At 57.0% G+C, this 57,671-nt stretch carries 54 protein-coding genes and 3 tRNA genes (2 of these 57 cut by a window edge); 19 read left to right on the forward strand and 38 right to left on the reverse strand.

From position 1 onward, the window contains the following. The 4 genes from mfd to ACTQ34_RS02300 all read right to left on the reverse strand — a co-directional run. A protein-coding gene (gene mfd / locus ACTQ34_RS02285) for a transcription-repair coupling factor (RefSeq protein ID WP_441362309.1) crosses the window boundary here: on the reverse strand, positions 1-3,246 show its 5' portion. 213 nt of this gene lie to the left of the window's left edge; 3,246 of the gene's 3,459 nt are visible here — the first part of the coding sequence; it begins with the start codon at positions 3,244-3,246; the stop codon falls past the left edge of the window. A gap of 246 nt (positions 3,247-3,492) precedes the next feature. After that, the gene (gene nifU, locus ACTQ34_RS02290; RefSeq protein ID WP_373164060.1) at positions 3,493-3,942 is read right to left on the reverse strand and encodes a Fe-S cluster assembly scaffold protein NifU; all 450 of its coding nucleotides are present in this window, start codon (positions 3,940-3,942) and stop codon (positions 3,493-3,495) included. A 32-nt stretch (positions 3,943-3,974) separates the two neighbouring features. Then, the gene (locus tag ACTQ34_RS02295; protein WP_441362310.1) at positions 3,975-5,216 is read right to left on the reverse strand and encodes a cysteine desulfurase family protein; all 1,242 of its coding nucleotides are present in this window, start codon (positions 5,214-5,216) and stop codon (positions 3,975-3,977) included. A 182-nt stretch (positions 5,217-5,398) separates the two neighbouring features. Then, positions 5,399-6,328, reverse strand: a complete 930-nt coding sequence (locus ACTQ34_RS02300; protein ID WP_441362311.1) for a putative ABC transporter permease — start codon at positions 6,326-6,328, stop codon at positions 5,399-5,401. A gap of 141 nt (positions 6,329-6,469) precedes the next feature. Between ACTQ34_RS02300 and ACTQ34_RS02305 the strand changes: the two genes are divergently transcribed. From ACTQ34_RS02305 to ACTQ34_RS02330, 6 genes are all read left to right on the forward strand, one after another. Further along, positions 6,470-7,648, forward strand: coding sequence for an iron-containing alcohol dehydrogenase (locus ACTQ34_RS02305; RefSeq protein WP_441362312.1), 1,179 nt, complete (start codon positions 6,470-6,472; stop codon positions 7,646-7,648). Between the two features lie 180 nt (positions 7,649-7,828). Then, a tRNA-Asn gene (locus tag ACTQ34_RS02310) sits at positions 7,829-7,904 on the forward strand. 3 nt (positions 7,905-7,907) lie between these two features. Further along, a tRNA-Trp gene (locus ACTQ34_RS02315) sits at positions 7,908-7,983 on the forward strand. Between the two features lie 4 nt (positions 7,984-7,987). Continuing rightward, positions 7,988-8,063: transfer RNA gene (locus ACTQ34_RS02320), tRNA-Thr, on the forward strand. A 70-nt stretch (positions 8,064-8,133) separates the two neighbouring features. After that, positions 8,134-9,027, forward strand: a complete 894-nt coding sequence (locus tag ACTQ34_RS02325) for a DMT family transporter (RefSeq protein WP_441362313.1) — start codon at positions 8,134-8,136, stop codon at positions 9,025-9,027. A gap of 156 nt (positions 9,028-9,183) precedes the next feature. Next, positions 9,184-11,637, forward strand: a complete 2,454-nt coding sequence (locus tag ACTQ34_RS02330; RefSeq protein WP_441362314.1) for a heavy metal translocating P-type ATPase — start codon at positions 9,184-9,186, stop codon at positions 11,635-11,637. Between the two features lie 38 nt (positions 11,638-11,675). Here the strand turns inward: ACTQ34_RS02330 and ACTQ34_RS02335 are convergent, their stop codons facing one another. Further along, on the reverse strand, positions 11,676-12,479 hold the full coding sequence (locus ACTQ34_RS02335; RefSeq protein WP_441362315.1) for a tRNA lysidine(34) synthetase: 804 nt from the start codon (positions 12,477-12,479) through the stop codon (positions 11,676-11,678). Continuing rightward, the gene (locus tag ACTQ34_RS02340; protein WP_441362365.1) at positions 12,476-13,231 is read right to left on the reverse strand and encodes an SDR family NAD(P)-dependent oxidoreductase; all 756 of its coding nucleotides are present in this window, start codon (positions 13,229-13,231) and stop codon (positions 12,476-12,478) included. Before ACTQ34_RS02340 ends, ACTQ34_RS02335 begins: the two co-directional genes overlap by 4 nt. 140 nt (positions 13,232-13,371) lie before the next feature. Between ACTQ34_RS02340 and rnr the strand changes: the two genes are divergently transcribed. The 3 genes from rnr (at position 13,372) to uraA (ending at position 17,852) form a co-directional block, all read left to right on the forward strand. Next, complete coding sequence (gene rnr / locus ACTQ34_RS02345) at positions 13,372-15,618, forward strand: ribonuclease R (RefSeq protein WP_441362316.1); 2,247 nt, start codon at positions 13,372-13,374, stop codon at positions 15,616-15,618. Between the two features lie 31 nt (positions 15,619-15,649). Beyond that, positions 15,650-16,492, forward strand: a complete 843-nt coding sequence (locus ACTQ34_RS02350) for a patatin-like phospholipase family protein (RefSeq protein ID WP_441362317.1) — start codon at positions 15,650-15,652, stop codon at positions 16,490-16,492. A gap of 76 nt (positions 16,493-16,568) precedes the next feature. Next, positions 16,569-17,852 carry a uracil permease gene (uraA, locus tag ACTQ34_RS02355; protein ID WP_441362318.1) on the forward strand — a complete coding sequence of 428 codons (1,284 nt, stop codon included), beginning with the start codon at positions 16,569-16,571 and terminating at the stop codon, positions 17,850-17,852. Between the two features lie 52 nt (positions 17,853-17,904). Here uraA and ACTQ34_RS02360 read toward each other — a convergent pair whose 3' ends face one another. Then, a complete protein-coding gene (locus ACTQ34_RS02360) occupies positions 17,905-18,159 on the reverse strand; it encodes a DUF5808 domain-containing protein (protein ID WP_441362319.1) in 255 nt (84 codons plus the stop codon). 56 nt (positions 18,160-18,215) lie between these two features. Further along, positions 18,216-19,244: a type I glyceraldehyde-3-phosphate dehydrogenase gene (gap, locus tag ACTQ34_RS02365; RefSeq protein ID WP_125115451.1), complete on the reverse strand. Its 1,029-nt coding sequence runs from the start codon at positions 19,242-19,244 to the stop codon at positions 18,216-18,218. Between the two features lie 253 nt (positions 19,245-19,497). Between gap and ACTQ34_RS02370 the strand changes: the two genes are divergently transcribed. Next, positions 19,498-20,577, forward strand: coding sequence for a sensor histidine kinase (locus ACTQ34_RS02370; RefSeq protein ID WP_441362320.1), 1,080 nt, complete (start codon positions 19,498-19,500; stop codon positions 20,575-20,577). Here the strand turns inward: ACTQ34_RS02370 and ACTQ34_RS02375 are convergent. From ACTQ34_RS02375 to ACTQ34_RS02420, 10 genes are all read right to left on the reverse strand, one after another. Next, positions 20,519-20,770, reverse strand: coding sequence for a hypothetical protein (locus ACTQ34_RS02375; RefSeq protein ID WP_441362321.1), 252 nt, complete (start codon positions 20,768-20,770; stop codon positions 20,519-20,521). The two genes, ACTQ34_RS02370 and ACTQ34_RS02375, sit on opposite strands and share 59 nt — an antisense overlap. Before the next feature lie 145 nt (positions 20,771-20,915). Further along, positions 20,916-22,310 (reverse strand): aminopeptidase, encoded by a 1,395-nt coding sequence (locus ACTQ34_RS02380; RefSeq protein WP_441362322.1) that lies wholly within the window; start codon positions 22,308-22,310, stop codon positions 20,916-20,918. A 3-nt stretch (positions 22,311-22,313) separates the two neighbouring features. Further along, complete coding sequence (gene coaE, locus ACTQ34_RS02385; protein ID WP_441362323.1) at positions 22,314-22,904, reverse strand: dephospho-CoA kinase; 591 nt, start codon at positions 22,902-22,904, stop codon at positions 22,314-22,316. A 29-nt stretch (positions 22,905-22,933) separates the two neighbouring features. Next, positions 22,934-23,962 (reverse strand): L-threonylcarbamoyladenylate synthase, encoded by a 1,029-nt coding sequence (locus ACTQ34_RS02390; protein ID WP_441362324.1) that lies wholly within the window; start codon positions 23,960-23,962, stop codon positions 22,934-22,936. Between the two features lie 26 nt (positions 23,963-23,988). After that, positions 23,989-24,201 carry a hypothetical protein gene (locus ACTQ34_RS02395; protein ID WP_441362325.1) on the reverse strand — a complete coding sequence of 71 codons (213 nt, stop codon included), beginning with the start codon at positions 24,199-24,201 and terminating at the stop codon, positions 23,989-23,991. A 25-nt stretch (positions 24,202-24,226) separates the two neighbouring features. After that, positions 24,227-25,291 carry a peptide chain release factor 1 gene (gene prfA, locus ACTQ34_RS02400; protein WP_441362326.1) on the reverse strand — a complete coding sequence of 355 codons (1,065 nt, stop codon included), beginning with the start codon at positions 25,289-25,291 and terminating at the stop codon, positions 24,227-24,229. A gap of 16 nt (positions 25,292-25,307) precedes the next feature. After that, positions 25,308-26,090 carry a YdcF family protein gene (locus tag ACTQ34_RS02405; protein ID WP_441362327.1) on the reverse strand — a complete coding sequence of 261 codons (783 nt, stop codon included), beginning with the start codon at positions 26,088-26,090 and terminating at the stop codon, positions 25,308-25,310. Further along, a complete protein-coding gene (gene abc-f, locus ACTQ34_RS02410; RefSeq protein WP_441362328.1) occupies positions 26,087-28,015 on the reverse strand; it encodes a ribosomal protection-like ABC-F family protein in 1,929 nt (642 codons plus the stop codon). Before abc-f ends, ACTQ34_RS02405 begins: the two co-directional genes overlap by 4 nt. Before the next feature lie 147 nt (positions 28,016-28,162). Beyond that, positions 28,163-28,900: a hypothetical protein gene (locus tag ACTQ34_RS02415; protein WP_441362329.1), complete on the reverse strand. Its 738-nt coding sequence runs from the start codon at positions 28,898-28,900 to the stop codon at positions 28,163-28,165. Between the two features lie 21 nt (positions 28,901-28,921). Continuing rightward, positions 28,922-29,440 (reverse strand): peptidylprolyl isomerase, encoded by a 519-nt coding sequence (locus ACTQ34_RS02420; protein WP_373164035.1) that lies wholly within the window; start codon positions 29,438-29,440, stop codon positions 28,922-28,924. Positions 29,441-29,799: 359 nt separating this feature from the next. On the opposite strand from ACTQ34_RS02420, the gene ACTQ34_RS02425 reads away from it, so the two are divergent. The 3 genes from ACTQ34_RS02425 (at position 29,800) to ACTQ34_RS02435 (ending at position 34,023) form a co-directional block, all read left to right on the forward strand. Beyond that, on the forward strand, positions 29,800-30,483 hold the full coding sequence (locus tag ACTQ34_RS02425) for a ClpP family protease (protein ID WP_441362330.1): 684 nt from the start codon (positions 29,800-29,802) through the stop codon (positions 30,481-30,483). 1,265 nt (positions 30,484-31,748) lie between these two features. Then, positions 31,749-32,906 carry an iron-containing alcohol dehydrogenase gene (locus ACTQ34_RS02430; protein WP_441362331.1) on the forward strand — a complete coding sequence of 386 codons (1,158 nt, stop codon included), beginning with the start codon at positions 31,749-31,751 and terminating at the stop codon, positions 32,904-32,906. 211 nt (positions 32,907-33,117) lie between these two features. Continuing rightward, a complete protein-coding gene (locus ACTQ34_RS02435; RefSeq protein ID WP_441362332.1) occupies positions 33,118-34,023 on the forward strand; it encodes an asparaginase in 906 nt (301 codons plus the stop codon). A 138-nt stretch (positions 34,024-34,161) separates the two neighbouring features. On the opposite strand, the gene ACTQ34_RS02440 is transcribed toward ACTQ34_RS02435, so the two are convergent. The 6 genes from ACTQ34_RS02440 to proC form a co-directional block, all read right to left on the reverse strand. Next, on the reverse strand, positions 34,162-34,818 hold the full coding sequence (locus ACTQ34_RS02440) for a hypothetical protein (protein ID WP_441362333.1): 657 nt from the start codon (positions 34,816-34,818) through the stop codon (positions 34,162-34,164). Between the two features lie 11 nt (positions 34,819-34,829). Further along, complete coding sequence (rnhA, locus tag ACTQ34_RS02445; RefSeq protein WP_441362334.1) at positions 34,830-35,267, reverse strand: ribonuclease HI; 438 nt, start codon at positions 35,265-35,267, stop codon at positions 34,830-34,832. A gap of 66 nt (positions 35,268-35,333) precedes the next feature. Beyond that, the gene (locus ACTQ34_RS02450; RefSeq protein WP_441362335.1) at positions 35,334-35,933 is read right to left on the reverse strand and encodes a zinc dependent phospholipase C family protein; all 600 of its coding nucleotides are present in this window, start codon (positions 35,931-35,933) and stop codon (positions 35,334-35,336) included. 194 nt (positions 35,934-36,127) lie between these two features. After that, positions 36,128-37,000, reverse strand: coding sequence for a radical SAM protein (locus ACTQ34_RS02455; protein WP_441362336.1), 873 nt, complete (start codon positions 36,998-37,000; stop codon positions 36,128-36,130). Between the two features lie 65 nt (positions 37,001-37,065). Beyond that, positions 37,066-37,389: a hypothetical protein gene (locus tag ACTQ34_RS02460; protein WP_441362337.1), complete on the reverse strand. Its 324-nt coding sequence runs from the start codon at positions 37,387-37,389 to the stop codon at positions 37,066-37,068. 83 nt (positions 37,390-37,472) lie between these two features. Further along, the gene (gene proC / locus ACTQ34_RS02465; protein WP_441362338.1) at positions 37,473-38,282 is read right to left on the reverse strand and encodes a pyrroline-5-carboxylate reductase; all 810 of its coding nucleotides are present in this window, start codon (positions 38,280-38,282) and stop codon (positions 37,473-37,475) included. 136 nt (positions 38,283-38,418) lie between these two features. On the opposite strand from proC, the gene ACTQ34_RS02470 reads away from it, so the two are divergent. Together ACTQ34_RS02470 and ACTQ34_RS02475 are read left to right on the forward strand one after the other, a co-directional pair. Then, positions 38,419-39,312, forward strand: coding sequence for an FUSC family protein (locus tag ACTQ34_RS02470; RefSeq protein WP_441362339.1), 894 nt, complete (start codon positions 38,419-38,421; stop codon positions 39,310-39,312). Between the two features lie 62 nt (positions 39,313-39,374). Continuing rightward, positions 39,375-40,775 (forward strand): sodium-dependent transporter, encoded by a 1,401-nt coding sequence (locus ACTQ34_RS02475; protein WP_441362340.1) that lies wholly within the window; start codon positions 39,375-39,377, stop codon positions 40,773-40,775. A 220-nt stretch (positions 40,776-40,995) separates the two neighbouring features. Here the strand turns inward: ACTQ34_RS02475 and ACTQ34_RS02480 are convergent, their stop codons facing one another. The 6 genes from ACTQ34_RS02480 to ACTQ34_RS02505 all read right to left on the reverse strand — a co-directional run bounded on the left by ACTQ34_RS02480 (position 40,996) and on the right by ACTQ34_RS02505 (position 45,669). Next, positions 40,996-42,015 (reverse strand): Gfo/Idh/MocA family oxidoreductase, encoded by a 1,020-nt coding sequence (locus ACTQ34_RS02480; RefSeq protein WP_441362341.1) that lies wholly within the window; start codon positions 42,013-42,015, stop codon positions 40,996-40,998. A 179-nt stretch (positions 42,016-42,194) separates the two neighbouring features. Continuing rightward, positions 42,195-43,046, reverse strand: a complete 852-nt coding sequence (locus ACTQ34_RS02485) for a helix-turn-helix domain-containing protein (RefSeq protein ID WP_441362342.1) — start codon at positions 43,044-43,046, stop codon at positions 42,195-42,197. A gap of 108 nt (positions 43,047-43,154) precedes the next feature. Continuing rightward, entirely contained in the window at positions 43,155-44,267 is a 1,113-nt protein-coding gene (gene nagA, locus ACTQ34_RS02490; RefSeq protein ID WP_441362343.1) for an N-acetylglucosamine-6-phosphate deacetylase, read from the reverse strand. Positions 44,268-44,282: 15 nt separating this feature from the next. Beyond that, positions 44,283-45,020, reverse strand: coding sequence for a glucosamine-6-phosphate deaminase (gene nagB / locus ACTQ34_RS02495; RefSeq protein ID WP_297275412.1), 738 nt, complete (start codon positions 45,018-45,020; stop codon positions 44,283-44,285). A 122-nt stretch (positions 45,021-45,142) separates the two neighbouring features. After that, on the reverse strand, positions 45,143-45,361 hold the full coding sequence (locus tag ACTQ34_RS02500) for a PTS transporter subunit EIIB (protein WP_441362344.1): 219 nt from the start codon (positions 45,359-45,361) through the stop codon (positions 45,143-45,145). A gap of 50 nt (positions 45,362-45,411) precedes the next feature. Beyond that, positions 45,412-45,669 (reverse strand): HPr family phosphocarrier protein, encoded by a 258-nt coding sequence (locus ACTQ34_RS02505; protein WP_441362345.1) that lies wholly within the window; start codon positions 45,667-45,669, stop codon positions 45,412-45,414. 484 nt (positions 45,670-46,153) lie between these two features. On the opposite strand from ACTQ34_RS02505, the gene ACTQ34_RS02510 reads away from it, so the two are divergent. After that, on the forward strand, positions 46,154-46,507 hold the full coding sequence (locus ACTQ34_RS02510; RefSeq protein WP_441362346.1) for an LPS biosynthesis protein: 354 nt from the start codon (positions 46,154-46,156) through the stop codon (positions 46,505-46,507). Between the two features lie 55 nt (positions 46,508-46,562). Here ACTQ34_RS02510 and pth read toward each other — a convergent pair whose 3' ends face one another. From pth to ACTQ34_RS02525, 3 genes are read right to left on the reverse strand one after another with little or no spacing between them, the layout of a single operon-like run. Continuing rightward, positions 46,563-47,201 (reverse strand): aminoacyl-tRNA hydrolase, encoded by a 639-nt coding sequence (pth, locus tag ACTQ34_RS02515; RefSeq protein ID WP_441362347.1) that lies wholly within the window; start codon positions 47,199-47,201, stop codon positions 46,563-46,565. Between the two features lie 54 nt (positions 47,202-47,255). Next, positions 47,256-48,902, reverse strand: coding sequence for a DAK2 domain-containing protein (locus tag ACTQ34_RS02520; protein ID WP_441362348.1), 1,647 nt, complete (start codon positions 48,900-48,902; stop codon positions 47,256-47,258). A gap of 37 nt (positions 48,903-48,939) precedes the next feature. Continuing rightward, positions 48,940-49,290 (reverse strand): Asp23/Gls24 family envelope stress response protein, encoded by a 351-nt coding sequence (locus ACTQ34_RS02525; RefSeq protein ID WP_373164011.1) that lies wholly within the window; start codon positions 49,288-49,290, stop codon positions 48,940-48,942. Between the two features lie 310 nt (positions 49,291-49,600). Between ACTQ34_RS02525 and lexA the strand changes: the two genes are divergently transcribed. Both lexA and recG read left to right on the forward strand, forming a co-directional pair. Next, entirely contained in the window at positions 49,601-50,191 is a 591-nt protein-coding gene (lexA, locus tag ACTQ34_RS02530) for a transcriptional repressor LexA (protein ID WP_373164010.1), read from the forward strand. A gap of 8 nt (positions 50,192-50,199) precedes the next feature. Further along, a complete protein-coding gene (recG, locus tag ACTQ34_RS02535) occupies positions 50,200-52,320 on the forward strand; it encodes an ATP-dependent DNA helicase RecG (protein ID WP_441362349.1) in 2,121 nt (706 codons plus the stop codon). A gap of 111 nt (positions 52,321-52,431) precedes the next feature. Here recG and ACTQ34_RS02540 read toward each other — a convergent pair whose 3' ends face one another. From ACTQ34_RS02540 to ACTQ34_RS02560, 5 genes are all read right to left on the reverse strand, one after another. Beyond that, positions 52,432-53,337 carry a DMT family transporter gene (locus ACTQ34_RS02540; RefSeq protein WP_441362350.1) on the reverse strand — a complete coding sequence of 302 codons (906 nt, stop codon included), beginning with the start codon at positions 53,335-53,337 and terminating at the stop codon, positions 52,432-52,434. Positions 53,338-53,401: 64 nt separating this feature from the next. Further along, positions 53,402-54,421, reverse strand: coding sequence for a tRNA 2-thiouridine(34) synthase MnmA (gene mnmA / locus ACTQ34_RS02545; RefSeq protein ID WP_441362351.1), 1,020 nt, complete (start codon positions 54,419-54,421; stop codon positions 53,402-53,404). 76 nt (positions 54,422-54,497) lie between these two features. Beyond that, on the reverse strand, positions 54,498-56,147 hold the full coding sequence (locus ACTQ34_RS02550; RefSeq protein ID WP_441362352.1) for an ABC transporter substrate-binding protein: 1,650 nt from the start codon (positions 56,145-56,147) through the stop codon (positions 54,498-54,500). A 19-nt stretch (positions 56,148-56,166) separates the two neighbouring features. Further along, entirely contained in the window at positions 56,167-56,967 is an 801-nt protein-coding gene (gene pgeF / locus ACTQ34_RS02555; RefSeq protein ID WP_441362353.1) for a peptidoglycan editing factor PgeF, read from the reverse strand. 229 nt (positions 56,968-57,196) lie between these two features. After that, a complete protein-coding gene (locus ACTQ34_RS02560; protein ID WP_441362354.1) occupies positions 57,197-57,364 on the reverse strand; it encodes a hypothetical protein in 168 nt (55 codons plus the stop codon). A 53-nt stretch (positions 57,365-57,417) separates the two neighbouring features. Here ACTQ34_RS02560 and rny point away from each other — a divergent pair, with 53 nt between their 5' ends. Further along, positions 57,418-57,671 carry the 5' end (the start) of a ribonuclease Y gene (gene rny, locus ACTQ34_RS02565; protein ID WP_441362355.1) on the forward strand. The gene runs 1,291 nt beyond the window's last position, so only the first 254 of its 1,545 coding nucleotides appear in the window; it begins with the start codon at positions 57,418-57,420; its stop codon lies off the right edge, out of view.

The raw sequence follows: 57,671 nt of genomic DNA on the forward strand, positions 1-57,671 counted from the left end.
AATGCCCTGCTCACTTGCGCGGCTGCGCAGCAGCGCGATGTCCAGCAGTGCCACCGCCTCGCGGGGCGGCTCACCAAAGCGGTCAATCAGCTCGTCAAGCATGTCGCTCTTCTGCTCTTCCGTGCGGATGAGCGCAATGCGACGGTACAAATCCACGCGCTGGCCCGCATCCGGCACATAGTCGGACGGCAGATTAGCCGACAGCAGCAGCTCGGCCGCGCAGTCCACGCGCGGCTTGGGCGTTTCGCCCTTTTCCTCCTGCACCGCTTCTTCCAGCAGCTTGAGATACAGGTCATAACCGACGCTCATCATGTGGCCGGACTGCTCCGGGCCTAAAACGTTGCCCGCGCCGCGAATTTCCAAATCGCGCATCGCAATCTTGAAGCCTGAGCCGAACGCCGCAAACTCGCGGATGGCGGAGAGACGCTTCTGCGCAATCTCGGAGAGCGCCTTGCCGCGCCGATAGCACAGATAGGCGTAGGCATGGCGGCTCGACCGGCCAACACGCCCGCGAATCTGGTGCAGCTGGGCCAGGCCCATGTTGTCCGCGTTCTCGATGATAAGCGTGTTAGCGTTCGGAATATCGATGCCGGTTTCAATGATGGTCGTGCAGACCAGAATGTCGGTTTCACCGTCCGCCATGGCATTCATCGCGGCGGCGATTTCTTTTTGCGTCATCTTGCCGTGCACAATGCCGATGCGCGCATCCGGCAAGCGCTGCTGCAATAAATTCGCGCACCGCGCTATCGACTCAACGCGGTTATGCAGATAGTACACCTGTCCGCCGCGCGCAAGCTCACGACGAATCGCGTCCAGCAGCACGCCGTCATTCTGCTCCAACACAAACGTCTGCACCGGATGACGGTTGAGCGGTGGCTCTTCGATGGAGGACATATCGCGAATCCCGCTCAGCGCCATATTGAGCGTACGCGGGATAGGAGTCGCCGACAACGTCAGCACATCCACATTCTTGGACAGTTCCTTGAGCGTCTCCTTGTGGCTGACGCCAAAACGCTGTTCCTCGTCCACGACGAGCAACCCCAAATCCTTGAATTTAATCTTCTTGTTGAACAGCTTATGCGTACCTATCACGATATCAACCGAGCCGGCTTCCAGTTTTTTGAGCAGCTGGGTCTGCTCCGAGCCGGTTTTGTAGCGCGTGAGCAACTCTATGGTCACCGGATGCCCCTGGAATCGCTGCAAGGCGGTCAGGTAATGCTGACGCGCAAGCACAGTGGTCGGTACGAGGATGGCAGCCTGTTTGCCTGCCAGCACGCACTTCATCACGGCGCGCAGCGCAACCTCGGTCTTGCCGAAGCCCACGTCGCCGCACAGCAGACGGTCCATCGGACGGTCGGACTCCATATCCATCTTGATTTCCGCAATGCAGCGCAGTTGGTCATCGGTTTCCTCATAGGGGAAGGCTTCCTCGAACTCGCGCTGCCATGCGTCGTCCTGCGGGAAGGCAAAACCCTTGACCTTGGCACGCTCAGCGTACAGCTTAATCAGCCCCTCCGCCAGTTCCTTGGCTGCCGCCTTGGCCCGTGCCTTGGAGCGCGACCAGTCCGCGCCGCCGAGCTTATTGAGCCGCACCTTTTCCGGCTCACCGCCGCCGATGTATTTAGAAATCAGATCAAGACTGGTCGCCGGGACATACAGAAAATCCGTGCCTGCAAAAGCAATCTTAATAAAATCGCGCTCCGCGCCATCCACGGTCATGCGCTCCATGCCGACAAAGCGGCCGATGCCGTGGTGCTCATGCACGACCAAATCGCCCGGCGTCAGGTCGGTGAACGACTTGACACGGTCACGGTTCGACTTCTTGACCTGCGTCTTTTTGCGCCGCGCCAGCACCTGTCCTTCCGTGATGACCACCAGACCGAGGTCGGGATACTCGAAGCCCGCGGACAGCGTACCTTCCATCACACAAACCTGCCCGCCCTTAGGCAGCAGGTCGCTGACCGTTGCTGTCAGCCCCGCTTCGGTCAGTGCGTCGCACATGTTCCGGCATCGCAGCGCACTGCCGCACAGCACAGCAACCGCACGACCCTGCTGGGTATAACCGCGAATATCGGCCGCGGCCATATCCAGATTGCCGCCGTAGGCGTTCATCTGATTTGCGACGAAGTTCTCCAAATGCTGCGGAGCCAGCTCAGGAACGTTGTTCAAAAAGCTGTCCAGCCGCAAAATCGTATGCGGCGTGCGGCAGAGCGCGGCGAAGTCGAGCGCATAACCGTCAAGCCCGGGGGCCATCTCCCCGCGCTCAAGCAGCGCGGTCACATCATCCGCAATGCGGGCAGCAAAATCTCGCGCGGCGTCGCGCAGGCGCGGCGTGTCCTCGATGAGCACAATCGCGTTTTCCGGCAGGTAATCGAGCGCGGTCGCCAACTCCGGATACACTAGCGGCAGGTATTTGTCCGCTGCGGGCAGCGCACCGGTTTCCTCCAGCCGCTCCGCATCGCGCTCGATATGCGCCGCGAGGTCAGGATGCTTCTTTTTGCGCGTGGAAAGCAGTCCGCGCACTGCCTTTGCCAGCCCTTTCGCACCGCCCGGTGCAAGATGCGGCAGCGTTTCCATACACGGCAGACAGCGCAGTGTTTCGGAAGTTTCCAGCCGCCGCTGACTACCCACGTCAAAGGTTGCAATTGAATCGATTTCGTCGTCCCAGAACTCCACACGATACGGGTTTGCCGCCTGTGGTGGGAACACGTCCAGAATGCCGCCGCGCACCGAGAACTGTCCCATACCCTCGACCTGCACACAGCGTTCGTAACCCGCACGAGTGAGCTGCTGCGTCAGGGTTTCCAGCGGTACAGTCTGTCCAGTGGCAAGCTGTACTACGGCGCTTTGGAGCGCGTCGGGCGGCAGCGTGCGCTGCACAGCCGCCTGCACGGATATGACCGAAAAAGCTGCATCCGGCAGTGCATCCAACACGGAAAGGCGTTTTTGCTCATATCCGCGCGACACGCCCACCACATCCGCCATGACCAGTTCACGTGCAGGCAGAGTCAGCACCTCGCGCTCGGCAAAGGCCTGCAAGTCGAGCGCAAACCGCGCCGCCGCCGTATCATCATCGGTCAGTACGCACACCGGGCGACCAATATCCAGTCCGAGCGCCGCCGCGAGATGCGCTTTATGGATGGCAGACAAACCGACCGCCAGCAGCGGCGTTTTGCCCTGCTGCACCGCATCCCTCAACGATTTGTATTCATTCAGAAAAGTTATACTTTTTGTAATTTCTGTCATGGCAGGCTGTCACCCTCCTTCGGACACGCCAAAAGGGCAGATTTTGCAATCTGCCCTGCTGTCGATCGGAAACACGTTTCCGATCGAATGAATCACGTATCAAAACGCCCGGCAAAGCTGGACTTTTTGATGAAAATAGCAGTATACTGCTATTTTCTAATAAAACACGCGCTTCGCGCGAAATATTTTTGACAAACTGAGGGCAGATTTTGCAATCTGCCCTCAGTGTATGCATCTGTTTACTGCTTAATGCGCGTGCTCGTCATGCTCATGATGGCAAGCGGCGCAATCCATGTCACAGCCGAGAATCTCAGTGGGGTCCTTGCCCAAGCGCTTGTAATAGTCCGCGATAGCCGAGCGCAGCGCCTCCTCCGCAAGTACCGAGCAGTGCATCTTGACCGGCGGCAGGCCGTCCAGCGCCTCGGCAACCGCCTTGTTGGTCAGCTTGAGCGCCTCTTCGAGCGTCTTGCCCTTGACCATCTCGGTCGCCATCGAGCTGGTCGCAATTGCCGCGCCGCAGCCGAAGGTCTTAAACTTCACGTCCTCAATGACACCGTCATCCGATACTTTGAGGTAAATCTTCATGATATCGCCGCACTTGGCGTTGCCAACTTCGCCGACGCCGTTGGCATCCTCAATCTCGCCCACGTTACGCGGATGGGTGAAGTGGTCGAGTACCTTTTCGCTGTATTGCATAGAAAAAATCTCCTTTTTCGGTTGAATCTATCTTAGTGATGCTCGTGCAGCTCGCTTGCTGCGGTCAGATTGGGCTTACCGTTCTCCCATACCGGGCTCATCGAACGCAGCGTGGACACCACCTGCGTCACGGTCTCGATGATATAGTCCACATCCTCTTCGGTGTTCTGCTCGCCCAGCGTCAGGCGCAGCGAACCGTGCGCAATCTCGTGCGGCAGGCCGATGGCCATGAGCACGTGGGACGGGTCGAGCGAACCGGTCGAGCAGGCCGATCCGGTCGAGCCGCAGATGCCCATATTGTCCAGCATCAAAATCAGGCCCTCACCCTCAATCGCCTCAAACACGAACGACGCCGTGCCCGGCAGACGATTTTCCGGGTCGCCGGTAAAGTGCGTATAGGGAATGTTGTCCATCACGCCCTTGACCAGCTTGTCCGTCAGACGCTTTACGTAGCCCATCTTCTCATCCAGCCCCTCAACGGCTTCCTTCATCGCCGCCGCAAGGCCGATGCAGCCCGCGGTGTTCTCGGTACCCGAGCACAGGCCGCGCTCCTGTCCGCCGCCGTATACCAGCGGCTCCAGTGCAATGCCCTTCTTCAGATACAGCGCACCGACGCCGCGCGGACCGCGGAACTTATGTGCAGAGAGCGACAACATATCAATGCCCATTTCCTGCACATCGATGTGCATGTGGCCGACCGCCTGCACCGCGTCCGTGTGGAACTTTGCCCCGACCGAATGCGCCAGCGCCGCAATCTCCTTCAGCGGCTGAATGGTGCCGATTTCGTTATTCGCCGCCATCACGGAGACCAGAGCGGTATCCTCGCTCAGCTCGCGCTTGAGCTGTTCAAGGTCCACATGGCCTTCCTTATCCACATCCAGATAGGTGACGCGGAAGCCTTCTCTTTCCAGCGCTTCGCAGGTATACAGCACCGCGTGATGCTCAATCTTCGAGGTAATCAGATGCTTGCGGCCCTTCGCCGTCGGACCGTGCATAAAGCCGCGGATGGCGAGGTTGTCCGCCTGCGAGCCGCCGCCGGTGAAGATGATTTCGCCTGGGGCGTAATCGTTCGCTTCATTGACCGGCGCTGCCGCGTTCAGGCACTTGCCGACCGTCGTGCGCGCCTCGTTGAGCGCCATCTTGGCCTCGCGGCCGATGCGGTACAGCGAGGACGGGTTGCCGTAATACTCGGTCAGCCACGGCTTCATTGCGTTAAATGCAGTTTCGGACAGCGGAGTCGTTGCCGCATTGTCCGCATAAACAAATCTTTTCATTTTATCTCAAGCCTTTCTCTCCAAAAAGGGGATACACAAATCACGGATACACCACTAAAACGATAGGTTCTCCGGGTACTATTAATATACACCTGAAATGCGCATTTTAGCAAGCGAAAAACTGACGAAACGCGCGCATGGAATACCGTCATTTTGCATCATTTTGTGCATTTTGCGTAGTTTTAACCACGGCGCCGCGTGTCAATCCGCTTTTTCAGGCGCTGCAGCACCGCATCATACCGCGCCGACCGCGCTGTCGGGTTGCCGCGCAGCATGCTCTTGCGGATACGGCCAAGGTTCGCCGCCTGCTCGTCAAAGCGGTTTTGCAGCTCGTCCAGCCGTGCCAGAATCTGCTCTTTCGCATCGGCAAACTGCTCACGTGCGCCATCCACCCGCTCGGAGAACTGCTCACGCGCACCGCCCATCCGTTCGGACAGCTGCTCGCGGGCATCGTCCATCTTCTCCGACCATTCACCGCGCGCTTCGTCCACACGATAGGACAGCCGGGTCAGCTGCACCAAAGCGGTCTCGGAAAGCTGCCGGCGCAGCTCCACGCTTTGCTCACGCAGCTTATCCAGTTCCTCCAGCATCCGGGCCAAATCGAGCGCCGTGCGCACAGATACCGTAACGTCGCTGACAAACATCACCGAAAGCAGCACATCCACGGCAATCAGCAGCCCAAACGGCAGCACCACCACAATGGCTTCCACCGGCGGATGAATCGCCCGCGCGAGAATCAGCCCCAAAAATCCCCAGCACAGAGAGGATTGCAGGCAGATGCGCCCTTGAAACTGAAACCGATGGGTGGAGTAATCCCAGTATTTGACCTTAAACAGTTTTTCCATCACCACGCCGACGACATACTCAAACACCGTCGCCGCCAGCATGCTGGCAAAAAACAATTCTACCGGCCGGTCATACAGCGGCAGCGAAACATGCAGCAAAATAGTCGCCCCGAAGCCATAAATCGGCAGCATCGGCCCACGTAAAAAGCCACGGTTGACGAACCGACGCTGCTGCACAGAAACAACCGTGGATTCAAAGCACCAGCCTAGAAAGCAATATAGATAAAAAATCAGAAGCCACTGCGCGGCAGAATAATCATATAACAAGGGGACAGTCCCTCTTTCTACAGAATACAAAATCTTCCTTGATATCTGTTTTATTATTCTATCTAATTTTTTGACTTTTTGCAAGGGTACAGGTATAATAGAATTAACTTATTCCAACAAGAAGGGCAGGATGTCGCCGCCATGCTGAATTTTACCATCCATACAACAACCGAAATTATCTTTGGCCGTGGTATTGAAGAGCAAATCGGCCCAAAACTCAAGGAAATCGGCGCGCACCGCGTGCTGGTGCACTTCGGAGGGTCGAGCGCGCGCTCGTCCGGCCTGCTCGACCGCGTGGAGCAGAGTCTGTTCCATGCCGGCCTGTCGTTCATTGAGTTCGGCGGCGTCGAGCCTAACCCCAAGGTATCTATGGTACGCAAGGGCATCGCACTGTGCCAGCGTGAGGGGATAGATTTTATTCTGGCTGTCGGCGGCGGTTCGGTTATCGACTCGGCTAAGGGCATCGGCATGGGCGTTGCCACAGGCCGCGACCCGTGGGAATTCGCCTCGACCGGCACCGCACCGGACAAGACCCTGCCCGTTGCCACCGTGCTGACGCTTGCCGCTTCCGGCTCGGAAAGCAGCAACTCCTGCGTGCTGACCAACGAGGAAACCCGCGAAAAGCGCGGCATCACCAGCCAGACCAACCGTCCGCGCATCAGCTTCCTCAATCCGGAAAACACATTTTCCGTGTCCAAATTCCAGACCGGCTGCGGCATCGTGGATATTATGATGCACACGCTCGAACGTTATCTCACCCCTGCAGGCGGCGAGAGCGATATCACCGACCGCATCGCTGAGGGTCTGATGATCGCAACGCGCGACGCAGGCCGCCGTGCCATCGCCGACCCGAATGATTACGAAGCACGCGCCACGCTTATGTGGGCGGGCAGCATATCGCACAACGATTACACCGGCTGCGGCCGTACACGCCTGTTCCCGGTGCACAAGCTTGAGCATGAACTGAGCGCTTTCCGCGACGAGATCGCACACGGTGCAGGTCTTTCCGTACTGTTTCCGGCGTGGGCGATGTACGAAATGAAAAACGATATCCCGCGCTTTGCACAGCTGGCAAACCGTGTGTTCGGCGTAGAAATGGACTTTACCTGCCCGGAGCGCACCGCACGCGAAGGTATTCTGACCATGAAACGCTTTTTTGAAGAAATCGGCATGCCGGTACACCTGCCGCAGCTCGGCATCAAGCCTGCAGATTATGAAACGCTTGCAGGCAACACCGTGCGCACCGTGAACGGTCCTGTCAAGAGCTATACACCCCTTGATAAAGACGCCATCCTTGCAATTTACCGTTTGGCCGAATGACCCCCCCCTACCGTCTGCGGCGGATGTCTCCATGCGTCCACCGCAGACGGGCCAACGGTTTTTACGAATTTTTCCGTTTTTTCTTTGATTTTTCTCTTGACAACTTTTCACTTTGCGCGCTATAATGTTTAGGCTAACTGCAATAGATGCTTGCAATTTGATACCAGCACTTTTGTACATTCCTCAATAGCTCAGTTGGTAGAGCATGCGGCTGTTAACCGCAGGGTCGTTGGTTCGAGTCCAACTTGAGGAGCCATACAGGGGTATAGCTCAGCTGGTAGAGCATCGGTCTCCAAAACCGAGTGCCGTGGGTTCGATCCCTACTGCCCCTGCCACTTTGCTGCTGTAGCTCAGTAGGTAGAGTGCATCCTTGGTAAGGATGAGGTCACCGGTTCAAATCCGGTCAGCAGCTCCAAAAAGCGAACCGCCTTAAGCGGTTCGTTTTTTTATGTATTGAAAATTTTCCGCAAAGGAGCGTTTTCGCCATGAAAATCCGAAACTCCCTGATTCTTCTGCTCACCGCCGCCATCTGGGGCGTGGCTTTCGTGGCGCAGAGCGTCGGCATGGACTATGTCGGCCCGTTTACCTTTCTTTTCGCGCGCAGCGTCATCGGCGGCATTGTCCTGCTGCCCGTTGTCGCCGTTCTACACAAAAACGGTCCGAGCCGCACACATGAAACTGCCGAAGAAAAACGGCGCGCACGCAAAACGTTGGTGCTCGGCGGTGTGTGCTGCGGCACGGCGCTGTGCTTTGCGAGTATTTTTCAGCAGATTGGTCTGCTGTACACTACAGTCGGCAAATCCGGCTTTCTGACCGCCTGTTACATTTTAATCGTGCCCCTGCTCGGCCTTCTGTTCGGGCGTAAATGCGGCAGACTGGTCTGGTGCGGTGTAGCGCTGGCAATCGTCGGCCTGTATTTCCTCTGTCTGACCGATGGGTTGAGCGTGAACTTCGGTGACCTCCTCACTTTTATCTGTGCCATTCTGTTTTCGGTACATATTATGGTCATTGACCATTTTTCTCCATTGACCGACAGCGTGAAAATGTCCTGCATTCAGTTTTTTGTCTGCGCTGTGATTGCAGGCGCGGGTATGCTGCTCTTTGAGCAGCCCAGTCTGAGCGCAGTACTCGCCGCGTGGAAGCCTGTGCTGTATGCAGGCGCATTGTCTTCCGGGGCCGCTTATACCCTGCAAATCATTGGACAAAAGGGCATGAACCCGACCGTTGCCTCGCTGATTATGAGCCTGGAGTCGGTTATCTCCGTACTTGCCGGTTGGATCATCCTGCATCAAACGCTGTCCGGTCGGGAGATTCTGGGCTGCGTGCTGATGTTTGCCGCCATCATTTTGGCACAACTGCCGGATAAAAGTGCCGCCTGAGTTTGCTTGCAAACTGTATCAAAGACCGTCAAATGATGGTCTTTTCTTTTGTGCATTTTTTTGCGTATCGCGTATTGACAAACCATCTGCCATGTCATAATATGAATATATGAACATATGAGCAATCATTCATATATAAATTAGGAGGCCGTCGATATGGCATTCGAAGAATCCTGCGGAGCCGCAACTGCTACCAAAAACGCTTTACATTCCCACGCGTACGCAGATAATACTGAAAACCATACAGATCATCCCCACTCTGCCGCTTGCAATTGCGGACACGAGCATTATCACCACCACGATGACGCCTGCGGCTGCGGGCACGAGCACCATCACCACGAGGATGCCTGCGACTGCGGGCATGAGCATCACCATCACGATGACGCCTGTGGCTGCGGCCATGAGCACCACCATCACGATGACTCCTGTGGCTGCGGCCATGAGCACCACCATCACGAGGATGCCTGCGGCTGCGGCGATGAGCATCACCACGAACACCACGATCTGCATTCCGAAGCGCACGCGCATGCACACCACAAACATGGCAAACAGCGCGTGTATACATTGCAAAACCTCGGCTGTGCGCACTGCGCTGCCGAAATGCAGCATCAAATCAGCCGTCTGGACGGCGTGCACGACTGCACTCTGGTGTTTGAAACCCGCCAGCTGCGCGTAACCGGCGACGATCCGGATGCGCTGCTGCCCCGTATCCGTGAAATCTGCACCTCCATCGAAAGCGCAACCAAAGTCATCGCGCCTGAGGAGGACGAAGAGGAAACCGGCGGTCATACACTGGCCGAACTGCTCATCGGCGCGGGGCTGTTCCTGCTCGGCGAACTGGTGCTGGACGGTGTGCCGCAGGTTGTCGCGATGCTGGCAGCATATTTGCTGCTCGGCTGGCGCGTGCTGCTGACCGCTGTGCGCAATATCGGCAAAGGCCGAATTTTCGACGAAAACTTTTTGATGTCACTGGCAACCATCGGCGCATGGGCAATCGGCGCATCCGACGAAGCAGTCGGTGTTATGCTGTTCTACCGCATCGGCGAATATTTTGAGGATCGTGCGGTGGAGCGCTCGCGCCGCCAGATCATGCAGGCGGTCGATTTGCGGCCGGAAATCGTTAATCGCATCCAGCCCGACGGCAGTACGCAGACCATTCCCGCTGCCGACGCGCAGGTGGATGACCTCGTTCTCGTCCGTCCGGGCGACCGTGTCCCGCTTGACGGCGTAGTCGAAGAAGGCGTCAGCCGTCTGGACACCGCCGCCATCACCGGCGAACCGGTGCCGGTGCGCGTCGCGCCCGGCGACCGCGCGCTGTCCGGCTGCGTCAATACGGACGGTGTGCTCAAGCTGCGCGTCACCCATGTGCTGGCCGAAAGCATGGTGCAGCGTATTCTGGACAGCGTGGAAAACGCTGCTGCGCGCAAGCCAAAAATTGACCGCTTCATTACACGTTTTTCGCGTGTTTACACGCCTGCCGTGGTCGGTATTGCGGCACTGACCGCCCTTGTCCCCGGTCTCATTACCGGCGACTGGAGTCATTGGGTATACACCGCATTGACCTTCCTTGTCATTTCCTGTCCGTGTGCGCTTGTGCTGAGTGTGCCGCTGACCTACTTTGCAGGCATCGGCGCAGGCTCCAAACACGGCATCCTGTTCAAAGGCGGCGTGTCCCTGGAGGCGCTCAACGACGTAAAAACCATTGTCATGGATAAGACCGGTACCATCACCCGCGGCAACTTCGCTGTGCAGCAGGTGGTGCCTGCCGCGGACGCGAACATGGAAGCCGTCGAGCTGCTGCAGCTTGCGGCGGCCTGTGAATCCGCATCCACCCACCCGATTGCGAAGTCCATTCTGGCCGCCTGCCAGACCGACTACCCTGCTGCGGATTCCATCCGTGAACAGGCGGGCGAAGGCGTGGAAGCCGTTATTGGCGGCAAAACCGTGCTGTGCGGCAACCGTAAGCTGCTCGAGCGGCACAGCATTAACCTTGCAGGCTTCACCGGCACGCCCGGCAGTACCGAAGTACTGCTTGCACAAGACGGGCATCTGCTCGGCCATATTGTGATTTCGGACACGGTCAAGGCGGACGCAAAACAGGCGATGGACCGCATGCAGGCGCAGGGCCTGACCACCGCCATGCTGACCGGCGACGCACAGGAGACCGCGGACGCGGTCGCGCAGGAGCTTGGCATCCAAGAAGTACGCGCACGTCTGCTGCCCGAGGATAAACTGACTGCGCTGACCGAGCTGCGTGAAAAGCACGGCGCGGTGATGTTCGTCGGCGACGGCATCAACGACGCACCCGTGCTTGCGGGCGCGGATGTCGGCGCGGCGATGGGCAGCGGCGCCGACGCAGCAATCGAAGCCGCGGACGTGGTGTTCATGAATGCCGACCTGTCATCCATTCCGGCCTCCGTGCAGATTGCGCGCGGCGCGCGGCGTATCTCCCACCAGAACATTGCGTTTGCGCTGGGCGTTAAGCTGCTGGTCATGGTGCTGGGTCTTGCCGGTATCGCATCCATGTGGCTGGCAGTATTCGCAGACTCCGGCGTTGCCATGCTGTGCGTGCTCAACTCCATTCGTATGCTTTATACCAAAACCGAATGACAAAAAAGCGGAAAACCCGTCAGGTTTTCCGCTTTTTCTTACTTTTCCAACCGGTCGAGGAAGCTGTAGCATCCGTTTTCATCCCGCCAGCCCAGCAGCTTGGCAGTGTCCACATTCTTGACGGCATTCAAGATATTCGCCTCAATCTGCGGATTTTCCGCTGCCAGCGACGCAATCAGCGCCTTAACCGCCGCGCGCTTGGTGTCGCGCTCCAGCTGTTTCGCCGGGCAGTCACACGAGGCAAAGTCCAGCCCGCAGAAATCTGTCCACGCTTGTACATTGCGCTCGCGTGTCCGATAAAGCGGGCGAATCAGCTCCATCCCCGCGTAGTTCTTCGCGGCAAGGCGCGGCAGCATCGCCTGCACCTGACCGCCGTAAATCAGTCCCATCAGCACCGTCTCGACCGCGTCATCATAGTGATGGCCAAGCGCAATCTTGTTGCAGCCGCGTTTTTGCGCCTCGGTGTACAGATAACCGCGCCGCATTTTCGCGCACAAAAAGCACGGATGCTCGGCCGCGTGGTTGCCCGCGATGCGCAGCACGTCGGTATCAAAGATTTCGAGCGGCAGGCCGAGGTGCGCAGCGTTCGCTTCCAGTCGCGCGCGCCCCTCCGGCGTATATCCTGGGTCCATCGCCAGAAAGCGGAGCGAAAAATCCACCGTGCGCTGCAAATCCTGCATCAGAAGCGCCAGCAGCATGGAATCCTTGCCACCCGAAATGCAGACGGCGACAGTATCCCCCGACTGCACCAGCCGATATGCCTTGACCGCATCGACAAAGGGTTTGCGCAGCGTGCGCACAAATTCGCTTTGCAGCGTGCGTCGAATCTCTTGCCCGGTCATGCGCCACCCTTTTTGTGCTGGAAGTGGTAAGTCACGCGCGCCAGCAGACTATCGGGCGCGAAATGGCGTGCGACCGTCATTGCCTTCATTGCAGCACCCGGCACAATGATGCCCTTGCCTGCAAACATCCCGTCTACCGCCGCACGCGCAACGCGCTGCGCGGTCAGACCGCCGAGCGCAAACCGTACACCCGCAACCTTGTTAAACTCGGTATCCACCGGTCCGGGACACAACGCGCACACCTTGACTCCGCTGCCCGCACGCCGCAGCTCCTCACGAAGCGCTTCGGTCAGCCGCAAAACGTAGTTTTTGGTGGCGTAATAGGTCGCCATGAGCGGCCCCGGCAAAAATCCTGCGCTCGACGCGACATTGAGCACATAACCGCGCCCGCGTTTGTCAAAATCCTGCACAGCCAGCTTGGTCAGAATATGCACCGCGCGAATGTTGGTGTCAATCATGCGCAGCTCTTCGTCTAAATCGGTTTCGGTGAACGCACCGAACAGACCAAAGCCCGCGTTATTGACGACCACCTCAAGGTCATCTCCGCGCGCCGCTTCATACAGCAGGCGGCATTCCTTTGCGTCCGATACATCCGCCGCGATGATATGGCACATGGTTGGCAGCTCAGCGGCAAGTTCACGCAGCCGCTCCTCCCGTCGCGCACACAAAATCAGCTCATAGCCGCGTTCGGACAGCAGGCGGGCAATTTCGCGCCCAACGCCGGAGGATGCGCCGGTAATCAATGCTTTCATCATGCTACTCCCCTTTCCGGAGGTTTTTGCTTATTCTTAGTGTACCATGCGACCCGCGCGCCGTCAAACTAGAGCTTACGCCAATTTTCCTTTTATTCCGCCTTGGATAATGGTATACTGAATAGAAAGGAGGGCTTTTTATGGAACAAACCGAGCTGGAAAGCAAACTGCTTGCCCTACTGACGCAGCCCATGCGCATGGATGAATTGCGCCGCGCCCTGCCCGAAACCGGAAAGAACGAGCTGAAAGACGCGCTCGACCACCTGATAGCGGACGGTCAGGTGATGAAAAACAAGAAAAACCGTTTTGCCGTCTGCACGCATTACGGCTGTGTGGCAGGCACGTATCTTGCCACCGAACGCGCTTTCGCCTTTGTTGCCCCCGATGCGCCCGAAGACGGTATCAAGCCGGATGACCTGTTTATCCCGCCTGGTGCAAACGGCGGCGCTTGGCACGGCGACCGCGTGCTGGTCAAGCTGTCCGAGCGAAAAAACAACCGAGGTCGGCGGGAAGGTACGGTCATTCGCGTGCTGCGTCGTGCTGACCGCGAGCTGACCGGCGCGCTGGTGCAGCGCGGAAACGCCTATTTTGTGCAGCCGGTCTCCAAGAAATACCCCGAGGTTGCCATCGACCGCCACCATCTGGGCGATGCCCAGCCCGGCGACCGCGTCGCAGTGTCCATCTCCTGCTACGGAGATGAAAAGCTGCCGCCGCAGGGCGTGGTCCAAGCGGATTTGGGCGAGGACGGCACGATGGAAGCCGCCATTGCGGGCATCCTGCACGAAAACGGCGTGTATGATGTATTTCCCGACGAAGTGCTGCAACAGGCGGACGCAATCGGGCAGGAGGTCGACCCGGCGGCGTGCAAGGACCGTCTCGACCTGCGGGACAAGCTCATTTTTACCATCGACGGCGATGACGCGAAGGATTTTGACGACGCGGTATCGCTTGAGCCGCTCGAAAACGGACATTTGCTGCTCGGCGTGCACATCGCAGATGTGTCGCATTATGTCACACCCGGCGCGCCGCTCGATATGGAGGCGTTCCGCCGCGGCACATCGGTTTATTACCCGGGCCATGTCGTGCCTATGCTGCCGTTTGCGCTCAGCCACGGCATTTGCTCCTTAAATCCCGGCGTCGACCGTCTGACCTTCTCCGCGCTGATGGAAGTGGATAAGGACGGACGGCGCTACAAGGCGCGCTTTGCCAAATCGGTCATTCGGTCGGGCGCGCGCATGACCTATAATAAGGTAAACAAAATCCTCGCGGGCGACAAAGCCCTGCGGGAGGAATATGCCTTCCTCGTCGATACCGCTGAGCGCATGAACGACCTTGCGCACGCGCTGTACAAGCGGCGCATTGAGCGCGGCGCATTAGAGCTTGATATCCCGGAAGCGCAAATTATCGTGGATGAAAACGGTAATCCAACCGATATCCAGTACCGCGACCGAGGCGAAAGCGAAAAGCTCATCGAGGAATTCATGCTCGCGGCGAATGAAGCGGTCGCGGAATATATGTGCAAGCGCGAGCTTCCGACCGTGTACCGCGTGCACGAAAACCCCGACCCGGACAAGCTGCGTGTGTTTGCGGCCTTTGCGCGGCCGTTCGGCTACCGCATCGACCCCTCCAAGCCGGAAGATACCTTCCAGTTTCAGACCGTGCTGCGCGGCGCGAAAAACGACCCCAAGCAGCGCATTCTGCCGACGCTGCTGCTGCGCAGCCTTGCCCGCGCGCGCTACGCAGACGAGTGCATCGGCCACTATGGTCTGAAGGCCAAGTTCTACCTGCACTTTACCTCGCCCATCCGGCGCTATCCCGATTTGGTGGCGCACCGGATGCTGCAAAAGGCGCTGACCGGTGAAGAATTCACGACCGCCGACCATACCCTGTGTGAAGAAGCCGCGTCTCAATCCTCCACGCGCGAACAGGCAGCGGACGAATGTGAACGCGGTATCGACAAGCTGTATATTGCAGCCTATATGAAGCGCTTTATCGGCGAAGAATTCGACGCCGAAGTATCCGGGGTACAGTCGTTCGGCATCTTTGTGGCACTTGAAAACGGCTGCGAAGGACTGATTCGCGTCGAACTGCTCACGGGTGACTTCTACCAGTATGACGAGCAGCGCATGACTATGACCGGCCGCCACACGGGCAAACGCTTCACCATCGGCACTCCTATTCGCGTCAAGCTGCTGGCCGCAAGCGAGGTGACCGGACAAATCGACTTTGCGCCCGCCGAAGGCGCGCGGCCCATGTCCGACCCGACCGAGGATGCGCCGCCTCCCGCGTTTGCGCCCGCGCCCGGCAATCGTGCACAGCGCCGCCGGCAGGGACGCGGCAAAGGACGCGGCCGAAAGGGCAAGCCGCCCACGCGCAAGCGGCGGTAAATCATCCCAAGCAGAAAGGTTATGAGGAAGCATGCCAGGACTTGTTCTGGAGGGCGGCACGTTCCGCCCGGTATTTTCGTGCGGCGTAATGGACGCGCTGCTCGATAACGATTTGATGTTCGACTATGTCATCGGTGTTTCCGCCGGCATCACCTATGCGGTGTCCTATCTGTCCCGCCAGCGCGGGCGCAATCTGGAGGTGCTGCGGCAATACCGCAACGACAAACGCTATTTCGGCGCGCGCAATCTCCGGCGCGACCACTCGATTTTCGGGGTGGAGTTCGTGTTCTCCACCATTCCCAACGAGCTGATTCCGTTCGACTGGGATGCCTACCACCGTTATACGGGCCGCATCCTCGTCGGCGTGACCAACGCGCGCACCGGCGAGGCGGAATATCTCAACGGCATGCAGCTTGACCGCGCAAGCACCATGCTGCGTGCGACCTGCGCCATCCCGATTTATTTCCCGCCGGTCACCATCGACGGGGAAACCTACTATGACGGCGGTCTGGCCGACCCGATTCCAATTGTCAAGAGTCTGCACGACGGCAACGAAAAAAATCTGATTGTGCTCACTCAGCCGCTCGACTACCGCAAGGAAATGACGCACGGCACCCAGTTTGCCGCGCGTGCCTTGCGCCGCAAGTACCCCGCGCTGACGCGCACTATGCTCACGCGCCCCAAGCGCTACAACGAAACCGTATGCTTCTGCCATCAGCTGGCGGAAAAGCAGCCGCAGAACACCGTGCTGCTCCAGCCTACGGACCATTTAGAGAGCTTTGAAAAAGATGTGAAAAAGCTGGAATGGGGCTACGAAATGGGGTATAATATGGCATGCGCGCGCATGGACGACATCCGGCGCCTGTTTTCCTGAGAAAAACGCGCTCTGCGCGCTTTTTCATACACATCGGCGCACTGCCGAAATAATACAAAGGGGATAAAAGAGAAACATGCAAACCAATCGAATCATCCAGGTGGAGGAGAAGGTGCCGCCGCGCCTGCTCGTACCGCTGTCCATCCAGCACATGTTCGCCATGTTTGGCGCGTCCGTGCTGGTGCCGTTTATGTTCGGCATCAACCCGGCCATCGTGCTGTTTATGAACGGCGTCGGCACGCTGCTGTTCATCTTCATCACCAAAGGCAAGGCGCCCGCCTACCTTGGCTCGTCGTTCGCCTTCATCGCACCGGCAACCATCGTCATTCAGAACTGGGGCTACCAGTATGCGCTGGGCGGCTTTGTGGTCGTCGGTCTGTGCGGCTGCATCCTCGCGGCAATCATCTACAAATGCGGTACCAAGTGGATTGACATAGTGCTCCCGCCCGCAGCGATGGGACCGGTTGTGGCGCTCATCGGTCTGGAGCTGGCCGGTTCCGCCGCATCCACGGGCAAAATTGTCGGAGATGGCGTGACGACCGCGACTGTGGTCACCTTCTGCGTGACGCTTGTCGTTGCGGTGCTCGGCAGCGTGCTGTTCCGCAAGTTTTTGTCGGTCATCCCGATTCTGATTGCCATTATCTGCGGCTATGTGGCGGGACTCATCACCGAGTATCTTTCGGGAGAACACGTCATCTGGGATGGCATTGTTGCTGCCATGCATCAACCTTTGTTCCAGCTGCCCAATTTCCAGACTCCGAAGTTCGATTTGGAGGCCATTCTGATTATCCTGCCGGTCATTCTGGTCATCGCCAACGAGCACATCGGCCACCAGCTGGTCACCAGCAAGGTGGTTGGCCGCGACCTGTTAAAGGACCCCGGCCTGCATCGCTCGCTGTTCGCGGACAATTTCTCTACCATGATTTCGGGCTTTATCGGCTCAGTGCCGACCACGACCTATGGCGAGAACATCGGCGTGATGGCCATCACCAAGGTTTACTCGGTGCGCGTTATCGGCGGCGCGGCTGTGCTGAGCATCATCTGCTCGTTTGTCGGCCCGCTGGCGGCGCTCATCCAGACCATTCCCGGCCCGGTCATCGGCGGTATCTCCTTCCTTCTGTACGGTATGATTGGCACCTCCGGTCTGCGCATTCTGGTTGACAACCACGTCGATTACGGCAAAAATCGTAACATGGCGCTCACTTCGGTCATCTTTGTCACCGGCCTTTCGGGCGTGACGCTGTCGCTCGGCAATGTATCGCTCTCCGGCATGACGCTGGCCGCTATTGTCGGCATGCTGATGAGCCTGCTGTTTTATGTATTTGATAAGCTGAAGTGGTCGAACGACCTGACCGACTGATTTTGTGCAAACAAAAACACTCTTTCCGATGGAAAGGGTGTTTTTATTTATATTACACACCGAGCACCCACAGCAACAGATACGCTGCCAGACAAACCGCCAGCGCGATTGCACCAACGGCACACCACGCCCACGGATTGCCCATATTCATCGTCCACGCGCCCCATGCTCTGCGGCACACAAAGAGATTCTTGTCATCCGGGTTGCAGTAAAACCTGCCGCGCATACGCGTTTCGTCTTCCTCTTGGCTGTATTTCCGTTTGATGGCAACCACCTCGTTTCCTGCCTTGAGTATATCATATGCCAAGCAAAAAAGCACCCTTTCCTTGTGGAAAGGGTGCTTTGTGATTTTAAGAGGATAACTTACTTGTTGTCAACCTCAGCCATGTGCTCGATGAGCATCAGCAGCTTGTTGGAGTAGCCCCACTCGTTGTCGTACCAAGAAACAACCTTCACGAAGGTGTCGGTCAGCTGGATGCCAGCCTTGGCGTCGAAGATGGAGGTGCGAGCGTCGCCCAGGAAGTCGGAGGAAACAACGTCCTCGTCGGTGTAACCCAGAACGCCCTGCAGGCCGCCCTCAGACAGCGGAGTCTCGGAAGCCTTCTTCATAGCAGCGCAGATCTCGTCGTAGGTCGCCGGCTTAGCGAGGTTGCAGGTCAGGTCAACAACGGAAACGTCCAGAGTCGGAACACGCATGGACATACCGGTCAGCTTGCCATTCAGCTTCGGATAAACCTTGCCTACTGCCTTAGCAGCGCCAGTGGAGGACGGGATGATGTTGCCGGAAGCCGCACGGCCGCCGCGCCAGTCCTTCTTGGACGGGCCGTCAACGGTCTTCTGGGTGCCGGTGGTGGAGTGTACGGTGGTCATCAGGCCTTCGGTGATGCCAAACGCCTCGTCCAGAACCTTAGCAATCGGAGCCAGGCAGTTGGTGGTGCAGGAAGCGTTGGAAACAAAGGTCATGTCCTTGGTGTAGGTGTCCTGGTTAACGCCCATAACGAACATCGGGGTGTCATCCTTGGACGGAGCGGACATGATAACCTTCTTAGCGCCGCCGTCGATGTGCGCCTGAGCCTTCTCCTTGGTCAGGAACACGCCGGTGGACTCGACAACGTAATCAACGCCGTCCTTGCCCCACGGGATGTTCTTCGGATCCATCTCAGCGTGGAACAGAACCTTCTTGCCGTCCACAGTGATGGAGTTGTCGTCATACTCGATGGTGCCGTCATAGCGACCGTGCATGGTGTCATACTTGAGCATGTATGCCATGTAGTCCGGAGTCATGAACGGGTCGTTTACCGCTACGAACTCAATGTTCGGGTTCTTCAGACCAGCGCGGAAAACCATACGGCCGATACGGCCAAAGCCATTGATACCAACTTTGATAGCCATTTACAGTATCCTCCTAAAATGTTTTTAATGAGTCTCTGTCGATGGTTTTATTATACACTAAACGGGTCGTCTGCCGCAAGGTGTAATATTTGTGAAATTTTTGTCATTACGACTGGGCTTTTTGTACATTTTTCTTTGCAATGCATTCCCGTCTGGTGGTATAATAAACACATCCCACAAAATATAGTATTTCAGTCACTGCGCAGCCTTATACTCATTGAAAAGAGAAACAAAAATATTTTGGAGGATAGAGATGGCGGATACTTTCTTTTCACAGATTGACGAGAAAACCCTGCGCGAGCTGCTCGCCCGCACCGGTCTGCGCGATGCAGCGGTTATCACGGTTTCTTCCACACTTTATATTGAAAACAGCAATGAGATCGCCACTCGCCTGACCGGACTGCACCCGCTTGAGCGCATCGACCAATTGCTCAGTGAACAAGCCGCGGCAGCGTTGTGTGATTGTATTGCCGCGCGCACACCACACACGGTTTATGAAGAACTGGACGGCTTGGAATACCGTCTGGAAATTCTCCCGCACCGCGATGGAGCGTTATTGGCCTTTGTGCGCGACGATCGCGCCTCCTATGACGGTACGCTTCGTGTGCTGCACGCCAAGGGCACACAGTATCTGGGCACGCTGCTCGCAGATGCAGCGCAAGTGGACGATCCCGTACTGTCTGCCCATCTACGCCGACAGTGCCTGCGGCTGCACCGTCTGCTCATGCATTCGGACTTTCTGCATGACCCACCGCTGACCGAGCAGCTGCAGCTGCACCACGATGATCTGGCCGAGCTGTGCCGCAGCGCTGCGAAACAAGCGTCCACACACACTTCCAGCAATGCCGCTCCCATCACGGTGCATGCAGATGATAGCTGCATCGCACTAATCGAACCGCAGCTCATCCGCACTGCGCTGTATAACCTGCTTGCCAATGCATTGCATGTCACGCCGCCGGATGGAGATATTTCCCTGAGTCTGTATGATGACGGTGCATTTTTCACCATCACAGTTGCCGATCGTGGCCCCGGTCTGGATGCCGCGCGCTTTGAAGCGTTGCTGTCCGGCTGGCAGATGCCCGCCCCGCTCGACGAGTACCTTGCGCTCGCGCGGCAGGGTACACCGCCCGGACTGGGCTTGCCGCTCATCCAGCGCATCGCGCAGCTGCACGGCGGCAGCCTGCTGCTGTCCCCGCGTGAAGGCGGCGGCAGTCAGCTGCATTTCACGATCGCACATCTGCCCGAATCTCTTGCCGACCACAACCTGCACGCCCCTATGATCCTCGAGGACGGCTATCCGCTGGAAGAAATCGAGTTTTCCATTTTGGACTGAGAAAACAAAAGCAGCCCTCTTTAGACAGATCGTACGAAGTCTGCACCTTCTCTGCGTGGGATATCTGTGCCTGCATATCGGCGGCACCGTCCGCATTGTCATGCAGCAGATCCTCTGCGGCCAACGTCGTGGTTGTCACAGACAGCACGGCCGCACCGGTCAGAAAGTACGAAAGCACCTGTTTAAATGTCATCTTTGGAACCTCCTGCCAGATGATCTTTCCGGGTTCAGTTTATGATACCATAGCTTGGTGTCTTTTACTGCAAAATGTAACACAGACGTAATGAAGGGCGGCAAAAGCCGCCCTTTTTGTCACTGAATTGTTACTTTCCTTAGGTTCAGTCCTTGTAAAACGCGCCGAAGCCCTTGTACGCCATATAGAGGTCGAGCTTGGAAATAACTTCGAACGGCGCGTGCATGGAGAGCACGGGCACACCTGCGTCCACCGTGTCGATGTTGCGGTTAGCCAGATACATCGCGACCGTGCCGCCGCCGCCCTGATCGACCTTACCGAGCTGGCCGGTCTGCCAGACAATATCCGCTTTGTCGAAAATACAGCGAATACGCGCCATCAGCTCCGCGGTCGCGTCCGACGTACCGGACTTGCCGCGCGCGCCCGTGTACTTGACCAGCGCAAAGCCGCAGTTAGCCTTGGCGTCGTTGCGCTTTTCCGAGACATCCGGATAGTTGGGGTCGAACGCATTGCACACATCGGCGGACAGGCAAACCGAATTTTCATAGCACTCTTCGAGCAGCGCATCCTGTGCACGGCACAAGTCGGCCATAAAGGTGTCGAACGCGCGCGACTGCATGCCGGTTACACCGTCCGATCCGGTCTCCTCCTTGTCCACCAGCAGGCATACGCAGGTGTGGGTCGGCGTTGCCTTGAGGTCGAGCAGCGCGGTCGCCGCGGTGTACGAGCAGACGCGGTCGTCATGGCCATACGAGCCGACAAATGAGCGGTCAAAGCCGATATCGCACGCCTTGAATGCGGGCACGCAGCACAGCTCTGCGGACAGGAAATCCGCTTCCACCATGCCGTACTGACGGTTTAAATGCTCCATGATGGCCAGTTTAATCTTCTCGCTGCACTTTTCGTCCACCGTTTCGCTGGGTACCGAGCCGACGAGGACATTCAGACCCTCGCCCTTAATGATTTCGGTCGCCTTTTTGGTCATCTGCTCGGAGGCAAGATGCGGCAGCAGGTCGGTGATGACAAACTTCGGGTCGTCCGGCTTGTCGCCCACGCGCACCTCAACCTTTTTCATCTGCCCATTGTGGCACACGCACACCACGCCGCGCAGCTCGAGCGGAATCGCCGTCCACTGGTATTTCTTGATGCCGCCGTAATAATGCGTTTTGAAAAACGCCATGCCGCCATCCTCATACAGGGGGATGGTGCGGATGTCTACGCGCGGCGCGTCGAGATGGGCGGCGGTCAAACGCACGCCCTCCGACATGCCTTTTTTGCCGATGACGGCGAGCATAATACCCTTGTCGCGGTTGACCTGATAGAGCTTGTCACCGGGCTTTACTGTATCATCGCGCGTCCATGCACGGAAGCCCTTGGCCTCGGCCATACGCACCATTTCTTTGACCGCGTCGCGCTCAGTCTTGGACTCGTCAAGGAATGCCTTGTATTCCTCGGCATAAGTCTGCATGCCGCGCTTGTCGCTGCCGGTCAGTCGGTCAAATCCAGGCTTTTTGTCATAAAACAGCTGTTCGGAAGTCATAACTCAGTCTCCTTTGCATAAATCTTTAAAAATTGCGTCGGCCTGTCGCTGCAAGTCGGCAAGGTCGCCGTTGTTTTCCACAATGTAATTGCATCGCGCGCGATAGAAATCCGCGTCCGGCTGCGCGCCGATGCGGGCACGTGCCGCCTGCTCGTCCAAACCGTCGCGCGCCATAATGCGCTGCACGCGCACCTCGGTATCGGCCAACACGCCGATGATACACTCGCACAGGTCGTCCACCCCCGCTTCAAACAGCGTCGGTGCATCGTACAGCACAAACGGACAATCTCCCTGTGCGCGCATGGCGTCCAAGGACGCGGCACGGATGTAAGGCAGGGTGATTTCATTCAGTTTTTGCAGTTTTGCCGGGTCGGCAAACACGATGCGCGCAAGTTTTGGACGGTTAAGTGCGCCGGTCTCGTCCAGCACGCCGTCGAATGTGGTGTCAAGCTGATGCAGCATGTCTCGATTTTCCGCACACAAAGCGCGATAAACCGCGTCCGCATCTACCCAGCCCGCTCCCTTGTCGCGCAGCAGGGCGGCAAACGTCCCTTTCCCTGTACCGCTGCCACCGGTTAGGCCGATGATTCTCATTTTTCCACCTTCCTTTGCGGGTTATGCAGTCAATCCAGTTCGATCACATGAAAGCCTGCGGCCTTTTTGATACGGTTGGCGACCGCAAGCCCCAGTCCTTCATCGGATGGGCACTGCGCCCAAATCTGCTGTACGTCCGTGTCGTCAAACGCGCGCAGCCGGTCGAACACCTCGCGCGCCTGTGTGGCCAGGTCGTTCTGCGAACCAAAGCATTCAACCACGCAAGTGGGGAAATCATCTTCATATTCATCAAAACAAAGAACGCCAGTGGGTCCAGACAGGTGTTCCGCGATGTATTTTGCCGTCTTTTGTGGGGTGCCACGCACCACCGTCACAGGTGCTTTCGGCGCATAGTGGCGATATTTCATGCCAGGCGCGGACACCTTGACATCGTCTCCAATTTTTTCATACAGCGCGCGGTCGACCTCGACCTCCCCCAGCACGGTTTGGAGCTGCTCGAGCGTCACGCCGCCCGGCCGCAGCAAACGCGGTTTATCGAGCGCAAGCGTCACAACCGTGGACTCCACGCCCACGCCGCACGGTCCGCCATCCAAAATCGCGGCGATGCGGCCGTCCATATCACGCAGCACGTGTTCGGCCGTCGTGGTGGACGGTCGGCCGGACGTATTAGCCGACGGAGCAGCAAGCGGCACGCCTGCCGCGCGAATGAGCGCACGCGCCAGCGGATGCGACGGCAGGCGAATGCCGACCGTTTCCAGTCCGCACGAAACCTCATTCGGAATGCAGTCACCTTTTGGCACAATCATGGTCAGCGGACCGGGCCAGAACGCCTCAGCCAGCAGCTTCGCCTGCGGCGGTACCGTCGGGCACAGGTCATAAATCTGCTCGAAGTCCGCGATATGCACAATCAGCGGGTTATCCTGCGGGCGGCCCTTCGCACGAAAGATTTTTGCCACCGCTTCCCCATTCAAGGCATTGGCAGCAAGTCCATAGACCGTTTCTGTGGGCATACCCACCACTTCGCCCTGTAAAACGAAGTCAGCTGCCGTTTTTACCGCATTTTTATCTTTTTGTGGGGAAATCATGATTGTTTTCATGTTTATTTCACTTCCATATGGGGTTTTTACCCTAAATATATCATTGGCAGCGCCAGCAATGCATCCGGAGTCTCAATCACACCGGTGTAAATGCCGACTGCCACCAGCACAGCGCCAATTGCAAGCAGAAGCAGCCGCTTTGTGATTTTAAGCACAAACAAAATCAGATTAAGCGCCACCAACGCGCCACCAATCACCAGCCATGGCGCGGACTGCATGAGCGCAGAAAGTTCATTCATCGTACAGGTTCTCCTTTCGAGGGGGTCAGGCTTCGCTCTGTGCCTTCAGCTTTTCGGCGGTGTCCGCCGCAATGAGCGCGTCCAGAATCTCATCCATATCACCGTTTAAAAACTGGTCGAGCTTATAGAGCGTCAGCTTAATGCGGTGATCGGATACGCGGTTTTCCGGGAAATTATAGGTGCGGATACGCTCCGACCGGTCACCCGTGCCGACCTGACTTTTGCGGTCGGCGGCAATAGCGGCCTGCTGTTTTTCCACCTCGGCCTCATATAGACGGCTGCGCAGCACGCGCAGCGCTTTGTCCTTGTTCTTATGCTGGCTGCGCTCATCCTGACATTCGACAACCGTGCCGGTCGGAATGTGAGTGACGCGAATGGCCGAGGATGTTTTATTGATATGCTGACCGCCCGCGCCTGATGAACGAAAGGTATCAATACGCAGGTCGTTGGGGTCGAGGTAGAAGTCCACCTCTTCCGCTTCGGGCAGCACCGCGACCGTTGTGGTCGAGGTGTGGACACGGCCCTGACTCTCGGTTTCGGGCACGCGCTGCACGCGATGAACACCACTTTCAAACTTGAGCCGCGAATACACCTTATCCCCCGCCACACGGAATACGATTTCCTTATAGCCGCCCAGCTCGGTCTCGGACGCACTCATCACTTCGGTCTGCCAGCCGCGCTTATCCGCATACATTGTGTACATGCGGTATAAATCAGCCGCAAACAGCGCGCTTTCCTCACCGCCTGCGCCGCCGCGTATTTCCACGAAAATATTTTTGTCATCATTCGGGTCTTTGGGCAGCAGCAGAATCTTCAGTTCATCCTCCAGCCGCTTTTCCTCCGCCTTGGCCGCATGCAGCTCCTCCTGCGCCAGTTCCTTCATGTCCGGGTCGGACAGCATTTCGGTCGCATCTGCAATCGTCTGCTGCGCCTGCTCATAGGCGCGGTAAGTCACAACAATCGGCTCCAGCTCATTGCGCTCTTTGAGCAGCTTTGCCGCACGGTCAGGGTCATCGTACAGCCCCGGCTCGGACAGACGGGCTTCCAGCTCATCCATGCGCTGGCACAATCCCTTTACTTTTTCAAACATGCGTTTCTCCTTCCCCTCAGACCGTCCAACGGCCGGTCAGCATCAGCCCAAGGATTGAGCAATATTCCCGGCAGCGCACCGCAACCCACTGACCGGGATAAGGCGTAGGCGCGGGTATACCCAGCCCCTCCTCGTAGCCCGCACGACGCATCAGCACCTTGGCGCGCGCCAAATGATAATCGCTGGTGATAACCGCAGCAACATAATCCGCATGGTCGCGTGCATCCGCTGTTTCAATCAGCGCGCGTGCATTTTCCAAATTTTCAATCGTATTGGTAGACGCATCCTCGCGCAGCAGACGAGCAGGGTCAATTCCCTTTTGCTCGGTTAGGTACGCGAACATGGAATCCGCTTCGGTGCACGGCTCGTTTCCGCCCTGCCCGCCGCACAGCACCGCTTTGCTGTCCGGATTAGCGGTCAGCAGCTCCGCCGCGGTGTCACATCGCGCCGCAAGCGCAGCGGACGGCTGTCCGTCCGGATTGACCAGCGCACCGAGCACAATATAGTAATCCGCCTGCGTGTCGGCCTGTTCCGCCTGCATACCTGCCTGAATCACAAAAATCTGAATCGCGGCAAACGACAGGACAAACAGCGCGAACAGCACGCGCCCAAGTACCGCCAGTACGCGGCAGGCACGGAATGCCTCCTGCCCGCGCAGCACCAGCCACATTCCGGCGCAGCCGACAGCCAGTGCAAGGAAGAACGCTGCGCCAAAACGTGACGGCGCCCACGGCAGCTGCACCACGCCGCCCACGGCGAACACTGCCGCAAGCGTCAGCCAGATTTTACGTTCGATCATTGCTGCAACTCCTCCAATTCAGCCGCGACAGCCTCCCATTCATCCATCTTGGCGGCCAGCGACTCGTCGCATGCTTCCTTTTCGGTCATAAGTTCTAACAGCCGCGCTGAATCGGACGAAGCCGCGATCATCTGTTGCTCGAGATCCGCCGACTGCTGTTCCAGCTGGGAAATTTCCCGTTCCAGCGTATTGAGCTGTTTTTGTAGATTTTTTGTGCCGCCCGTGCGCTTTGGCTTTTCCGGCGGGCGGGGAACGTCGTCCAATGTCGGGACATCGGGCTTTTTGCGTTTTGGCGCCGGGACAGGCGCGGGAGTATCCGGCTTTTCCCCTTTTTCGCGGTATTTCAGGAAATCGGAATATGAGCCGATAAAGTCAATCAGCTGCCCATCCTCCAGATACAGCACGCGCGTAGCAAACCGCTCGACAAAGTAGCGGTCATGCGAGACAAACAGCAGCGTGCCATCGAACGCCTCAACCGCCTCCTCAATCCATTCACGGCTGGCCAAATCCAAATGGTTGGTTGGCTCGTCAAGGATGAGGAAATTGAGCGGGTCGTACATCAGCTCGCACAGCCGCAGACGACTTTTCTCGCCGCCGGACAACATTTCCACGGTTTTCATCTGCTGCTCACCCGTAAACTGGAACGAGCCCAGCCGGTTGCGCGCCACCTGCATCGACACGTTCTTATCGTAAATCAGCGTGTCAATCAGGTTGCGGTGCGGATTGGCAAAGTGCACCTGCTGCGGCAAATAGGCGGGGCGCAACCCCACGCCCTTACGAATCACGCCGTTATCCGGTGTTTCCTCGCCAAGCAGGATTTTGAGCAGCGTGGTTTTACCCGCGCCGTTCGCACCGAGCAATGCGACCTTTTCGCGGTTGCGAATATTGAAGCTAATATCGTATAATATTTCCCGCCCATCATAACTCTTTGTAATATCCTTGACCTTGAGGACTTCCTCCGTCTCATAGTTCGGGTCGCCAAATGTGACGGTCATTTTCTTTTCGGTCTTGGGCCGGTCGGTTACTTTCATGCGCGCAATGCGCTTCTCGATGGACGCCGCACGCTTGGCAAGATGCTCGGTGCCGTGCTCGTGCATGGCACGGGCGGTCGCCTCGAGACGCTTTTTCTCGGCCAGCTCATGCTCATGGTGCTTGAGCTGCTCTTCTCGACGGCGCTCCCGCTCGACCGCGTAATACGAGTAATTGCCGTTATAGAAATCGCAGGTGCAGTCGTGAATTTCGATAACGCGATCGCAACACTGATCAATAAACCAGCGGTCGTGGGAAATAATCATAACAGTGCCGCGATAATTTTCGAGGTATTCCCCAAGCCAATCCACTGCCTGCATGTCCAGATGGTTGGTCGGCTCGTCGAGCAGCAGGATGTCGGTTTGCTCCAAAATAATACGCGCAAGGTTGATGCGCGTCTTTTCCCCGCCGGATAACAGTGCAAACTGCTGCGCACGCATTGCCTCGGGAATATCCAGACCGTTGCATACGCGGTCAATCTCGTAATCCCGGTTATAGCCGCCCAGAATTTCCAGACGGGTTTCGAGCTGCGCATACCGCTTGAGCAGCGATGCGTCATCCGGTCGGCGGGTCATTTCGTCGGTCAATTCATCCATTGCAGCGGCCACCTCGTCCGACTCGCGGAAAGCAAGACGCAGCACATCCTCAACCGTAGATTCGGGCGGGAAATCCGGCATCTGGTCAATCACACCCGCGGTTTTCCCCTGTCCAAAGGATACATGCCCACCATCGTAAGGCAAGCGACCGGTCAGGACGTTCAGCAGCGTTGTCTTTCCCGCGCCGTTTGCGCCGAGGATCGCCACCTTTTCTCCCGGCTGGATGTCAAAGGAAATATTCTGTAAAATCAGCTTGTCGCCGTAGTATTTGGTCAGATTTTGTACGGAAATATCAGCCACGTCAGGCGGCTCCTTTCGGTTGATTGGTAATCAGAGATATTATAACACGTTTTTGCCTTGCGGAAAACCCTAACACACCCTCATATGCACGCAAAAAAGGAGAGAACACGCCTGTTCTCCCCCTTGGTATCCGCTTCTTATTCTGCATCAATAGCGCATCATCGGAATCTGATGCGGTTCGGACTGGCCTGCCGGCAGCAGCATGGCGGTGATGTCCGGCCGTCCGGTTTCGATGAAGTTGACTCCGCTGTGAATCAGCCCGGCCAGTGTGCGCTCGTTGTTGGTCGGCAGGCTCATGGTGAACAGACCCGCTTGCTTACAGGCGTCTATCAATCGCGACGTCAAATCCCCGGCAGCCGCGCGCAAGCCGAACAAACCGGTTGTCTGCGCCGCCTGCACCAATGCGTCGATGTTGTCCGGCAACGCGGGCAACTCACCCATAATGTGCAGATCGGGATTGGCCACCGCGATACGCGCCGCCTCCACCAATCCCAAACCGACAAAAATCGTATCGTCCAGATAGTTTACATGGCGCAGCGTCATGCGCAGCTGCGGCAGAAGCGTCTGGTTATGTACCGTTATCGCAATCTTTGCCTGACAGGTGCGCGCCAGCTCGATGGCCTGTCCGGCCGGAATGAGCTGCGGCGCCACCTGATGCAGCTCCGCATAGCTGAAATCGGCAATGCTCATCTGCGTACCGTCTGCCGCCACGCAATAGCCATCCGACGAAAGCACTGCAATGCCGTCCGCGGTCATATCAACCGACAGGCAGCAGCCCTTCGCCCCTTCTTCATTTCCGGCGAGGATAGATTCCAGCCCGTCCGGTTCGGTGTCCATGCAGCCAACCGAGGACAGGACAAAAATCTCCTTATTGGTATAATACAATACCGTTCCCCTTCTTTCTGCTTACAGGGTTTCTGGCTGCTCGTACTCCACGCCCATGGTATCAACCGTGACGGTTTTCATTTTCTGTTCCTGACGGGGACGGTCATGCCAGTCGCGCGGGGCATTCACAATGCCGTCCACCACATCCATGCCCTCAATGACCATGCCGAAAGAAGCATACTGACCATCCAGATGGGGCGAATCCTCCGTCATGATAAAGAACTGGCTGCCGGCAGAGTCCGGCGCCATCGTGCGCGCCATGGAAAGCACGCCGCGGGTGTGGTTCAGGTCGTTCTGGAAACCATTTGCGGTAAATTCACCACGAATCTCATAACCCGGTCCGCCCATGCCGGTGCCCTCCGGGTCGCCGCCCTGGATCATAAAGCCCGGAATGACGCGGTGGAAAATCGTGCCGTTATAAAAGCCCTTTTGAATCAGGGAAATGAAATTGCGGACCGTATTAGGGGCGACCTCAGGATAGAGCTCTGCGCGAATCACGCCGCCCTGCTCCATTTCGATTGTAACAATCGGGTTACTCATGATATATCACTCCATTATTACGATTTTAAGCATATATATGTTAAGCATATATATGTATTGTAACAAATTTCCCGCAAAACGGCAAGCAATGTTTCCATAATGAAACTCTATGCATGTAATTTCCGTACAGCAGTCAAGAAATCCACTTTATGCACAGGTCTTTCCACAGGCCCTTTGGGGATAACCCTGTGTACAAAGTGGATAACTTTCAGTAATTGACCCCACAACCACCCCCAATTCCGCGGGGAAGCCGTTTACGGATTGTAATAAAGCCTGTGGAAAGAGCTATCAGGGGATAATTCGATATGTAACGCGGCAAACTGAATTCGAGAACGCTTGTGCATAAAAGGAGGAGCAATATGGCAGAGGAAAATCCAACCATTCAGGCGCCCGAGGAAAACAACATTGCCGAGACCGGTTCCATTACGGCTAAGACTTCACGCGGCACGGTGCACTGCATCACCATTGTCGGCCAAATCGAAGGGCATATGGAACTGCCCGCACAAAACAAAACAACCAAGTACGAGCATCTGATTCCGCAGATCACTGCTGTCGAGCAGGCCGAGGAAATTGACGGCATGCTCATCCTGCTCAATACAGTGGGCGGTGACGTGGAAGCAGGCCTTGCCATTGCCGAGCTGATCGCGGGCATGACCAAGCCGACCGTCTCGCTTGTGTTGGGCGGCGGACACTCGATTGGCGTGCCGCTGGCAGTCGCGGCAAAAAAGAGTTTTATTGCAGCTTCAGCGGCGATGACCATCCATCCTGTGCGTATGAACGGCACGATTATTGCCGTGCCGCAGGCGTTTGAGTACCTTTCCAAGATTCAGGAGCGGATTGTGGATTTCATCACCGGACACTCTCACATTTCCGCACAATGCCTGCAGCAGCTCATGCGCGAAACCGGTCAGCTGACCGCAGATGTCGGCACGGTAATTTCAGGTAAGCAAGCGGTTGATATCGGTCTTATCGATGCCGTCGGCACGCTGTCTGATGCGCTCAACGCACTATATAACATGATTGGTAAAACACCCGAATCCTGACGCAACAACAAAGGCCCCGTCACCAGACGAGGCCTTTTACTTCCAGATTTCCATAGATTCTCTTTTCCCAGCAGGATATTTCCCGCTGTATTTATTTTTTCTGCACGGACGGGTTCTCCTTTGTTTCTCTTCCGTTACCCTGCCATGGCGTCCGCCATCGGCATCGAAATGAAACCATGCTCCGATCCGTTTTTCGCAGTTTTGTGAAGCTATCCATTTTGACCGGCGATGCTTTTGCCCCCATATTCTGAAAACCAAAAGCCCGGTTTGCACGATACAATTTGATATCTTCGGCTGACTGCTTCTCTTTCCTGCCTTTTACAGGAACTTGTATCCTATTGTTCACGGGAGTCGCCCGACTGCGGTTCGTTTGGTAATGAATACTTTTCGTCGCTAACCTTTCTTACATTCGGGAACTCTATCTCAATTGCCAATGCGTCTCTTACTCGGCGGGCTATCGTTCGATTCTGTTCCTGCTTACCCGAACCACTTTCAGCAAGTTTTGATATCATCTCAATCTTGTGCTCTGGCTCGCTTTTGCGGCATCATACTCATCAGTATGCCCATCGGCCATTGGATGCGCACTATTTTTGGTTTTGCAGGCATCGTCACGGATTCTTTTTCATTCGCCAACGCATCAGATTCAGGGTTCTTTCATGCGCGAACCTTACTTTCCTGCTGCCTCGATCCACTTGCATCGTCAGTATGTTTCACGGATGGATATCACGAGGATAGCTTCCTCAAAGGTGCCGTTCCTTACTTCTTTCAGAAGTCGATCGCGCTTTTCAGGCGGTTCGTTTTGATTGTCTGGAACTCGCTCATTTTTATAGCTATCACCTTGATCGTTTCGGTTACAGCGTCGCGGCGAGTCCCGCGAACGAATAGGATGTCTCTTCTGTTACCATTGGACTCACCTCTTTCTCCGGTCGTATTTGGCTTTACGCCAGTCCTCTCAGAATAAGAATGGGTTTCGCCTTTTTGTAAAGCCCCTGCTTTACTTTCCCTCTGGTGTTTGCCCTTATCTTTTCTGTGACATTATAATATCATCAACATTGCACAACGTCAAGCGTTATTTTATGTTTTTTCACGGTCATTTTGCACGAAAGAAATTGTTCTCTTTCAGCGTTTTTCCTCTTTTCAAGGACATGTGAATTTGCTATAATGGTATTATTGGGTGTGTTTTACGCCCTATATCAAATGTAGTATTGCAAACATTGCTTTGGGGGTCATTTCGACCCCCTTTTTTCAAAGGAGGCACAAGTATAATGGATATTTTCAGCTTTTACATGCCGACCCGTCTGTTTTTCGGTCCCAGATCGGTTAAAAAACTGGCGCGCGCCCGTCTGCCGGAAGGCCGCGGCCTGATTATCACCGGCGGCACTTCCACCACCCGTTTAGGCTATGTGGCCAAGGTAGCCGACGCACTGGCGGAAGCCGGACACGAAACCATGGTTTACAACAAGGTGCAGCCCAACCCGACCATCGAGGGTGTGCGCGAATGTGCTGCCCTGTGCCGCGCAGAAAACATTTCATTCGTCGTAGGCCTGGGCGGCGGTTCCTCCATTGATACGGCTAAAGCAGTCGCTATCATGGCCACCAATGAAGGCGACTGGTGGGATTACATCCACGGCGGCACGGGCGGCGGCAAACGCATTGCCAAGGTCGGCCTGCCGATCGTTGCCATCCCGACCACCGCAGGCACGGGCACCGAAGCCGATCCATTCACGGTGATCACCAACGGCGAAGAGAAAATCGGCGGCGGCGGTGAGAAATGTTTCCCGACCATCTCGATTGTCGACCCCGACTTTATGATGACCGTTCCGCCCCATTTGACCGCTTATCAGGGCTTTGACGCATTTTTCCACGCGGCGGAAGGCTATATCGCCACCACCGCCTCGCCCGTCAGCGAAATGTTCTCGCTCAAGGCAATCGAATTAATCGGCCGTTCTCTTGCGACCGCTGTACATGAAGGCGGCAACGCCGACGCACGTGCCGATGTTGCGCTGGCGAACACCCTGGCAGGCTTTGTTGAAACGCTGTCCAGCTGCACAGGCGAACATGCCATCGAGCATGCGCTGAGCGCGTTCCATCCGGCACTGCCGCACGGCGCCGGTCTAATCATGATTTCCAAGGCGTACTGGAGCCGCTTTTTTGAGTCCTCGGGTGATAAACTGGTTGCCATCGCCCGTGCACTTGGTCACGCGGATGCGCAGAAACCGGAAGACTTTATCGCAGCGCTTACCGACCTGCAAAAGCGCTGCAATGTCAGCGAACTGCGCCTGTCGGGTTATGGCGTGCAGCCGGAAGACTTCGGCAAAATTGCGGACAACGCCATCGACACGATGGGCGGCCTGTTCCGCGTCGACCCGCGCCCGCTTTCGCGCGAGGATATTATCGGCATTTTGGAGGAAAGCTATAAATAATTTCGTGGAAAGCATGCAGCTTTCCGCGAGGGGGGATGCACCGCGGCATAGCCGCGGATGCATCCGAAACGAGAAAAAGTTCCGACGAGCGAAACTTTTTCTCTTCCTTGTATCAAATGCCCGGCTAAGCTGGGCGGTTGATGAAAAAGCCTGCGATTGCAGGCTTTTTCTATCTGATTACGCGCTGACCGGCGCGAAAGGAGGCTCTCCGATGAAAAAATTGCTTCTGCTGGCCACCGGTGGAACTATCGCCTGCCACGAAACCGAAAACGGCCTGTCACCTGCGCTGAGCGGTGCGGAGCTTGTAAATTTTGTACCCAAACTGAGCGAATTCTGCACGATGGACGTACGCGACCTGATGCAGCTGGACTCCACCGACATGACCGCAGACGACCGGCTGCGCATCGCCCGAGCAGTACGGCGGGACGCTGAAAGATACGACGGCTTTGTCATCGCACACGGTACAGATACCTTATCGTACACTGCTGCGCTGCTGCACCACCTGCTGGCCGACCTTGCCAAACCCGTCGTGCTGACCGGTTCGATGCTGCCTATGGGCGTGCCCGATTCGGATGCACCACGCAACCTACTGGACGCCTGCCGGGTCGCGGCCACCGGACGAGCAGGTGTGGTTGTGGTACTGTGCGGCAAAATCCTCGCGGGCAACCGGACGGTCAAATTCCATTCAACGCAAATCGATGCTTTTCTTTCAGCAGGTATGCCGCCGCTCGGCACGGTCGGAACGGATGGCAAAGTGCGCTGGGATGTCCCAGCTGCACCGCCCGCGCAGACCGCTCCCACCTCGCTCGACCCGCATGTGCTGCTTGTCAAGCTCACGCCCGACCTTGACCCGACCTTTTTCGCTGCGCTCCACGGTTATCCCAAAGTGATGCTGGAAACCTTTGGCGCGGGCGGCATTCCCGCGCGACTGGAAAGCGCGGTGCGTGCACTGATTGAAAGCGGCACACGCGTATATATCGCCAGCCAGTGTACCGCAGGCGGTGTGCATCTGCATCACTATGCAGTTGGCCGCCGCGCGGAAGCCATGGGAGCCATTTCCCTTGGTGACCGTACCACCGAGGACGCGCTCGCAGCGGTCATGTGCGGTGAAATCTGAGCCGTCCTGTTTATCTCGTGTCTCGCCCATGTTTTCGCGTTTGCAAGCGCAACCATTCTACGGCATCCGATACTGCACAAGCACAGCTCAAAACAAAAACCGACGGAAAGCATTGGCTTTCGGTCGGTTTTTTGTGTCTCATAGCCGATTTTGAATATTTTCGCGGTAATACGCTTCGAACAAATGCATCATCAGGCCCTTACGGCGGTTTTCTCCTATGTGCCGCAGGTATTTCCAACAGGAGATCGCCGTTATCAGACCGCCTATCGTGCAAACGATGATATCCCCCATCGTATCGCCTACACCGGTCAAGGCCACCTGCTGCGGGTCCGCGCCCGAAAAAGAAACCAGGTATTCCCAAATTTCCCACAGCACCGCGCTCATCATAGCAAACATCCATGTATACAGCGCAGCATTGAAAGCATCCGCAGGGTCAAGGGCATGTCCCGGCTTATTGGCAAAATACACCGCCGTTCCCAGCACCGCAAACAGAAAACCGGATAGGAAGTGCAGAATCTTATCCCAGTACGGAATCAGCTCATACCCGCCGAACAGGCTGGCAAACGACACCGCCGCCAGCACAAACCCGTCGAACACGACCTCCAGCAGGTAAACCGGCCGCAGGCGGCACAGGCGATACAGCACATGCGGCACAGCGGGCAGCAAAAACGCCGCCAGCACCAACAGTCCGTTGTACACCGTCGACTCCCGCAGCATGCACAATACCGCCGCGCAGACTGTGAATACATAATAGAAGATCAGCGTGCTGTTCCGCACGCGGCGCATCCGTTCCATAGGGCCACTCCTTATTTATATTGCTGATAAGCGGCAACCGCCAGCTCGTCGCAGCGGTTATTGTATGGATTATCCGCATGGCCTTTCACCCAATGGAACCGAACCGTATGTTTGTCCAATAAATCCAGCAACCGTCCCCATAGCTCCGGGTTTTTAGCAGGTTTTTTGTCGCTTTTCACCCACCCTTTGGCACGCCAGCTTTTGGCCCAGCCCTTGGTGATGCCGTCAACCACATACTTACTGTCCGAATACAGATCGACCGCACACGGCTCTTTCAGCGTTTCCAGCGCGGTAATCACACCGAGCAGCTCCATGCGGTTGTTGGTTGTGGAAGGCTCGGAACCGGAAAGCTCCTTTTCCTTCTCTCCATATTTTAAAATCGCGCCCCATCCGCCAGGCCCCGGATTACCCGAACAGGCGCCGTCGGTATAGATCGTTACGTTTTTCATATTCCCTCCTGTTTTCTACTCAAAAAATGACAAAAGCCACGAGATACCGTGGCTTTTGGTGTTCTCTTATGCAATCACGCTTGCCGGTACTTCCACCTGCTCGTAGACGATGCTGATAATGGAAAGAACCACCATAGCAGTCGCGCGGCAGATATGTACCAGATCGTCGTTGATACCATGATGACGGCCCGCAGCGCGGTACGCATTGTGCATTGATCCGATACGCGCGATCAATGCGTCTACCGTTGCCGGCGGAATGATCGGGCTGGCCCACTGCTCAAACTTGTCCTCCGTCATTCGACGGCGAATCACCAGCGCTACGCGCTTTTCGTACAGATAATGCGCCAGCAAATTGCGCTCATAGATATCATCGTTATGCGGGTAGGTAAAGAAATCGGTCATATAATGGCAAATCTCGCCCAAATCCACCGAAAGCTCACGCCCATTGACCGGACCGATGGTATACTTTTCCGTGAACGCGCGAATCTTGTCCATCACCTCGTCCATCATAATCGACGGGTTGTGGCGCTTGGTCAGATAAGTGCCGGTCAGGTCAGGCTTTAAGTTACCATACACAAAGCCACTCGAATCAAAGGTAACGCCACAGGTCTGCTCAACGTAATCCATCAACAGATGTGCAACGCGAATATGAGATACGGAATCCATCAGCAATCCTCCAGACGGAACGCACGTTTCTTAACAACATCTTAACATCCGGGTCGATTTGACAAAACCCCGAAAACAGATTTAGTATATCACATTTTTTCCGTCTTGTCTTGTTTTTTTTGAAATTGTAACGAAAACAACACAATCTCTTTAATATTTTGCCGGATTTTCCAACAAAATAATTACATTTTTGGTTATCTTGCCCGAAATGCCTCGCTGCGGAACTGGATTTTTCCCTCAAGCGCCTGCCGCAGCCGCTGACACATGGCCTCGCGGTCGCGGTTGAGCGTGCCGGCAAGGTTGACGTAATTCGAAGCATGGTTTGCGCGGAACACGCTGCCCTCGGCATCGATATGCTCGAGCAGGATGAGCGTCTCATGCGCAATCTCAATCGGGTTCATCAGATAGAATCGGCCCTCCTGCCAGTCACGCATCAGGGGCGTTTCCAGTTCAAAAAGCAAGGTCAGCAGGCCGATATACTCAGGCTTCATGCGCGAGAGCGCTTCGGCGGTCTTAACCGCGTGCTCTTCCGAAAGCTCAGTGGAGCCAAGGCCCGCAATGCAGGTGACCGACAGCTTCATGCCCGCCTGCTTGACCATCAGGCCCGCGCGCACGATTTCATCCGCCGTTTCGCCCTTGTTGACACGGCGCAGCACCTCGTCCGATCCGGATTCCAGACCGAGATAAATCATTTCCAGCCCCAGCTCGTGCAGCAGGTTCAGCTCCTCCTGCGTTTTCACCAGGATGGACGCAGGCGATCCATAGCTGGTTACGCGCTCACACTCCGGGAATACCTGCCGGATGTAACGCAGAATTTCCGCCATGTGCTCGGCACGGCACATGAGCGCGTCGCCGTCAGCCAGAAAAATGCGCCGGACATTCGGATACATACGGCGCGCCTCGTCAAAATCGCGCTTGACGTCCTCGATTTTGCGCACACGAAAACGCTTTTCCTTATACATATCACAAAACGTGCATTTATTGTGACTGCATCCAATCGTGACCTGCACGATCAGGCTGTACGCCTCAGAAGGCGGCCGAAATACGCGGCCTTCGTATTCTATCATGGGAGTTCCTCCTTATATTCTGATAAAAACAGCGGGCGAAGGGGAAAACCTCCGCCCGCTGCCGCTTATTCTTCGGTTGCCGCTTCCTCAGAAGCCTTCTCCTCGGGTTTTTCCTCCTCGGCCTTCTCATCCTCTTCCGGTGTCTGGTCGTCGAACGAATCCTGATAAGCGTCGTCTACCGCCGCGCACTCCTCTGCGCAGGCGCAGGAAGCGCAGTCGGATTCCTCGCGCATCATTTCTTCCAGCTCATCCATGGCCTTGAGCTCCGCCTCGTGGTAAACTTCCTCTTCGCGCTTTTTCTGAAGCAGCATAAGCGCCGCCGTCGCACCGGCCGCACACGCAAGGCTGGTCAGCAGCAGGGTCGCTTTGATTTTCGTCGAATTTTTCAAAGAATCCACTTCCTCTCAAAGTGATGCGGAATATTTATTTAACTTTATCATACACTTGCGGCAAAGTCAATGGCGGCATCCGGTTATTTGCCCAGTTCATAGGCGCGCGCAATGCATTTATCGTTCGCCTGCGCCAGCATATCGGCAAGACCGCATGCCTCAAGCACCCGCATTGCTTCGATCGTCGTGCCGCCCGGCGAGCAGACCGCGCGTATCAGCTCCGCGGGCGTTTTATCGCCCTCCAGCAGCATTTTTGCCGAGCCAATCATCGTCTGGCAGAACAATTTGAGCGCATCCGCCGGATCGATGCCGTGTTCCTGTGCACTTTTAACCATCGCATCGGCAAAGGCATAGATATAAGCCGGAGCAGAGCCCGCATACGGAATGACCTCGTTGAGCATGTCCTCGCGATCGAATACCACGGTCACGCCCATGGTGTCGAACAGCGCACGAATCTGCGCCAGCTGCGCATCGGTTGCCACCGCGTTTTTGACCAGCTCGGTGGCGCCTTCGCCGAGCATCAGCGGCGTATTAGGCATCACGCGGATAATCGGCGTGTCTGCGCCGAGCGCCCGCTCCATCTTGGCGAACGTCACACCCGCGGCAATCGACACCACCAGCGGTTTTTCTCCGCCGTGTTTACCCAACACCGGCAGAATTTCGTCAAAATTCTGTGGCTTGACCGCAAGCAGCACGGTTTCGCACGCGGTGTAGACCTCGGTATAATTCCCCGTGACGGCATAGCCGCAGGCGTGATGCGCCGCGCGCTTATCCTCACTGCGGTTGAACAGCAGCACCTGATCCCGCGCCAGCAATCCGGCTCGAACCGCGCCTTCCGCTATCGCCATTCCCATATTGCCCGCGCCCAGCACGCCAAAACGGTATGTCTTCATGAAAACTCATCTCTCCATTCTGATAGGACGTTAAAATAATTATAGCATACCCGGCTTTTCCCTGCAAATATCTTGTGAAAAACCCGCTTTTATGATACAATAGCTTCATTATTTTATTCCGGAGGAGAAGGAAACGTTGGCACGGTTTGTCCCGCACATTGGACTGCGGACCGTCAAGACCGGTCTTGCTGTAGCGCTGGCACTGTTTTTCGCTGACCTGCGCGGCTCGACATCATTGATTTTCGCCGCCATCGGCGCCATCAGCGCGATGAGCCGCACGGTGGGTGACGCCTTTGAAACCTGCCGCACGCAGCTGACCGGCATCCTGCTTGGCGCAGGGTTCGGCGCACTGTTTGTCAGCCTGCTGGCAAATTTTCGTTATGTGGGGATTGGACTGGGGCTAATCGTGCTGATACTGTTGTGTGTCCGGCTGCGGCTGCACTTTGCCGTGCCGCTGTCCTGCATCGTGTTCGTTTCCATCTGTGTGTCACCAACCGGCGACGCCTTTCAGTACGGCTTCAATCGTTTGCTTGACACCACCATCGGCCTTGCCACAGCACTGGTCATCAACATTGCCATCAAGCCATACAATAACAGCCGCCGTATCTCCGACCTGCTGCGGCATTTTCAGCAATCGGTACCCGCCTATGTCAGCGAACGCGTGCTGTATGGGCGATATCCGGACCTGTCGCCGCTGGCGGCGCAGCTCGAGCGCATCGCAGGAGAACTTACCATTTTTGAGAAGCAGCGCGCGTTTCGCTCGCACAGCCACACCCAACAGGCCATCTTTCTGCGCGGCTGCGAAAAGCTCGCGCAAAGCATCTGGCAGGAGCTGAACGCCTTGTGCGCGATGGACGAAAAGGGACGTCTGTCGCCGGAAAACGCACAGCGGCTGACCTTGCTCGGTCTGACCGCGCCGGACGGCATCTGCGCTGCGCCGCAAAGTACGGCGGATATTGTCGGCAACTACCATCTGGATAATCTGCTGCGCGCATGGCAGTTCCTCGGCGAATTCAACCTCACGGAATAGCGTTCCCGCTGCTCTTGCGGCAGCAAAGAGAAAGAAACATGTAAGGGAGTAGTTTGCAAAAAATGGAACAGAAATCAAGAAGCAGCTTTTCCAGCCGCATCGGCTTTGTGCTGGCGGCGGCCGGTTCTGCGGTGGGTCTGGGCAATCTATGGCGTTTTCCGTATCTGGCCGCACAATACGGCGGCGGTATTTTCCTGCTGGTGTATATTATTCTGGCGGTTACCTTCGGCTTTGCGCTGATGATTACCGAAATTGCCATTGGCCGTAAAACCCGCCTGTCCTGCATCGGGGCGTATAAGGCGCTTGACCGTCGCTTCGGCTTTCTCGGCTGGATTGCGACATTCGTGCCGGTTATCATCACCCCCTACTATTGCGTCATCGGCGGCTGGGTCATGAAATATCTGGCCACCTTCCTCACCGGCAACGGTTTGACCGCAGCCGACAACGGCGGCTTCTTCAATAATTTTATCGGCTTTGACGCAGGCTCTATTCCGGCCACCATGCTGGATTTCAGCGGCCCGACCCCGTGGTTTTTGATTTATGTGCTGCTGACAACCGTTGTAGTCATCTTTGGTGTGGAAAAAGGCATTGAAAAGGCCAGCCGCATTATGATGCCGGTTCTGGCAGTACTGAGCGTGGTTGTCGCGGTCTACTCGCTGACCATCGACGGTGCAATGACCGGCCTGAAATACTATCTTTTGCCCGACTTTTCGCAGTTCTCGGCGTCGACCGTGCTTGGCGCGCTCGGCCAGCTGTTCTATTCGATGTCGCTTGCCATGGGTATTATGATCACCTACGGCTCATATATGCAGAAGGAAAACCTGCTGGAGCACTCGGTCACGCAGATTGAGGTTTTTGATACGCTGTTTGCTTTTATTGCCGGCCTGATGATCATTCCGGCGGTCGTGGCCTTTAACGGCGGCGATCCGACGGCAATCAACGCCGGTCCCGGCCTGATGTTTATTACACTGCCGATGGTATTTGAATCCATGCATTTCGGCTCTATCATCGGCACCGTGTTTTTCCTGCTGGTGCTGTTTGCGGCGCTGACCTCCTCGATTTCTCTGATGGAAACCATTGTGTCGGTCGTCATGGACAAAACACACATGGGACGCAAGCCCGCAACCCTATGTGTTATGGTCATCGTCCTGCTGTTCGGCGTGCCGTCCTGCCTGGGTTACGGTCCGTGGGCGGGCGTTACCATCATCGGCATGCAGTTCCTCGACTTCTTCGACTTTATCTCCAATTCGGTGCTCATGCCGATTGTCGCATTCCTGACCTGCATCCTGATTGGTCATGTGGTTGGTACCAAGGTCATCGCGGACGAGGTGAAGGAAGGCGCAGGCTCCTTCCACCGCGAAGCGCTGCACCGCGTTATGGTACGCTGGATTGCGCCGGTTATGCTGGTGGTCATTCTCGCCACTGAGCTGGCTACCAAGGTGTTCGGTCTTTTCACAATTTAATTCATCTAAACAAAAAGAGGCTTTCCGATCGGAAAGCCTCAGCCTGTCAAGAAAAGAACCGCCGTTTGGCGGTTCTTTTTCATTAAATGCGAGGACATACGCCTCAAATTTGATACAAGGACGCGATTTTGTGTACCACACAGGCGTGCAAAATCGCGTATAGGCGGTGTCCGCGTGGCACGGCCTCTCGATCGAACCTATACGGTTTGATCGATGTCTTTTACCGAATTGGCAGCATCTTGCCGGTTTCAAAGGACTCCTTGCAGCGGTAAGCCGCCTCGGATACCGCCGTGCCGTCGTACACAGTCAGGTCGGAGGGCTTGGTGTTTTCGCGCACATGGCCGGTGAAAGCGACCATTTCGGCCACAAACGCTTCATGCCAGCGGCTCATGAAATCCGGATAGTACTCCTCGCGCGAGCCGTACTCGTCAACAATGTTGAGCAGGTTCTTCGCACCGACATTTGCAATGCGCAGCGTGCCGTGCGTGCCGATGATTTCGGTTTCGACATTGCTGCCCGCCGCGTGTGTGCGGTTGGTGAACATGAAGCCCATTGCGCCGTTGTCCATCTGGATGGTCGCGGCGGCGTTGTCTGCGTCGTTCAGCTCCTTGTACAGGTCAAACTCAAACACCCCGCCAATCGCCCATACGTTCTTGACATTCGAGCCGGTGAACCAGCGGATGAGGTCGATGTCATGCACGCACATGTCGAGGAACTGGCCGCCCGAGTGCGGCGCGAACTTGAGCGTAGACTCAATGGTCGAGCGCGGGTCCTGCGTGTACGAGCGCACCAGCACCACCTTGCCGATATCGCCGTTGTCGATTTTGCGCTTTGCCTCGACATAGGACTTGTCAAACCGGCGCATGAAGCCCAGTTGGAAAATCAGGTCCGGATGCGCTTCGACAACCTTTTCCGCGTCCTTGCACTGAGCAACGTCCGTGCCGAGCGGTTTCTCACAGAACACATGCTTTCCATTTTTCATCGCAATCTCAATCTGCCCGCAGTGCAGGAAGGAGGGAGAAACGATGACAATCGCATCCAGCTCCGGGTTTTGGCACATCTCTTCAAAATCTGTATAAGTATAGGGTACGCCCAGCTCCTCAGCAACCTCTTTCACGCGCTTCTCATCCACATCGCAGACCGCTGCCAGCTCACAGCCCGGCACCTGCGCTGCCAGGTTGCATGCATGCTCGTAACCCAGACGGCCCAGACCGACCGAACCCACTTTGACCGTTTTCATACCGCATTCTCCTTTTCACTCTCATGCGGACGCCCTGACGCGCCCTCTGTCGTTTTGTTGCCTTTATTTTACTGCCGGATGCGCCGAAAAACCAGAGCGTTCTTGCGATTTGTTGGCAAAAAAACAGCCGCGTTTTCGCGGCTGTGTCAAGCAAACTTTCAAATTCTTGCGGTCGGCGTTCAGGCGTGATAGACATACTCGCGCCGGAAGGTGCGCGGCGACATGCCGACCGCCTTGGAGAACTGGGCGTTGAAATGGCTGGGGTTATCATACCCCACCTGCGCGGCAATGCGCGTGACGGGCAGGTCGGTCGTGATGAGCAGGGTCTGTGCCTCACCAATGCGGCGGCGCAGCACATATTGCAGGGGCGAATAGCCGGTCGCCTCCTTGCAGACGTGCGCCAGATAGTACGGACTGACATGCAGCGCTCCGGCCATTTGCTGGAGCGAAAACTCCTCGGCAAAGTGCGCGTCAATATAGTCCTTGATGCGCTGGGCAAACGCATTTTCGCCGGCGGCGCGACCGTCCGCCGCTGCGGCGCGGAACTGCTGCACCAAAGACAATACCGCCATGAGCAGGTGATGCGCGCCGTCATCGTTGCCTGCGGTCAGCTCATCATACAACACGTCATACAGCCGCTCCAGCCGCACGGTCTGCGTTTCGTTCAAGTGGCAGACAGGCGAAGCGTCCTCCGCAATCAGGGCGTTTGCCCGCAGGCCGGGTACGGCAAGACCGCCCAGCGCCAGACTAACCGTGGCAACCGGCCGGTCCGGTCCGGAAGGCTCATCATGCACAACACGGCTGTTGAAGATGAACAAATCGCCGCGGCGCGCATCATACGGCGTGCCGCCCACGTAATACCGGCTTTCGCCGCCGCGCACGAGCACCACCTCGACCAAGTCGTCATGTGCGTGCATGACACGCGGATGTGCCGACGCCTTTTCGTCCGTCCGACTGACCGAAAACAGGCGCGGCATGCACAAAAGGCCGAACGGCGCAGCATATTCCTTTTTGACAAAACACTGAATCATACGGCCTTTTCCCTTCCTTGGATATGGTTATCGTAGCATAAACACCCGCCACGGTCAAGGCGCGCAAAAAAGGCTTCAGGATCATTCCCGAAGCCTTTTTTCGCATAGTCACATAATCTGCCCGCGCAGGATGAGCGTATTGATGTTCAAATCCTCATCAAGCAGAATAATGTTGGCCAGTTTACCCGGCTCAAGCGTGCCGTAATCGTGCTGAACACCGATAGCCCGTGCCGGATTGGTTGACGCTGAGCGCACCGCCTGCCCAAGCGGAATGCCCATCTGTACGGCACGGCGCATGCACTCAAACAGGTTGACAACCGAACCGGCCAGCGTCGTGCCACCGCGCAAGGTTGCACGGCCATTCCGCACGGACACTTCCTGCCCGCCGAGAGTGTATTCTCCATCGTCCAGCCCGGTTGCAGACATGCTGTCCGAAATCAGGATCATCCGGTTTTCAAACAGACGGAACGCCACGCGCACAGCCGACGGATGCACGTGACAGCCGTCCGAAATCAGCTCCACGCCGACCTCGTCGTTGTCGAGCGCCGCACCGATAACACCCGGTTCGCGGTGTGTCAGCGGCGGCATGGCATTAAACAGATGCGTAACCTCGCGCGCGCCGCGCCGGAACGCCTCACACGCGGTATCGTAATCCGCCTCGGTATGTGCCAGCGACAGGCGCACCTCGCCCGCCAGTTCCCCGATTACGTCCAGTCCGCCCGGAAGCTCGGGTGCAATTTCACACAGACGAATCAGACCCTGCGCCTGCTCCTGCAAGCGGCGAAACAGGTCGGCGTCCGGATTTTGCAGCCATGCGCCGTTCTGTGCACCTTTCCGCGCAGGAGAGAGAAACGGCCCCTCCAGATTGACGCCCACCAGCGCCGCGCCGCACCGCTCTGTGCGATACGCCGCAGCAGCCTGCATCACGACAGACAGCTTTTCCTCCGGATAGGTCATGGTCGCCGGACAAATCGCGCACACACCATGCTCTGCCTGATACCGCGCGATGGCTGAAATCGCCTGCTCCGTCCCGTCACAAAAGTCATAGCCCATGCAGCCATGAAAATGGATATCGATCAGCCCCGGAATTGCATATAGACCATCCATATCGCAGGCATCCACCGACACCGGCGCATTCGCAATCCGATCACCCGAGAGCACCAGCCCGCCCGTGCGAAAAGTACCGTCCGGTTGATAAATCCTGAGATTTTTAAACTCCATATACGCGCACGCAGCTTACAGCAGATCCATGCTCTTGGAAAGCGCGGCTTCGTCCGCTACGACGGACACATCGGTATGCAGCTGCAAAATGGAGGCCGGTACACGCGGAGTAACCGGGCCGAAGAATGCCTGACGCACGATGTCGGCCTTGTTCTCGCCCGAAACGACGATCACGATGCGGCGTGCCAGCATGATAGTCTGTACGCCCATGGTATATGCCTGACGCGGCACATCGTCCGCGGACTCGAAGAAGCGCTTGTTCGCCTCGATGGTGGACTCAGTCAGGTCAACGCAATGCGTGCCCTTGGAGAAGTAATCGTCCGGCTCGTTAAAGCCGATATGTCCGTTCAGCCCCATGCCAAGCAGCTGCAAATCAATGCCGCCGGCCGCCTGAATTGCTGCATCATAGCGCTCGCACTCGCGCTCCGCGTCCATCTGTGCCCCGTCCGGCAGGTTGATGCGGCTTTCCGGCACGTTAATGGCATCAAAAAAGTTCTTGTGCATGAAATAGTGATAGCTCTGGTCGTGATAAGCAGTCAGGCCGCGGTACTCATCCAGATTAAAGGTAGTGCACTCGCCAAAGTCCACATCACCCTTGTTGTACCACTTGATGAGCTGCTCATAAATGCCAATCGGGGATGAGCCGGTGGCAAGGCCCAGCACGGAATCCGGTTTGAGAATAACCTGCGCCGAGATAATGTTGGCTGCCTTGCGGCTCATGTCGTTATAGTCCTTTGCACGAATGATTTTCATATTCAATACCTCTCTCTTTGTCCAAACATCTGCCGTCAAAAAAAAACAAAGGCGGGCGTTCGCCCGCCTCAGCTGCTTGAGGAACACCCGCGCCTCCCACTGCCGCAGAAGGACAGGCTTTTCTATTTGACCAGTGTTTCCATCTCACGCGCCAGCGACCGTGCAAGCGGTCCGATGATGACATGCACTTCCCCATCTGCCCAATGCAGCACTCCCGCAGCGCCCGCTGCGCGCAGCTTTGCCTCATCCGCCGCTGCGGCTTCCCGCAGATGCAAACGCAGACGTGTCATGCAATATTCAACGGAAATCACATTGTCCCGGCCGCCGATTGCATCCAGCATGGCTGCGGCGCATCCGGCGACGCTGGCATCCGATAACAGCACCGGTTTTCTTACAGGTTTTCCGTCAGGAACTTCTCGAGCGCAGCTGCTGCTGCTTCTTCGTCCTCGCCCTCAATGGTCAGCTTGACCGTATCGCCCTGCTTGACGCCCATGCTCATCACGCCCATGATGCGCTTTGCATCTACTTCCTTCTTCGGGCCGGCAATCTTGATGGAGGACTTGAACTGCGCCGCCTCCTTGACCAGCATGCCTGCCGGGCGCGCGTGAATGCCGAGTTCGTCCTTAATGGTGTACTCTACGGTTTTCATAATTGCATTTTCCTTTCTATCATTTACATTTTTAAGAATGACTTTTCGCTCTTTGCACTATCAGCAAATCACCGCCTCCGTCACGCTTTCCCGGCAAAGTATGTCCTTTCTGCTGCAAAACCATACGAAAATCCGCATAATAAGACCGAGACAGAAAGAAACCGGCATACCGCCCGAAAAATAAAAACAACCAAACTCCTGCACCGCCGGGTATTCCTTTTTCAGGCCGGCCGCGAGAAATTTGGTTTTGCCCGCCAACACGGTAACAATCCAATCACAACGAGGACGATGTTCACTTGTTGTTAACATTGTAACAAACAGGGCGCGCTTTTTCAAGTCACTACTGCCCGCGCAAATTGCCAGAAAATTCGTCCGTTTTTTGTGCACCTCATACAAATCGATTATTTCCCTTTGCAAAGGTTTTGACGCGGCCCTTCTTTTTTGCTATGCTAAGCGGGAACATAGGAAAGCGAGGCGCAAAAACATGCAGATTGACGGCAACGAACTTGCCATTTTGCAGGACAAGCTAGACCGTGAGGGCAAAAAAGAGGAAGCATGGCGTATCAAGCAGGAATTCCTGCGGCAGGTGCGCGAGGCAGGCGACCACTGCCCATGCCGTCAGCCTTGCCCGCATCATGGCAACTGCTTTGAATGCGTGACCATCCACCGCGGTCACCGCGACCATCTGCCCATGTGCCTGTGGGATATGGTCAACGAACGCATTGCGGCGCTCAGCCACATCACAGAGGGCACCCTGCGGGAATATGAGGACCGCAAGGCAGCCGAGGCGGCGTGCGGCTGCACGGACTGCTGTGGCTGTGCCGGCTGCGGTGAATAAACAAAAAAGATTTCCAGTAAGGAAGGGACGTGTCCGGCACGTCCCTTTTTCCTACTCAGATGCGTTTTCCGTTAAATTTCTGCGCTGCCGCAGGACAGCCTTCGGCAATGATGCAGGCAGCTGCGTCCACCGCATCCGCGCAGGCCTTATCGATGGCCTTCTGCTCATCGGCGGTAAACTTGCTCAGTACCCATGCGGCGAGGTCGTACTCCGGATGCGGCTTTTTCCCCACACCGATTTTGACGCGCGGAAACTCCTCGCTGCCGAGATGATAAATGATGTTTTTCAAGCCGTTCTGCCCGCCTGCCGAACCTTTCGGGCGCACGCGCAGCGTGCCCACGTCGAGCGAAACGTCATCCGACAGCACAATGATGCGCGCGGGTGGAATTTTGTAAAAGGCCGCTGCATCGCGCACTGCCTCTCCCGACAGGTTCATAAAGGTCTGCGGCTTCATCAGCAGCACGCGCGCGCCGCCGAGCGTCGTCTCCCCGACAACCGCCTTAAACTTCATTTTGTCGATTTTGCAGCCGCTGCGCGCGCAGTAGCTTTCCAGCGCGCGGAAGCCCGCGTTGTGGCGCGTGTTGTCGTACTTGCTGCCGGGGTTTCCCAGCCCGACCACCAGCCACTCAATGGGCTGCGCCGCCGCTGCGGCTTTCTGCTCGTCGAGCTTTTTGAAAATATCGAATACTGACATGATTTCACTCCAAAACAAAGCGCCTCCCCCGCAGGGAGGCGCTCTTCTTTTTGTTTATTCTACGGAAAGAATATAATAGTACACCGGCTGTCCGCCGTCGATGACCGAGATTTCCAGTTCTTTGTTCTCCTTGCGCAGCAGCGCCTCTACCTCAGCAGCCTGCTCCGCGCTTATGCCTTCGCCGTAAATGACCGTGGCAAACGCGCTGTCGTCGCTTACCATCTCGCGCACGAGCTTTTTAATGACCGAAGCCTCGCGCCCGCTCGCGCACAGCTTGCCTTCGCTGAGCGACAGATACTCACCCTGCTTAATCTTTTTGCCGTCAAACTCACTGTCGCGCGCGGCATAAGTCACCTGACCGCTGCGCACATGCGCCGCCGCGTCGCGCATCGCCTGCGCCAGCAGGTTTTCATCCTCCCCGTCCGGGTCAACCGCCAGCATCGCAGACATGCCTTGCGGAATGGTCTTGGTCGGCACGACGACAATCTTTTTCTCTTCCGACAGGTGCACTGCCTGCTCCGCCGCCATAATGATATTCTTATTATTGGGCAGCACAAACACGATTTCCGCCGGAACCGCGTCCACCGCGCGCACGATGTCATCGGTCGAGGGGTTCATGGTCTGTCCGCCCTGCACGACTACGTCGACACCCAAGTCGGTAAATACGCTTTTCAGTCCGTCGCCCGCGGCAACCGCGACAAAGCCGAATTTCTTTTCCGCCGGAACAATGACACGCTCGGCCGGCGCATCCGCCGTGCCTTCGATGACCTTGGCGGTGTGCTGCTCACGCATATTCTCAATCTTAACGGTCAGCAGCGGGCCGAACTTGAGGCCCTCCTCGAGCGCCTTGTTGGGCTGGTCGGTGTGCACATGCACCTTGACGATATCGTCATCCTCAACCACCACCAGACTGTCGCCGATTTCACTGAGAATCGCGCGCAGACGACCGACGTTGCGCGCCTTGTCCTTGCGCGCGGCAATAAACTCAGTGCAGTAGGTGAAGGTGATATCCTCATCCGCAATCGCCCCAAAGTCTGCGGCTGCCTTGGTCGGCTCGACAGCGGTGCGCTCCTTGTGGATGCCGCGCAGCGCGTCCAGCATGCCCTCCAGAATGGTCAGGTAGCCGAAGCCGCCCGCGTCCACCACGCCCGCCTTTTCCAGCACGGGATTCTGATGCACGGTTTCCTCCAGCGCCTGCCGTCCGCAGGTGAGCACGGTTTCGAGCACTTGCTCAGCCGACAGGTCCGGCTCGGCCTGACAGGCTTCGACCGCCTGCTGCGCAGACACGCGCGATACGGTCAAAATCGTGCCTTCCGCCGGCTTCATGACCGCCTTATACGCAGTTTCCACACCCTCGCGCAGCGCCAGCGCCAGTTCACGACCGCCCGCCGCATCGGTTTCACGCAGTTTTTTCGCCACGCCACGGAACAGCAGCGACAAAATGACGCCCGAATTGCCGCGCGCGCCGCGCAGCAGCGCGGATGCCGTCGTGTCGACCGCTTTCGCCAGCGTTGGCTCGGTCAGCTTTTCCATCTCGGTCATCGCCGAGCCCATCGTCATGGACATATTGGTGCCCGTATCGCCGTCCGGCACAGGGAAAACGTTCAGTTCGTTAACCTGTTCCTTCTTTTCGGCAATGGCAAGCGCGCCCTCGATCACCATGGACTGGAACAGCGCGCCGTCTATTTTCTGATCTGCCATTTACTTAACTCTCCCCGAATTCTTTTTTGGCCGCGCGTCAGTCCGCACGGATACTCTCTACATAAATATCCACATTCTTTACATCCACGCCGGTCAAGCGCTCGACATGGTAACGCACCTCGCTGATGATCGAGCGGCACACAGTCGCAATGTTCACGCCGTGCTCGACCGCGATGTGCAGGTCGATATTGACGCCGCCGTCCGGCGCCTCCGATACCTTGACGCCGCGCGACTGGGTATCGCGTCCGAGCAGATGCGCCAGCCCGTCCGACATCGAGCGAATGGTCATGCCCTTCACGCCGAAGCACGAGGAAGCCGCATAGCCCGCAATTCCTGCCATCACCTCGTTTGTGATTTCAATATATCCAAGATCGGTCTTGATCGTCATAGAAAAAACCCTCCCTGCGATCGTTTGATGCTTTTTGAGATAAAACGTGTTGCACAGCGCCGAGCCGTCCGAATCGTTTCTGTCTATATGATATAACAAAACCGGTCCAAATACAAGCAAAGCGGTGATTTTTTTGCGGATGACCTGACAAAATTCCGAATAATTGACAGGAAAATGTACGCGATTTCTGTTTTTCGCAATTCTTTCCGTTTTTTCACAAACAAATGTTTGCTTTACTGCGCATTTTAGGGTATAATAGAAAAAAATACGAACGTATGTTCCGAAAGGCAACAGCAAGGAGTGCGTCCATATGAAAAAAATCTCCGCCAAACAGCAACGGATTTTGGATTATATCAGTGAATTTTCCCTTGAGCATGGCTATCCCCCCTCGGTGCGCGAAATCTGCGCGGAAATGAACCTGCGCTCACCCTCCACCGTGCACGCGCACCTGAAAAAATTGCAGGAGGCGGGCTACCTTGAGCCGAGCGAACACAAATCCCGCGCGCTGACCCCGGTCAGCGGCCCGTCCATGGTTACGCGCGTGCCCATTCTCGGCCGCGTCACCGCCGGTATGCCGATCCTTGCGGTCGAGGAGCACGTGGGCTACGTCCCGTTTGAGCCTGCGGCAAACGGTGGAGAATACTATGCCCTGCGCATCCGCGGCGATTCGATGATCGGCGTGGGCATCATGGACGACGATCTGGTTATCGTCCGACAGGACATTCAAGCCCGTAACGGCGATATCGTTATCGCCCTGTTGGAGGACGAAGCCACCTGTAAAACGCTCAATATCACGGCGGACGGCGTATGGCTGATGCCGGAGAACCCCGCCTATCCCCCCATTGACGGCACAGGCTGCCAGATTCTCGGCGTGGTCAAAGCGGTTTACCGCGAATACTAACATGCTCGATGGAAACACAGTTTCCGTTATATTCTACTTCGGCCGCCCCACGGGCGGCCGCGCGTCTATTTTCTAAGGAGGCTGCCATGCCCGCACTGGAGGACAGCATCCGCTTTGTCAAGGGCGTCGGCCCGAAAAAAGCGGCTTTGTTCGAAAAACTGCATATCCGCACGCTGCGTGACGCACTGGAAACCTATCCGCGCGATTATGAGGACCGTACGGCTATCACCCCCATTGCGGACATCACAGAGGACGGCAAGTATGCTGTCCGTGCGGTTGTCGGCACCGAGCCGAAAACCACCCACATCCGCAAGGGCATGACGCTGGTCAAATGCACCATCTTCGATGAATCCGGCTCACTGCCCGTCACCTATTTCAACAACCCCTATGCCGCGGCACTGCTGCGCGTCGGGCAGGAATATGTGTTTTACGGGCGCGTACAGGCAAACGGTCACACGCGCATGCTGGTCTCGCCGCAGTCGGAAAAAGTTTCACCCGACGCGGAACACCCCGGCCGCATCGTGCCGGTTTACCCGCTGACCGCAGGGCTGAGCCAGCGCGATATGGCGCGCGTGACCGAAGCGGCGCTGGATGCGGTGCCGGGCGACTGGCCCGACCCGCTGCCCGAAGTGCTGCGCGCACGGTACCAACTGCCGGATGCCACCGATGCGCTCGCCGCCATCCATCGACCGCAGTCGACGCAAGATGTAAGCGACGCGCGCCGCCGCATGGTGTTCGAGGAGTTATTTCTGCTTTGCTGCGGCTTACAGCAGCTCAAGGAGCGCCGCCGCGCCGACACAGGACTGATTTTTTCCGATGCCTCCCTTACAGACTTTTTTGCCGCGCTCCCCTTTTCGCCCACAGGGGCGCAGCGCCGCGCCATCGGGGAAATCGCATCGGACTGCGCTTCGGGCCGTCCGATGAACCGACTGGTGCAGGGCGATGTCGGTTCGGGCAAGACAATTGTCGCCGCGGCGCTGTGCGCGCTTGCCGCCAAAAGCGGCTATCAGGCCGCCTTTATGGCGCCGACTGAAATTCTCGCCGCGCAGCACGCAGAAACGCTGGCGCCACTTTTGGAAAAACTCAACATCTCCTGTACCCTGCTGACCGGTTCAATGAATGCCGCGCAGAAGCGCGCTGCCCTCGCCGCCATCGAGAGCGGCGCGGCGCAGGTTGTCATCGGTACGCACGCGCTCATCCAGCAGAGCGTCAACTTTCATCGGCTGGGTGCGGTCGTGGCCGACGAGCAGCACCGCTTCGGCGTAGCGCAGCGCGCCGCGCTGTCCGCCAAGGGACAGACGCCCCATGTGCTGGTCATGTCGGCAACGCCCATCCCGCGCACGCTTGCGCTCATTCTGTACGGTGACCTCGATGTGTCCGTGCTCGACGAAGTCCCTCCCGGCCGTCAGCCGGTCGAAACCTACGCCGTGGGCGAAAATATGCGCCGCCGCATCACCGCCTTCATTGACAAGCAGATTCGCGAGGGTGGGCAGGTATATGTGGTGTGTCCGCTGGTCGAAGAGGGCGAAATGAACCTCAAGAGCGCGGAGCAGCACGCAGTCGACCTGCAAAAAATGCTGCCGCACCGGCGCGTTGCCGTGCTGCACGGACGCATGAAAAGCGCGGAAAAAGAGCGCGTGATGCAGGCATTTGCCGCGAAAGAATACGATATTCTGGTCGCCACGACCGTCATTGAGGTCGGCGTGGACGTGCCGAACGCCAACCTGATGGTCGTTGAGGACGCCGACCGCTTCGGCTTGTCCCAGCTGCACCAGCTGCGCGGCCGCGTCGGACGCGGTACGCGGCAGTCCTACTGCATTTTCTTCGGTGCAGATAAAGGGCAAACCGCGCGCGAACGACTGAAAATCCTGTGCAAAACAAACGACGGCTTTGAGGTTGCGCGCGCCGACCTGTCGCAGCGCGGCCCGGGCGACTTTTTTGGCAGACGGCAGCACGGTCTGCCCGCGCTGCACATTGCCGACCCGATTGCCGACCTTGCGCTCATGCAGAGCGCGCGCGAGGAGGCCGAGCAGATTTTGCAGGCCGACCCAACGCTTGCAGGCTATCCTGAATTGCGCGCGCGTGTGCACCGCATGTTCGAGGAGCGGGACGACGAGGCATTTAACTAATGTCAATCGAACCGTGCAGGTTCGATTGAAGGGTCATGCCGTGCAACACATAGAAAAGAACCGCCTTCCGGCGGTTCTTTTCTATTTAATACGCGCCATACGGCGCGCAAATCACCGTTTTGACTTGTTTTCTTTCTTGGTACCATCGCGTTCGGACAGCACCAATCCGCCAAGCGCAAGCGCCGTGCCCAGCCACATGGACGGGGTCATTGTTTCGTGCAGGATGAGCGCCGAGCTGATAATGGTCACAATCGGAGTCGCGTAGATATACGCGCTGGTACGCACCGGACCGAGCAGAAATACTGCGCGGTTCCACGTCGCAAAGCAGGTTGCGGATGCGCCCAACCCGAGAAACAGCAGGTTTGCCAGATGCACCGGCTCGAGCCATGCCGCCGGTCCTGCCGGAAAACCCTCCAAAAACGCTGGAATGAGCAGAAACAGCAGACCATAGCCGAACACACGGCAGGTCAGCGGCACGGTGGCATAGCCCGCCGCGCCCAGATACCGAATCAGCACAGAGTACACGCCCCAGACCAGTGCAGCGCCCACGCCGAGCAGCGCGCCCAGCGGACTGAAATGCAGCTCGCTCACGCCCGCCAGCGAAACGAGCGCCACCCCCGCCATCGCGCAGACAAAGCCGCAGAAAAACCAGCGGCCGAGCTTCTCGTGCAGTAAAAGCGCAGCGAACAATGCGGTAAACAGCGGCGCCGCTGCCACGATGATACCGACAAGCGAAGCCGATATGTAGGTCAGTGCGATGTTTTCCATCAGAAAATACAGTGTCACACCGCTCAGACCTGCCAGAGCAAACAGGATTTCATGCCGTTTTTCCTTGGCGCGCATCCAGCCGCGCGACGCAATCAACAGTGCCGCAAACCCCAGCGCAAAGCGCGTGACCATGATTTCCACCGGCGAAAAGGTGCGCAGCAGCACCTTGGTTGAAACAAAGGTCGTGCCCCAAACCAGCACAGTGAACGCCCCAAGCAGATGGCCCTGCAAAATATGATTTTCCCGCATTGTTTTCCCCCTTCCACGCGCCCCGCGCAATTCCAAAAGAAAATGGCGGCAAGCCGCCATTTTTTTACTCGATAAACCCGCCGCCGATGACGATATCGCCGTCGTACAGCACTGCGCTCTGTCCCGCAGCCGGGGCGCGAACCGCATCCTCAAACACGATACGCGCGTTCTTGCCATCCGGATAGACGGTCGCGCGGTCACTGTGGCGCGAAAAGCGCACGCGCACCTCGCAGGCAAACGGACCGTTTTCCGCGTATTCCGACGCGATATAATGCACGTCCCGCACGGCAATCTCGCTGCGGTACACGTCCTCAAGCGACAAAACGACCTCGTTGGTCGCCGGCCGCAGCTCATGCACAAACAGCCGTCCCTCCGCCGCGACGCCCAGCCCCTTGCGCTGGCCGACCGTATAACAGTGGATGCCCTTGTGCCGTCCGAGCACCTTGCCGTTTTCGTCCACGAAGTTGCCCGACGGGCAGTCCGCGCCGTGACGCTCCAGCCAGCCCTGTACATCCCCATCCGGGATGAAGCACACATCCATGCTGTCCGGCTTTTCCGACACAGAAAGGCCAATTTCACGCGCGTTTTCGCGCACTTCCGCTTTGTTTTCCGCTTCGCCCAGCGGAAACAGACAGCGAGCCACTGTTTTGCGCGGCAGTCGGTACAGCATGTAGCTCTGATCCTTTTCCGCGCGGGCACGCCGCAGCAGCGCGCGGCCCTGAGCATCACGTCCCGTGCGCGCATAGTGTCCGGTGGCGACATATGCCGCGCCGATTTCGTCGGCGTAGTCGGTCAGTGCGCGGAATTTGATGAGCGGATTGCACATCACGCACGGGTTCGGTGTGCGCGCATTGCGGAAAGAATCGGCAAAATAACCGCAAATCTGCTGCTCAAACGCCTCGCGCCGGTGTGCGATATAAAGCGGAATACCCAAATCGTCCGCCGTGTGCTGAGCGGCTTCCTCGCCGCCGAGACCCACCTCCAAAAACAGGCCGTGCACTTCATAGCCCTTATCCCGTAGCCGCGCCGCGGCCACAGCGGAGTCCACACCGCCCGAAAGTCCCAATACTACCTTTTCTGCCATGAAATATCTCCTATATCCGCCAAACCGCGTCGGTGTTCCACCGCAAACGGCGGCTTTTCCGGGGATTTTTTTTCCTTTATGAAGTCGTCCACGTTTCCAGCCCTGCAAACGCATTATACGGCGAGGGCGTATAATTGTCGATAAGACCCTTGCGAATAATGATCTGCCCGCGCTCAAACGCAATCGGAATGATGGGCATCTGCTCCAAAAACAGACTGTAGAAGCCGGAAACATTTTCACCGCTGCGCGCCGCCGCGATTGCCGCCATCATGTCCGCGCTCGAATAGCCGCCATAGTTCAGGCTGCCGCCCGAGGACAACAGCGGACGCAGGTCAAAGTCCGCAGTCAGCTGTGTTTCTCCATAGTATACGTCAAACGATCCGGATTGCAGCATGGAGACAAACGTCTCATACGGCTGCTTGTCCACGGTCACGGTCACGCCTTCCAGTGCGTTCCAGGAGGCGGCAATCTGCTCGGCAGCCGCAACCTTAAAAGCGTTGTCCGAATTGACCAGCAGACGAATGGACAGCGTTTGTCCGCCGGTGCCCAGCGCAGCGGTGCTGATGTCCGTATCTTCCCCGCCATCCGTATCATTATACCCGTCGGTATTTTGGTCGCCGGTATCCGCCTCGTCGGTATTGTCATACCCATCCGTATCGCCGGATTGGTCGGACGTATCCGTCTCATCTGTGTCGGTTTCGCCGCCAAGCCCTTCCCGCAGCAGCTGCGCCGCTCTGGTTGCGTCCGCCGACATGTTGAGCGTCAGATTTTCATCCGCCGGCTGCGGATTGACCGGCAGCACCGCGGGGTCGGCAAAAGTTTGCAGCTGTGTCGCGCACAGGCTTTGCCGCGAAAGTGCGGCACTCAGCGCCTGCCGCACCTTGGCATTGGCCAGCTGACTGTTCGCGTGATTGATGCCCAGATAGTGCAGCGACGCGCTGGTTGTCTGCACGGTATCCACCGAGCCGCCAACCGACGGGGGATCGGGCGAGATACGCGCCGCGCGCATCAGAGACACATCGCCCGTCTGGAAGCTGGACATCGCCGCGTCTGCGCGCGTCATTGTCACCAGCGTAATCGTGCGGATGGAGCCGAGGAAGCCGCCGTGCCAGTTCTCGTTGGCCTCCAGCGTCCAGTGCCGATCCTGCTCAACCGGCTGGAACGGGCCGGTACCGTCGGCAAAGGTGCCGCTGTCGGCCGAGCCCTGCCGGTAAATCGGGATATCCAGCAGACGCGGGAAATTGATATTGGGCGAGGTGAGCACGATACGCACCTCGCGTTCGCTCACCGCCTCGATGGAGGAAACCTCCGTCAATCGGTTGTGAAACGGCGAAGCCTCGTTAAACTGCGCCGTCTGCAGGCTTGCGACTACGTCGCGCGCGGTCAGTTTTTCGCCCGACCAGAAGGTTACGTCATCCCGCAGGGTAAAGGTGAAGGTTGTGCCGTCGCCCGTATACGATTCACACAGCACATTTTCCGCCGTAAAGTTCGAGGTGACCTCAAACAGTCCCTCATACAGTGCCTCGCACAGCACGCGGTTGATGCTGGTGTTGTCCAGCACTGGATTGAGTGTGCCGTTTTGATACCACGCCAGGCCGAAATACGCATCCGACACCTTGACATTGTCAACCGGCGCATCCTCGCCGCCCAGATCGGGCAGACCGCAGGCGCTCAGCAGGCACAGCGCTGCAAGGAACGCGGCGAGCACGCCTTTTTTCCATTTCATAAACCGGACTTCCTTTCGGTTACAGGCAGATCACGCCGCCCTGCACGCCGCGCAGGCCGTGCGTCTTGCGGTGCGACCAGAATTCATCCGAGCGGCACATGGTACAGATACCGCTGTCAATTACGTTTTCCGGCTCAAGGCCTGCGTCCCGCAGCAGCTGAACGCCGATTCCCTGCAAATCCACATGGAACTTTGGGCCTTTCTCCATAATATAAGGATGCACCAGAGCGCCGAGCTGCTGTTCCATTGCCTCGGGCACATCCGCATCGGTTTCAAAGCATTCCTGCCGGATGGACGGCCCGAGCACCGCGCGCAGGCTTTCGCGCCTTGTTCCGAGCTTTTCCTCCATCACCGCCACGGTCTTGGGCAGGATGCCCGCGGCCATACCGCGCCAGCCTGCATGGCATACGCCTGCGGTGTGGGTCGCGGGGTCGTACAGCAGCGTGACCACGCAGTCCGCGTAAAAGCCGCAAATCGGCGTATCGGGCAGCGCGGTGACAATGGCATCCGACTGCCACGCCATCGGACGGGTCAGGCCCATACCAGCCTGTTCCTCCCCGACAACCGAGACTTCGGTTTCGTGAATCTGCCGGGTCAGCGTAATGCGGTTTTCGTCCACGCCCAGCGCTTCCGCCAGACGGTGATAGTTTTCGCGCACATTTTCCTCGGTATCCCCGCGGTTAAAGCCAAGATTCAGGCTTTCGCAGTGCCCCGTGCTCACACCGCCGAATTTGGTTGTAAAGGCATGGCGCACCGGCAGACGGCGGCAGGTATAATAAACAAACGGGCCGCGCTGAATGCGGCACATAGACTGGTGCATAAGCGTTCCTCCCGATATATTCGTTTTATTATAGCAAATCGCCGACTGTTCCACAAGGGCGCGGCCAGCCTGTTCTCAAAATACGCCAAAATCTGCACGGTATGGCATGGGTTTTTCTTGACAGTTTGACCAACAGGCTTTACAATAAATTGTAGTATAATACCTGCTGTAATATAGCCTGCGCAATTTCGCGCAGGGCTTTTTTCAAAGGCATTATAACCCGGCGTTTTTAGCGCCATTTGCTACGCAGGGCCGCGCCTGTTTGTCTGTGAATGATCGGCCTGTTGCGCCATTTTTTGTCATTATTTTCCGCATGATTTGCGATATATATTGCCATTGCTGCAAATCTGCGTCCCATTTTGCCGAAAGATACCGCGCAAGCCGTTTTTTCGCCCAAACCGGTGCTGCCTCCCAATCACAAAATTAGAAATAGGAGGACACACCAAAAATATGACCGACATCATCATTCCGATCATAGCCGGTATTGTGTGTCTCGTTGTGGGCATTGTCATCGGTTTTCTGTACCGCAAGAGCGTTGCAGAAAAGGAGATCGGCTCCGCCGAGACCGAAGCGACACGCATCATCAACGAAGCCATTAAAGCCGGTGAGACAAAAAAACGCGAAGCTATCCTGGAAGCTAAGGATGAAATCCACAAGCAGCGCACCGAAGCTGACCGCGAACTGAAGGAGCGCCGCAACGAAAC

Source organism: Agathobaculum sp. LCP25S3_E8, from assembly GCF_052117165.1.
Classification (GTDB): Bacteria; Bacillota; Clostridia; order Oscillospirales; family Butyricicoccaceae; genus Agathobaculum.

Bases quoted from the DNA above. Each gene is read 5' to 3' on its own strand.
- prfA (WP_441362326.1), bottom strand. From the start codon at position 25,291: ATGTTTGAAAAAGTAAAGGGATTGTGCCAGCGCATGGATGAGCTGGAA.
- ACTQ34_RS02475 (WP_441362340.1), top strand. From the start codon at position 39,375: ATGGAACAGAAATCAAGAAGCAGCTTTTCCAGCCGCATCGGCTTTGTG.
- ACTQ34_RS02420 (WP_373164035.1), bottom strand. From the start codon at position 29,440: ATGAGTAACCCGATTGTTACAATCGAAATGGAGCAGGGCGGCGTGATT.
- ACTQ34_RS02525 (WP_373164011.1), bottom strand. From the start codon at position 49,290: ATGACGATCAAGACCGATCTTGGATATATTGAAATCACAAACGAGGTG.
- lexA (WP_373164010.1), top strand. From the start codon at position 49,601: ATGAAAAAAATCTCCGCCAAACAGCAACGGATTTTGGATTATATCAGT.
- recG (WP_441362349.1), top strand. From the start codon at position 50,200: ATGGAAACACAGTTTCCGTTATATTCTACTTCGGCCGCCCCACGGGCG.
- ACTQ34_RS02450 (WP_441362335.1), bottom strand. From the start codon at position 35,933: ATGGATTCCGTATCTCATATTCGCGTTGCACATCTGTTGATGGATTAC.
- pgeF (WP_441362353.1), bottom strand. From the start codon at position 56,967: ATGCACCAGTCTATGTGCCGCATTCAGCGCGGCCCGTTTGTTTATTAT.
- ACTQ34_RS02500 (WP_441362344.1), bottom strand. From the start codon at position 45,361: ATGCTGGATGCAATCGGCGGCCGGGACAATGTGATTTCCGTTGAATAT.
- ACTQ34_RS02305 (WP_441362312.1), top strand. From the start codon at position 6,470: ATGCTGAATTTTACCATCCATACAACAACCGAAATTATCTTTGGCCGT.
- ACTQ34_RS02435 (WP_441362332.1), top strand. From the start codon at position 33,118: ATGAAAAAATTGCTTCTGCTGGCCACCGGTGGAACTATCGCCTGCCAC.
- uraA (WP_441362318.1), top strand. From the start codon at position 16,569: ATGCAAACCAATCGAATCATCCAGGTGGAGGAGAAGGTGCCGCCGCGC.
- ACTQ34_RS02455 (WP_441362336.1), bottom strand. From the start codon at position 37,000: ATGATAGAATACGAAGGCCGCGTATTTCGGCCGCCTTCTGAGGCGTAC.
- ACTQ34_RS02510 (WP_441362346.1), top strand. From the start codon at position 46,154: ATGCAGATTGACGGCAACGAACTTGCCATTTTGCAGGACAAGCTAGAC.
- ACTQ34_RS02375 (WP_441362321.1), bottom strand. From the start codon at position 20,770: ATGACATTTAAACAGGTGCTTTCGTACTTTCTGACCGGTGCGGCCGTG.
- coaE (WP_441362323.1), bottom strand. From the start codon at position 22,904: ATGAGAATCATCGGCCTAACCGGTGGCAGCGGTACAGGGAAAGGGACG.
- gap (WP_125115451.1), bottom strand. From the start codon at position 19,244: ATGGCTATCAAAGTTGGTATCAATGGCTTTGGCCGTATCGGCCGTATG.
- ACTQ34_RS02540 (WP_441362350.1), bottom strand. From the start codon at position 53,337: ATGCGGGAAAATCATATTTTGCAGGGCCATCTGCTTGGGGCGTTCACT.
- ACTQ34_RS02330 (WP_441362314.1), top strand. From the start codon at position 9,184: ATGGCATTCGAAGAATCCTGCGGAGCCGCAACTGCTACCAAAAACGCT.
- nifU (WP_373164060.1), bottom strand. From the start codon at position 3,942: ATGCAATACAGCGAAAAGGTACTCGACCACTTCACCCATCCGCGTAAC.
- ACTQ34_RS02390 (WP_441362324.1), bottom strand. From the start codon at position 23,962: ATGAAAACAATCATGATTTCCCCACAAAAAGATAAAAATGCGGTAAAA.
- ACTQ34_RS02340 (WP_441362365.1), bottom strand. From the start codon at position 13,231: ATGAAAGCATTGATTACCGGCGCATCCTCCGGCGTTGGGCGCGAAATT.
- ACTQ34_RS02520 (WP_441362348.1), bottom strand. From the start codon at position 48,902: ATGGCAGATCAGAAAATAGACGGCGCGCTGTTCCAGTCCATGGTGATC.
- proC (WP_441362338.1), bottom strand. From the start codon at position 38,282: ATGAAGACATACCGTTTTGGCGTGCTGGGCGCGGGCAATATGGGAATG.
- ACTQ34_RS02425 (WP_441362330.1), top strand. From the start codon at position 29,800: ATGGCAGAGGAAAATCCAACCATTCAGGCGCCCGAGGAAAACAACATT.
- ACTQ34_RS02505 (WP_441362345.1), bottom strand. From the start codon at position 45,669: ATGAAAACCGTAGAGTACACCATTAAGGACGAACTCGGCATTCACGCG.
- rnr (WP_441362316.1), top strand. From the start codon at position 13,372: ATGGAACAAACCGAGCTGGAAAGCAAACTGCTTGCCCTACTGACGCAG.
- ACTQ34_RS02430 (WP_441362331.1), top strand. From the start codon at position 31,749: ATGGATATTTTCAGCTTTTACATGCCGACCCGTCTGTTTTTCGGTCCC.
- mnmA (WP_441362351.1), bottom strand. From the start codon at position 54,421: ATGGCAGAAAAGGTAGTATTGGGACTTTCGGGCGGTGTGGACTCCGCT.
- ACTQ34_RS02325 (WP_441362313.1), top strand. From the start codon at position 8,134: ATGAAAATCCGAAACTCCCTGATTCTTCTGCTCACCGCCGCCATCTGG.
- rnhA (WP_441362334.1), bottom strand. From the start codon at position 35,267: ATGAAAAACGTAACGATCTATACCGACGGCGCCTGTTCGGGTAATCCG.
- nagA (WP_441362343.1), bottom strand. From the start codon at position 44,267: ATGGAGTTTAAAAATCTCAGGATTTATCAACCGGACGGTACTTTTCGC.
- ACTQ34_RS02370 (WP_441362320.1), top strand. From the start codon at position 19,498: ATGGCGGATACTTTCTTTTCACAGATTGACGAGAAAACCCTGCGCGAG.
- pth (WP_441362347.1), bottom strand. From the start codon at position 47,201: ATGTCAGTATTCGATATTTTCAAAAAGCTCGACGAGCAGAAAGCCGCA.
- ACTQ34_RS02295 (WP_441362310.1), bottom strand. From the start codon at position 5,216: ATGAAAAGATTTGTTTATGCGGACAATGCGGCAACGACTCCGCTGTCC.
- nagB (WP_297275412.1), bottom strand. From the start codon at position 45,020: ATGAAAATCATTCGTGCAAAGGACTATAACGACATGAGCCGCAAGGCA.
- ACTQ34_RS02550 (WP_441362352.1), bottom strand. From the start codon at position 56,147: ATGAAATGGAAAAAAGGCGTGCTCGCCGCGTTCCTTGCAGCGCTGTGC.
- ACTQ34_RS02350 (WP_441362317.1), top strand. From the start codon at position 15,650: ATGCCAGGACTTGTTCTGGAGGGCGGCACGTTCCGCCCGGTATTTTCG.
- ACTQ34_RS02380 (WP_441362322.1), bottom strand. From the start codon at position 22,310: ATGACTTCCGAACAGCTGTTTTATGACAAAAAGCCTGGATTTGACCGA.
- ACTQ34_RS02405 (WP_441362327.1), bottom strand. From the start codon at position 26,090: ATGATCGAACGTAAAATCTGGCTGACGCTTGCGGCAGTGTTCGCCGTG.
- ACTQ34_RS02480 (WP_441362341.1), bottom strand. From the start codon at position 42,015: ATGAAAACGGTCAAAGTGGGTTCGGTCGGTCTGGGCCGTCTGGGTTAC.
- ACTQ34_RS02485 (WP_441362342.1), bottom strand. From the start codon at position 43,046: ATGATTCAGTGTTTTGTCAAAAAGGAATATGCTGCGCCGTTCGGCCTT.
- ACTQ34_RS02335 (WP_441362315.1), bottom strand. From the start codon at position 12,479: ATGACCGGGCAAGAGATTCGACGCACGCTGCAAAGCGAATTTGTGCGC.
- ACTQ34_RS02395 (WP_441362325.1), bottom strand. From the start codon at position 24,201: ATGAATGAACTTTCTGCGCTCATGCAGTCCGCGCCATGGCTGGTGATT.
- ACTQ34_RS02440 (WP_441362333.1), bottom strand. From the start codon at position 34,818: ATGGAACGGATGCGCCGCGTGCGGAACAGCACGCTGATCTTCTATTAT.